We start from the raw sequence: 46,132 nt of genomic DNA, 5'->3' as shown, positions 1-46,132 counted from the left end.
TGATTTATTTAGAACGAAAGTCTTCGTCGCCAGCAGCGCCGCCGCCCTCGTTCAGTGAGCGGACTTATAAATCTACCGAACCAAACAAGTCAACACACCGAATTCGAAAAAATGGAGAAATTAAACAAGCTATTGAATTTAATAATCTATTTCGTTTTTTGTCGATCATTGCCCCGATAAGTCGCCATCCCCGCCAGAGTTTTGCACAGGAGAAGGGCCTCGGGACCGGCAAGACGGCTTACGCGCCTTCTTTTAGCCCGGTTCCTCCCTGATTGCTGTGTCAACGAAGCGTTAACACAGGGCCTGCCTGCGCATGTCCTTATACAGCGCGCTGCAATGTATCTGCCGATGTGTCGATGGATTTGACTCACGGCCTTGAAAGTTGCACACCTTCGCCTGAAGTTTCTGGAGAGCGTATGACCGACGGGGCACAGCCAGTATGACTGCGGATCGCAATGTGATCCGGTCGCTAGGCACGGAACCGCCAATTCTGGCGGAAGGGCGTCGTGCACCCGATCGTCGCGAGATTTCGCTGCGATGGCTTTCCGGCACGTTTCTGACCGGCATCACCTCTTCCATATTGATGGGTGTGGCCCTGTTCGCGGCCCTTGACGGCCGCCAGCAGCTCGCCATTCCAGCGGAAGCTTTTGCCAAGGCGGATATGGGCAACAACGCCACCGAAGCCGCGCGCCGCGGAACGCGCCTCATCGCACCGAATATCGCCGCCCGGCCATCCGACCGGTCGATCATGGAAGTCTCCACCGTCATCAATGACGGCGACAAGGAAGTGGTCCGCAAGGTCCCCTTCTCGCATGTGAAGATCCCGCTCGCGGCAAATTACGCCAAGCAGGACGACTATCCCGCCTTCGACCCCCTGAACATCTTCGCCAGCAATGACGACAAGGACGCGGCGGCACCGGCGCCAAGCCGCACGGGAACGATCTACGGCTCCGAAGTCGAGTCCGAAGTCAGCCTGAAAACCGTCGCCTTTCCCGTCCAGCACTCCAAATACGCCTTCGCTGGCTCCTTGAGCTTCGATGAGGTCGAGGAGGCGGTTCGATCGAACGGCTCGATCCTGACGGATGGTAACGAGCAGCTTGCCGCGCTCTATTATATCGACCCCCGCCGTTTCGATAATGACGAAGGCGATGTCGACATCACCGCCGGCCTCGCCGCGCGTGTTGTCGAACAGAATATGTCGGTCTCGACGCCGCAATCGACCTCTGTCCCGGTCAAGGAATATGCCGACGACGTGATCCCTGCCCGCCAGACCGAGACCATCGAGGCCGCCCTGTTCGGGGCCGGTTATTCGAAGGTGCAATCCTCGGAAATCGCCGGGCTGCTGTCGCCGCAAATCCAGTCGGACAATGTCGAAAGCGGCGATGTGCTGCGGGTCGGCATTATTCAGGAAGATGAAAAAAGCGACATTGTGCGCGTGAGCCTTTATCGCAAGGGCCGCCACATGGTCACAATGGCCGTGGATGACCGCAAACGTTTCATCAAGGCCAGCGAACCACCAAAACTCGATGCGGTGGCTACGGCCTTCGACAGCACGCCGGCGCCGGCGGCCGGCCGCGATCTGCCGAGCGTCTATGACGGGGTCTATCGCGCGGCTCTGGCTTACGGCATGAACCAGAGCATGGTCTCCCAGCTCATCAAGCTTCTGGCCAGCAGTGTCGATTTCCAGGCGCAACTGAAGCCCGCCGATACGCTGGAAGCCTTCTTCTCCGTCGAAGACGCGGACGGCAAGGCGACGGACAAGTCCGAACTGCTTTACGTCAACGCCAAGTTCGGCGACAACGAGACGCGTTTTTACCGCTTCCAGAACCTGGAAGACAACAGCATCGATTATTTTGACGAGAACGGCAAAAGCATCCGGCAGTTCCTGTTGCGCAATCCCGTTCCCAACGGTCGCATGACCTCCGGTTTCGGCATGCGCCGCCACCCGGTTCTGAAATTCAGCCGCATGCATACCGGTACCGACTGGGCCGCCGCCCGTGGCACGCCGATCATTGCGACCGGCAACGGTATAGTCGAAAAGGCCGGCTGGGCTTCGGGTTATGGCAACCAGACCCTGATCCGCCATGCCAATGGCTATGTGTCTTCCTATAATCACCAGAGCGCGATCGCCAAGGGGGTCACGGAAGGTGCGAAGGTAAGGCAGGGCCAGGTGATCGGTTATGTCGGATCCACCGGCCTTTCAACCGGCGCGCATCTGCATTACGAGCTGATCGTCAACGGCACCAAGGTGGATGCGATGAAGGTACGCCTGCCGGGCGGCAAGTCGCTTTCCGGCAACGCGCTGGCGCGGTTCTCCGACGAGAGAAAGCGCATCGACAATCTGCTGAACATCGACGAAAAGCCCAATCAGGTGGCGAGCCGCTAAGCAGCCGGCAATCGAGCATTTCCGGGAAAAGCGCCCTTTTGTTCCGGCCGGACCCGCCACGTAAAAGGGCTCCGTTTCCGGAGCCCTTTCGTTTATGCGGCATCGGCCGTTTCGGCCTCGGTCTCGCCCTTCGGCGGCTTCACCTTGAACAGAAGCCGGTCTGTGCCGGACGTCACCTTGACCCGCGAACCGTCCGGGACTTCACCGCCGAGGATCATTTCGGCAAGCCTGTCCTGGACCGCCTTCTGGATCACCCGCTTCAGCGGACGCGCACCATAGGCCGGATCATACCCCTTATTGGCAAGCCAGTGACGGGCATCCTCATCCAGTTCGAGCGAAATCTTGCGATCTCCCAGCAGCGAAACGAGCCGCTTCAGCTGGATGTCCACGATCGCACCCATTTCGTCGCGCCGCAGGCGGTGGAACAGGATGATATCGTCGATGCGGTTGAGGAATTCCGGTCGGAAGTGCGACCGGACCCGCTCCATCACCAGATCGCGAACCGAATCCACGTCGTCATTGTCACCCATCTGCGTCATGAATTCCGAACCGAGGTTCGAGGTCATGATGATGATGGTGTTCTTGAAATCGACGGTGCGGCCCTGGCCATCCGTGAGGCGGCCGTCGTCCAGCACCTGCAGCAGGACGTTGAACACGTCCGGATGCGCTTTCTCGATCTCGTCGAACAACACGACCTGATAGGGCCGGCGGCGAACCGCTTCCGTGAGCGCGCCGCCCTCCTCGTAACCGACATAGCCGGGAGGGGCGCCAATCAGCCGGGCAACGGAGTGTTTCTCCATATATTCCGACATGTCGAGGCGAACCATCGCGGTTTCGTCGTCGAACAGGAAGCGGGCGAGCGACTTGGTAAGCTCGGTCTTGCCCACGCCCGTCGGGCCGAGGAAGATGAACGAGCCGATCGGCCGGTTGGGATCCTGCAGGCCGGCGCGCGAACGGCGAACTGCTTTCGACACCGCCTGAACGGCCTCGCCCTGGCCGACAACGGACTTGGCAAGTTCGTCTTCCATGCGCAGCAGCTTTTCGCGCTGGCCTTCCAGCATCTTGTCAACCGGGATGCCCGTCCAGCGCGAGACGACATGGGCGATATTGTCCGCCGTCACCACTTCCTGAACCATCGAACCGACGCCGCTGTTATCCCGCGCTTCCGCCGCAGCAAGTTCCTTTTCGATGCCCGGAATGATGCCATAGGTCAACTCGCCGGCGCGCTGGAACTGACCATTGCGCTGGGCGATCGCCAGCTCGTTGCGGGCCTCGTCCAGCCGCTTCTTGAGATCGGCGGCATGGCCGAGCTTCTGCTTTTCCGCCTGCCAGCGGGCCGTCAGCGCATCTGCCTTTTCTTCCGTATCGGCCAGTTCGTCTTCGAGCTTCTTGAGGCGATCGACGGAAGACTGGTCCGTTTCCTGCTTGAGGGCCTCGCGCTCGATCTTCAGCTGAATGATGCGGCGATCCAGTTCGTCCAGTTCTTCCGGCTTGGAATCCACCTGCATGCGCAGACGCGAGGCGGCCTCGTCCATAAGGTCGATGGCCTTGTCGGGCAGGAAGCGGTCGGTGATGTAGCGGTTGGAAAGCGTCGCAGCCGCAACCAGGGCCGAATCCGAGATGCGGACCTTGTGATGCTGTTCGTATTTTTCCTTCAGGCCGCGCAGGATCGAGATCGTGTCCTCCACGGTCGGCTCATCCACCAGCACGGGCTGGAAACGGCGGGCAAGGGCCGGGTCTTTCTCGACATGCTTGCGGTACTCATCGAGCGTGGTGGCGCCGACGCAGTGCAACTCGCCGCGGGCAAGAGCGGGCTTCAGGAGGTTGGATGCATCCATTGCGCCATCGGCCTTGCCGGCGCCGACCAGCGTGTGCATCTCGTCGATGAACAGGATGATACCGCCATCTTCGGCCTGCACTTCATTGAGCACGGCCTTCAGGCGCTCTTCGAATTCACCGCGATATTTCGCGCCGGCGATCAGCGCGCCCATATCGAGCGCCATCAGCTTCTTGTCCTTCAGGCTTTCAGGCACGTCGCCATTGACGATGCGCAGCGCAAGGCCTTCGGCGATCGCCGTTTTACCGACGCCCGGTTCACCGATCAGCACGGGATTGTTCTTGGTGCGGCGCGACAGGACCTGGATGGTGCGACGAATTTCGTCGTCACGGCCGATCACCGGGTCAAGCTTACCTTCGCGAGCCTCTTCCGTCAGGTCACGCGCAAACTTCTTCAGCGCGTCAAAGCCCTGTTCGGCATTGGCGCTGTCGGCCGTGCGGCCCTTGCGGATATCGTTGATGGCCTGATTGAGCGCCTGTGCGGTCGCACCCGCCTTTTTCAGGGAAGCCGACGTGGAAGCGGAAGTTTCAATCGCAAGCGCCTGCAGAAGGCGCTCGACGGTGACGAAGCTGTCGCCGGCCTTCTTGGCAAGGTCTTCCGCCGTCGAAAACACCTTGGCAAGCGGCGCCGTGAGCGCCAGGCCGCCATTGCCGCCGGAAACCTTGGGCAATTTCGCCAGCGCCGCGTCATTGGCAAGACGCGCTTCTTTCGCGTTGCCGCCGGCACGCTCGATCAGCGATGCCGCCATGCCCTGCTCGTCATCAAGCAGAACCTTCAGAACATGTTCGGGGGAAAACTGCTGGTGGTTCTCCGCCAGTGCAAAAGTCTGCGCCGACTGCAGGAAACCGCGAACGCGCTCAGAGTATTTATCAATATTCATAATCGAACCTCCATAGACCGGCCCGCCCGCTTTCGGCACAGATCCGGGTGTTAGGGTTGAGGCTCCCTCAAAAGGCAAGCCCCGCTACGACAGCCGTGTTTTAAGGATTTCACGATCGCCGCCTCTTGAAGACCGGTTGCCGGCGAATGCGGCATCCGTCCTTCCTGCACGAATATGGGAGGCATTTTCATTGGTTTAAAGGGGGAGGAAATCCTCCATCCGGGAAATTTTCACCTGACATGACCGGCGTCAATTCCGCGCTGCGGCCAAGCCCGGGCGACAGCCCGTCTCTCATCGATCATCAAAAACAAAAAACTCCGGCAAGCCGGAGTTTTTCAATCGCGTAGCTGATTTGCGAACGCTGCTTATTCAGCGGCATTCTCAAGCGTGGCAGCGGGAGCCTCTTCACCGGCTGGGGCATCCTCGCCCCCGGCACCTTCCGCAGCGGCGGCGCGGCGCGGACGGCGCGGACGCGGACCCGCTGCCCGGCGTGCCTTGGGCGCACGTTCCGCCGGAGCTTCCGCCTGCTGCTCTTCCTCGACGGCCACTTCCATGGGCGTGCCTTCGATGACCGGCTGGGGCGCCTGGCTGGCGTCGTAGACCGGCGGCTGCTGTTCGGCGGCGACCTGCGGCTGGCGCGGCTGACGCTCCTGCCGTTCGCGACGGTCAGGACGCTCGCGGCGCTCCTGATGCTGCTCGTTCCTGTCGGCGCGCTCATGGCGTTCGGGTTGCGGCGCGCGCTCGGCCTGTTCGGCCTGCTGCTGCGGCACAACGACGCCATCGTCGCCGTCATTCACATCCATATCGTCGGCATCGGCGGCGTTGTAGTCGCCGCGATCGTCGCGCTGGAAGCGTTCCTGCATCTGGGCCTGGGCCGAAGCGATGATGCGGTTGTAATGTTCAGCGTGCTGCAGATAGTTTTCAGCGATCACGCGGTCGCCCGAACTCTGCGCGTCGCGCGCCAGCGCCGCATATTTTTCCGCTATGTGCTGGGCTGTGCCACGGATTTTAACATCGGGACCGGAACTGTCATAAGTCCTGGTGAGCGGATTGCCGCCCTTGCGGTTGAAGTTGTTATTGTTACCGCCACCATTATTATTATTGTTGTTGTTTCCACGCCCCCGGCCGCGCTTGTTTTGCTGTCCTGGCCTCATCAATTGCTCACCTGAATTCTGTTTTGCTGACAATCTGGTTGTTTTCATGCAATTCCGGGCGGAAAACCGCTGGAAATTTTTCCTGAAATTGCTCCATCACGCGCCTTGCCGAGACAACCCGGACAAGACCTCGCGTATGACGACCGGCCGCGCAAATGCTGCACCGAGCCGCCTGCGAACAAAGTTTACTGATTCACATGCCGGAAACGCCCAGCCTTTCAGGGCTCTCAAAAGAACCCGCTTCGGGACTGACCCATACCCTGACGAATCTCAGTTCGTCCTCAGCCACCCGGCATGTGGCCGCAAACTATCCCGCTTCCTGCGGAAATCCAAGCCTTTTCTTTTGCTGTGCAAAATATCCTTGCAAAAAATCCGCAGACATGTCGCCGACAATTATCTCCGGAACGTCAAAACTCTGTCGTTACCGCCATAATCCTTCACGGCATCGAGAAGAGAAAAGCCGTAAGACGCAAATATAGCGGAAACATCAAGCCTTTGATCGAAGCCGATCTCCACACCAACAATCCCGTTTTCCACAAGAAAGCGGCCGGCGTCGGCGGCGATGAGGCGGTACGGTGCAAGGCCGTCCTGACCTCCATCCAGCGCCGCCATCGGGTCGTGATAACGAACCTCCGGGTCGAGCGTTGCGACGATATCCGTTCTTATATAGGGCGGATTCGACACAATTATGTCAAAACCGCCGGAAATTTTTTCAAACCAGTCGCTGCATATGGTTTGGAAACGCGCCCCAAGACCGTTACGAGCGGCATTTCTGGCCGCCGTCTCCAGCGCCCCCACGGAAATGTCACTGCCGATGCCGCTGGCTTGCGGACATTCCTTCAAAAGCGCCAGACAGATCGCCCCCGTGCCCGTGCCCAGGTCCAGAATGCGGGCGCTGCCCTTGGCGGAAACGGCTTTTTTCAGCGCCGGCAGCAGCGTGTCGACCAGAACTTCTGTATCCGGCCGAGGCTCCAGCGTCTCCTTCGACAAAAGAAGATCAAGGCCATGAAACTCCCGGTGGCCGAGAATGCGGTGAACGGGTTCGCCATTGGCCCGCCTGTCGATCATGGCGGCGATACGGGCATTTTCTTCTGCGCTGACGGGCCGATCAGGCTTCATCACGAAATCGGCCAATGAAAAATCGACGACCTCGGCAATCAGCAGGCGCGCATCGAGAAGCGGATCGGCGACAGCCGCCGCCTGAAGCCTCTTGCGGGCGGCGGCAAGCACGCTTGCGACACTTGCTTCAGCCGCCGTGCTCAAAGCTGCTCGCCAAGCTGCGCCAGCTGGCCGGCCTGGTAATCGGCGATCAGCGCATCGACGAGTTCATCGATCTCGCCTTCGATCATGCGGTCGAGTTTGTAGAGCGTGAGGTTGATGCGATGATCGGTGACGCGCCCCTGCGGAAAATTATAGGTGCGGATGCGCTCCGAACGGTCACCGGAACCGACCTGGCTCCTGCGGTCGGCGGAACGTTCGCTCTCCGCCTTCTGGCGCTCGATGTCATAAAGGCGCGAGCGCAGGACCTGCATCGCCTTGGCGCGGTTCTGGTGCTGCGACTTTTCCGAACTGGTGACGATCAATCCCGTCGGAAGATGGGTGATGCGAACCGCGGAGTCGGTGGTGTTGACGTGCTGGCCGCCCGCGCCCGAAGCGCGCATCGTATCGATGCGGATATCTTCCGGGCGGATGTCGATATCGATATCTTCCGCTTCCGGCAGAACCGCGACGGTGGCGGCAGACGTGTGGATGCGGCCGCTCGCTTCCGTTTCCGGCACACGCTGTACCCGGTGCACCCCGGATTCGAATTTCAGCTTGGAGAACACCCCTCGCCCGGTGATCGTGGCGATGATTTCCTTGTAACCGCCCGCTTCGCCCTCGCTGGCGGAAAGCACTTCCACCTTCCAGCCCTTGGTTGAGGCAAAGCGCTCATACATGCGAAACAGATCGCCGGCGAACAACGCCGCCTCGGAACCGCCGGTGCCGGCGCGGATTTCAAGGATCGCGCTTTTTTCATCCGCCGCGTCTTTCGGCAGCAACAGGACCTGCATGTCCTTTTCGAGTTCGCCGATGCGGGTCTCGATCTCCGGCAGCTCCATTTCCGCCAGATCGCGCATATCCTTGTCGGTCGTCCTGTCGGAAAGCAGCGCTTCCAGATCGGCTGCCTCGGAAACCGCCTTTTCGTAGTCGCGGATTTTCTTCACCACCGGCTCAAGCTCGGAATATTCCGACGCAAGCTTCACATAGACATCTGCCGCCGGGCCGGCCGACATGCGCGCTTCGATCTCACCGAAACGTCTTTCCAATTCGCGCATTTTTTCGACGGGAAGCTTCGCCACCAGTCACTCCAATAATGAAACAGGTCTTTTTAAATGGGAATGGAATGCGTCGCGGCGAAGCGTAACAACACCTCGCGCGCGCTTTCCAGCGAATTGTGATCGTCCAGCGCCGCGTTCAGCTCTTCGGCAAGGCTTGCGGCATCGAGCCCCAGCAGCATGGCCTTAACCGGACCGATCGCCGTCGGCGACATGGAGACCGAACGGAAACCAAGCCCGATCAGCGCCATGGCCGAAAGCGGCTTGCTTGCCATCTCACCGCACAATGTCACCGAGGTATGGTGTCTTTCACCGGCACGCACGATATCACGCAAAATACGCAGGAACGGCTTGCCGAGATTGTCGAAACGATCCGAAACACGCGCATTGCCGCGATCGACCGCCATCGAGAACTGGAACAGGTCGTTCGAACCGACGGAGACGAAATCCACCTCCTGCATCAGCTCATCAAGCTGCCACATCAGGGACGGCACTTCCAGCATCGCGCCGAATTGCAGCTTTTTCGGCAACGCATGGCTGAACTTGGAAAGATGCTGCACTTCCTTCTGCAACAGGTCACGCGCGGCGCGGATTTCGGACACTTCCGTCACCATCGGCAACATCATGCGCAGTTCAGCACCGGAGGCGGCGCGCAACAGCGCGCGCATCTGCGTGCGCATCAGGCCCGGCCGGTCGAGTGACAGGCGGATCGCCCGCCAGCCCAGCGCCGGATTTTCCTCTTCCTGGCCGCGCATATAGGAAACGACCTTGTCGCCGCCGATATCCAGCGTGCGGAAGGTGACGCTCTTGCCCTTCGCCTGGCGCAGAACGGAGCGGTAGAATGCCTCCTGCTCCTCGCCCTTCGGCATGTTGGAGGCAATCATGAATTGCAGCTCGGTGCGGAACAGGCCAATGCCGTCGGCGCCGGATTCCTCGAGCTGCGGCAGGTCGACCAGAAGACCCGCATTCATCTTGAGATTGACCTTCTGGCCATCCTTGGTGACCGGCTCGACATTGCGCAGCGCGCGGAACTGCTCCTGCCGCCGGGCACGCAGGCGCACCTTTTCTTCATAGGCCCGCTGCAGGTCCGACATGGGGCGCAGATGCACCTGGCCGTCATCGCCATCGATGATGATGGGATCGTTGTTTTCGGCCAGCGCGACGATGCCCGTCGCCTGCCCGATGATCGGAATGCCCATGGCACGCGCGACGATGACGACATGGCTTGTCACCGCGCCGTCTTCCAGCACCAGCCCGCGCAGTTTTTCGCGCGGATAATCCAGCAATTCGGCCGCGCCCATGGCGCGCGCAAGCACGATGGCGTCGAGCGGGAAATCCTGCTCGGGACCACGACCGCCGAAACCGATCAGCTGCCGCAGCAGCCGGTTGGCGAGATCGTCGAAATCATGCATGCGTTCACGCAGATAAGGGTCGGTCAGGCGCATCATGCGCGCCTTGGTGTCGCTCTGCACCTTTTCGACCGCCGCTTCCGCCGTCAGGCCGTTGCGGATCGCCTCTTCCATGCGCCGCACCCAGCCCTGATCATGGGCGAACATGCGATAGGTTTCCAGAACCTCGCGGTGTTCGCCTTCGGTCGGCACGTCGCGGCGCTGCAACATGTCATCGATGGAGAGCCTGAGCGAGCCGATGGCATCGGCAAGCCGGCGGATTTCCGTATCGGCATCTTCATTGAGCAGATTGGTGACGACGATGCGGGGATCGTGCAGCACGACATGGCCAAGACCGATGCCTTCGCCATAGGCGTCGCCGTCGATGGAGACGGCGCGCGTCAGGTCCAGCTCCACGCCGGGGCGTGTGATCTTCTTCAACTCGCCGCTCGCCACTATTTCAGCGATAAGCATCGCGGTTGTCTCGAGCGCTTCAACTTCATCCTCCCGGTACGTTCGGCTGGCCTTGTTCTGGACCACAAGAACGCCAAGAGTGCGACCGGAGCGCAAAATCGGCACGCCGAGGAAGGAATGATAAATTTCCTCACCCGTTTCAGGAAGATAGCGGAAAGCGGGATGCGCCTGCGCATCGGAAAGATTGAGCGGCTGGGCGGAGGCGGCGATGGTGCCGACAAGACCCTGCCCCATTTTCAGCTGGGCAAGATGCACGGCATCCTTGTTGAGACCTTCGGTGGCGTAAAGTTCCAGCACGCTGTCGGAGCGCAGCACATAGACCGAGCAAACCTCCGCCACCATGTTGCTGGCAATCTGACGGACGATCTGGTCCAGACGCTCCTGCGGCTCAAGGTGCTCCGCCATCATTTCGCGCAGCCGCTTGAGCAGGACGCGCGGACCTGCGGAAAGGTCTCTCATCGCGTTTGCTCCCCGACGCTTCCGATCCGAATGTCATAATATTCGGGAATCGAAACGTCATTTAAAAATTTATAGCGCGAGAAGCGCGTCCCGCAAGGGACACGCTTTCATGAAACGCCACATCGGAAGAACGCAACCCCGAAGAATCGGAGCATCGGAAACCGATGTCTCGAATTCAAGCCTTATCGAGACCGTAGGCGGAATGCAAAGTGCGAACGGCAAGTTCGGCATAGGCGCCGTCGATCAGGATCGAAATCTTGATCTCCGACGTGGTGATCGCCTTGATGTTGATGTTCTTCTCGGCAAGCGCCTTAAACGCGCTGGCGGCAACGCCGGCGTGGCTGCGCATGCCGATACCGATGACCGAAACCTTGGCAAGACCCGTCTCGTTCTGCGCGACGTCGAAGCCGATCTGGGCCTTGTTGTCGTCGAGAACCTTGAGCGCCTTGGCAACGTCACCCGAAGGAACGGTGAAGGTCATGTCGGTGCGCGAGCCGTCTTCGGAGATGTTCTGCACGATCATGTCGACATTGATATGCGCTTCCGCGAGCGGTCCGAAGATCGCGGCGGAAACGCCCGGACGGTCGGCCACGCGGCGCAGCGAGATCTGTGCTTCATCCTTGGCATAGGCGATGCCGGTTACGACTTCCTGTTCCACGATTTCATCCTCGTCACAAATCAAAGTACCGGGCGGGTTGATGAGGTCGCCCATGCCCGGCGCATCGGGATCCTCGAAACTGGAGCGAACGAAGGTGCGCACCTTGTGTACCATGGCAAGCTCGACCGAGCGAACCTGCAGAACCTTCGCGCCGAGAGAGGCCATTTCGAGCATTTCCTCGAAGGCGATCTTCTTCATGCGGCGAGCCTTGGGCTCGATGCGCGGATCGGTGGTGTAGACGCCGTCGACATCGGTATAGATGTCGCAACGGTCCGCCTTGACGGCTGCGGCAATGGCGACGGCCGAGGTGTCCGAGCCGCCGCGACCGAGTGTCGCGATGCGATTATCCGGGCCGATGCCCTGGAAACCGGCAACGACGGCCACCTGTCCTTCGCCCATGCGGTGAACGATATCCGAACCGTCAATCTCGAGGATACGGGCGGCGCCATGCGCATTGTCGGTGCGGATCGGAATCTGCCAGCCCTGCCAGGAGCGCGCATTGATGCCCATGGACTGTAGGGTGATCGCCAGCAGGCCCGAAGTGACCTGCTCGCCGGATGCGACAACCGCGTCATATTCGCGCGCATCATAAAAAGAGGCGGCGTTGGTGCCTGCCACTTTCGCAGCATTCTGCACCCAGTCCACCAGCTCGTTGGTTTTGCCGGACATGGCGGAAACGACCACGGCCACTTCATGGCCGGCATCCACTTCGCGTTTCACATGCCGCGCGACATTGTGAATGCGTTCGAGGTTCGCGACGGACGTGCCGCCGAATTTCATGACAATGCGAGCCATAGCCTTGACCAGTACCATCCCATTTTCCCGCCGGCTCGTTCAAGGAGCGGACGGACAAGAACAAACCCAGTCGGCCCTTCCTGACAAAGAGCCTCAAGTTGCGGGTCTCTTAGCGAAAAGGCGGGGGGCACGCAATGCCGTTTATGAACCATGCGGTACGCCTTTTTCGGCAGCGCCGGCCGCGAACAATGGCGGATGAAAACGACGGCGGCATAAAGTACCCGTAAAAGAGCGTACCGCAGTGCACTGTACAAACCGGCCCATTCGCAGTATGAGCGCGGCAATGCAACCGGCCAGATGGCCGAAATGGCCCGTATCGGCTGCCCCGGAGACTTTAGGACCTATTGGTTTCGGGCGGATGCGGGCAGCTTCATATCCGAAAGACGGTAGATGACAGACACCCAGGGTATCGCCCCGGCGATCGCGCAGGCGTTGGAAAAACGCGGCTATAAAGACTTGACCCCCGTGCAGAAGGCCATGCTTGCGCCGGAACTGGCCGAAAAGGACGCGCTGGTTTCCGCGCAGACCGGTTCCGGCAAGACGGTTGCCTTCGGCATAGCACTGGCGCCGACGCTTCTGCCGGAAAATGGCCGCTTCGGTCAGGCTTCCGCGCCGCTGGCGCTGGCCATCGCGCCGACCCGCGAACTGGCCATGCAGGTGAAGCGCGAACTGGAATGGCTTTACGAATTTGCCGGCGTCTCCATCGCCTCCTGCGTCGGCGGCATGGATATCCGCAACGAGCGCCGGGCGCTGGAGCGTGGCGCCCACATCGTCGTCGGCACCCCCGGCCGTCTGTGCGACCACATCAAGCGCGGCGCGCTTGATCTCTCCTCGATCCGCGCCGTGGTGCTGGACGAGGCGGACGAGATGCTCGATCTCGGCTTCCGCGAGGATCTGGAATTCATTCTGGAGGAATCCCCGGAAACCCGCCGCACCCTGATGTTCTCGGCCACCGTGCCGCGCAGCATCGCCAAGCTGGCCGAAAGCTACCAGAAAAATGCCGTGCGCATCGCCACCGCTTCCGAACAGAAGCAGCATGTGGATATCGAATATCGCGCCATGCTGGTAACGCCCGCCGACCGCGAGAACGCCATCATCAATGCGCTGCGTTTTTACGAAGCCCGCAACGCCATCGTTTTCTGCTCCACCCGTGCAGCGGTGAACCATCTGACGGCGCGCCTGAACAATCGCGGCTTTGCCGTTGTTGCTCTCTCCGGCGAACTCACCCAGAACGAGCGCACCCACGCATTGCAGGCCATGCGCGACGGCCGCGCCCGCGTCTGCGTGGCGACCGATGTTGCCGCCCGCGGCATCGACCTGCCGGGTCTCGAACTCGTCATCCATGCCGACCTGCCGACCAATTCCGAAACGCTTCTGCACCGCTCCGGCCGTACCGGCCGCGCCGGTCAGAAGGGCGTCAGCGCCGTCATCGTACCGGTCAACCAGCGCCGCAAGGCCGAGCGCCTGCTGGACGGCGCCAAGGTCAGCCCGGCATGGGTCCATCCGCCTGCGGCCGAAGAGATCGTCGAGCGCGACGGCGCCCGTCTGCTCGCCGATCCGTCGCTCACCGAGGCCGTGGCCGAGGACGAGCGCGATTTCGTCACCAGGCTGCTCGAACAGCATGGTGCGGAAAAGGTCGCCGCCGCCTTCGTACGCCTCTACCACGCCGGACGCTCCGCACCGGAAGACATCACCGAAGTCTCGCTGGACAACAGCCGCAAGCCGCGCCGTGACAGTTTCGAGACGGTCGAGAACAATGCGCCGCGCCGCGAACGCTCCGATTTCGCCGACAGCGCCTGGTTTTCGCTGTCCGTCGGCCGCAAGCAGAGCGCCGAACCGCGCTGGCTGATCCCCATGCTCTGCCGTTTCGGCAAGATCACCCGCCAGGATATCGGCGCGATCCGCATGCAGCAGACGGAAACCTTCGTGGAACTGGCGGCCGATGCCGTCGACCGTTTCACCTCGGCCATCGGCAAGGACATGACGCTCGAAAAGGGCATTCGCCTGAAGGCGCTGGAAGGCAAGCCGGAAATGACCGGCGGCTTCCGCGAAGACACGCGCCCGGCCAAGGCGCAGCGGAAATTCAGCAAGTCGGACAATGCGAGCGGCCCCCGCGATGACCGCAAGGGCGACGACAAGCCCTGGAAGAAGAAAAAGCCCTTTGGCGACAAGCCGAAATACGAGGGCAAGAAGGACAAGCCTTTCGAGAAGCGTGGGCCGAAGCCCACGAAGGGCTAAGGGTTACTCGGGTCCCGTTCAGGCGAGGCTCTGGATCGCCGGCAAGATTTCTGCCGTCATGCCGGCCTTGAGCCGGCATCCAGCCACGGTGCGTCTGCACCGTGAAAAGATTCTCTCGCGATCAAGGACTTGATCGCGCTGGACCCCGGATTAAATCCGGGGTGACAGTGAGGGTGCTACAACTTCGCCAAACTGTTCGGTCGAAAAACTGGTCAGCAACAAAAAGCCCCGCTTTCGCGGGGCTTTTATTTTGTCTCAACTTCTCAAAACGTCTGCGCTCAGAACTCCAGCGCGCGGTCGCCGTTTTCGTCCTTGATGCGGTTCGGAAGGCCGATCTTGTTCAGGATGTTCAGGAACGGCTTCGGCGGCAGCTCTTCCACATTGGCCATCTGCCTCACATCCCATTCGCCGGTGGCGATCAGCATGGCAGCGGCGACCGGCGGAACGCCGGCGGTGTAGGAAATGCCCTGCGAGCCGACTTCTTCGTAAGCTTCCTTATGGTCGGCCACGTTGTAGATGAAGACTTCGCGCTCCTTGCCGTCCTTGATACCCTTGACGATATCGCCGATGCAGGTCTTGCCGACATAATCGGGCGCCAGCGAAGACGGATCGGGCAGCACGGCCTTGACCACCTTCAGCGGCACGACTTCGAGACCTTCGGCCGTCTTGACCGGCTTTTCGGACAAAAGGCCGAGGTTCTTCAGCACGGTGAAGACGTTGATGTAGTGATCGCCGAAGCCCATCCAGAAACGCACATCCGCACCGTCCATGTTCTTGGACAGCGAATGCACTTCATCGTGACCCGTCATATAGGCCTTCTGCTTGCCGACGACCGGCAGGTCGAATTCCTGGCCGACTTCGAACATCTGGTTCGTCTGCCACGCACCCTTCTGCCAGGAGTAAACGACGCCGGTGAATTCGCGGAAGTTGATTTCCGGATCGAAATTGGTCGAGAACCAGCGGCCGTGGCTGCCGGCATTGATATCGACGATATCGACCGAGGTGACCTTGTCGAAATAGTCATCCTTGGCGAGACGCGCATAGGCGTTGACCACGCCCGGGTCGAAACCGACGCCGAGAATGGCGGTAATGCCCTTTTCCTTGCACTCTTCAGCGCGCTTCCACTCGTAGTTTCCATACCACGGCGGCGTCTCGCAAATCTTGGTCGGATCCTCGTGGATCGCCGTATCCATATAGGCAACACCCGTGTCCATGCAGGCACGAAGAACGGACATGTTGACGAAAGCCGAACCGACATTGATGACGATTTCCACGCCGGTTTTTTTGATCAAGGCTTTCGTCGCCTCGATATCCATCGCGTCAAGCGCATGGGCCTCAAGTTTCACATCTGTCTTGAGGCTCTTCTTTTCGCGTACGGACTCGACAATCTTGCGGCACTTTTCCAAAGTCCGTGACGCAATATGAATGTCTCCCAATACATCGCTGTTCTGGGCGCATTTATGCGCCACGACCTGTGCTACGCCACCGGCGCCGATGATCAGAACGTTCTTCTTCATTTCAGGTGATGCCTCCTTTTCCCCGCAGGGATGAGCTTCGTTTCATGTTAAAAACAGGGTTTAAGACAGGCTTTGCTCGAAATCGGCAAAGTCGAATTCACGAACGGCGCGCACGGTGCCGTCGAGTTCCTTGATGGCGATCGCCGGCATCTTCACGCCGTTGAACCAGTTCTTCTTGACCATGGTGTAGCCGGCGGCATCCTGGAAAGAGATACGGTCACCGACCTTCAGCTCCTTGTCGAAGCGGAAATCGCCGAAAATATCGCCGGCGAGGCAGGACTTGCCGCAGACCATGTAGGGGTGCTCGCCCTCGTTCGGCGACACCTTGGCGCTTTCGCGGTAGATCAGGAGATCGAGCATATGCGCTTCGATGGAGCTGTCGACGATGGCCAGATTCTTGCCGTTGAACAGCGTATCGAGAACCGTCACTTCCAGCGTCGTGCTCTTCGTAATCGAGGCTTCACCCGGCTCCAGATAGACCTGCACGCCGTATTTTTCCGAAAACGCCGCCAAGCGGTCGCAGAACTGGTCGAGCGGATAATTGTCGCCGGTGAAGTGGATGCCGCCGCCGAGGCTCACCCATTCGGCGCGCGACAGCAGCGATCCGAATTTTTCCTCGATCTGCGTCAACATCCGGTCGAACAGCGAAAAATCGCTGTTTTCGCAATTGTTATGGATCATGAAGCCGGAAATGCGGTCCATGACCTTGTCGACCTTGGCGACATCCCACTCGCCCAGCCGGCTGAACGGGCGCGCAGGATCGGCAAGATCGAAGCTTGAAGAGCTGACCTGCGGATTGAGGCGAAGGCCACGGGTGATGCTGGAAGCCCTGTCGGCGAAACGCTCAAGCTGCCCGATCGAGTTGAAGATGATCTTGTCGGCATTCGCAATCACCTCGTCGATTTCGTAATCGGCGTAGGCGACGGAATAGGCATGGGTCTCGCCACCGAATTTCTCGCGGCCGAGACGCACCTCGTAAAGCGAGGAGGAGGTGGTGCCGTCCATATATTGCGACATGAAATCGAACACGGACCATGTGGCAAAGCACTTCAGCGCCAAAAGCGCCTTGGCGCCGGATTTTTCCCGCACATAGGCAATCTTCTCCATGTTGCGGAGAAGTTTTGTCTTGTCGATGAGATAATAGGGCGTCTGGAGCATGTCGTTTCACATATTGATTGAAGTCAAGGTACGTCTCGATGATGGGCCTTATAGGATGCTTGTGACAGGAAAACAAATGTCCGGCGCCGAATTCCTGCAAAATCGCCCCCGAGCCGAAATGCCTGTGAAGAAAACACCTTCCCTTGCGGAACCAAGCCGGCATGGGCGCGTTTGAATGACGGACAGGCGGGTGTTCGGCCGCCGTAACGAAGGTTCGTGAACGGCGGCAGTCTGTAACATGCCGCCATTTCCATCAACGATGTTCAGGAAGGACTTCACCTATGGCAAGCGTGCGTAGCAGCGTGAATGACAAGATCCAGCAATCCCTCGAAAACGGTGATGCAGCCGATGTCGCGGCGCAGCTCGCCCAGCTTCGCGAAGATCTGGCAAATCTTGCCAAGAGCGTAAAAGCGCTTGGCGTCGGCGCGTCGCATGAATTGAAAGCCCAGGCCGCCCGCGTCGCCGACGACGCCCTGACCGCTTCCGGCGAGATGGCCGAGAGCGTCCGCAGCGAAATCTCCACGCTCAACGACAATCTGACCGATCAGGTTCAGAAAAATCCGCTCCAGTCCCTCGGCATCGCCGTCGGTGTCGGCTTCGTGCTTGCCCTTCTGACACGTCGATAAGGCGTCCGCTCATGCTTGAGGCATTGCTGGTCTATCTGGGAGAGACCCAGCGAGAGGGGCGCGTGGTCACGCGGCGTCTGCGCGCCACCATCATTCTCTGGGTGTTGACCGCGATATTTTTCTTGATCGCCTTTGTCGCCGCGGTGGTGGCGGGCTCCATCTATCTCGCCCATCATGTTGGGGCAGGCCCGGCGGCACTTGTTGTTGCCGGCTCGGCCTTCCTGCTCGGCGTCATCATGCTGGTGGCGCTGGCGATCGTCAAACGTCCAAGGGCCTATGCCGCAAGACCGGTGGCGCCGCTGACGGCGGCTCCGCTCACTGCGGCACCCTTGGCCCTGCAATCGCTGCTGACGCTGGCCATTCAGGCGCGGCCCTATGCAACGCTTGCTGTCGCTGCTGCCGCCGGTTTTCTCGCCACCCGCGCCGGTACGAAAAAGCCCAAGTAATTTCTTGGCGACATCACAGGGCAAACCGCGCATCCAGAGCATGGATGCGCGGTTTTTTTTATGTTACCCGCGAAGGATAGATTGGTTGACGGCATCCCGTGCCACGCCGCCCTTATTTGAACAAAGTGACATACAGTCTCGGCGCGTCCGTAATTTTCTGAAAGGCGATTGATGAAGAAGAAAGTCCTTGTCGTCGGCGGTGCCGGCTATATCGGTTCGCACACCTGCCTTCTCCTGTCTGAGCGAGGATATGAACCGGTCGTTTTCGACAATCTCTCCAACGGGCACGAGGAATTCGTCCGCTGGGGACCCTTCGAACAGGGCGATATCCGCGACCGGGCGCGGCTCGACGAGGTTTTCGCCAAACACCGGCCGGAAGCCGTCCTGCATTTCGCCGCGCTGATCGAGGTCGGCGAATCGGTGAAGCAGCCCGTCGCCTTTTACGACAACAACGTCATCGGCTCGCTCAACCTGCTTTCCGCCGCCATCGATGCCGGCGTGACCGCCTTCGTGTTTTCCTCCACCTGCGCCACCTACGGATTGCCCGAACAGGTGCCGATCGACGAGACGCACCGTCAGGCGCCGATCAACCCCTATGGCCGCACCAAATGGGTGGTGGAGCAGGCGCTGAAGGATTACAGCACCTATAAGGGGCTGCGCTCGGTGATGCTGCGTTACTTCAATGCCGCCGGCGCGGACTTCGAAGGCCGCATCGGAGAATGGCACAAGCCGGAAACCCATGCGATCCCGCTCGCCATCGAGGCGGCACTCGGCCGGCGTCAGGGCTTCAAGGTGTTCGGCACGGATTACGACACGCGCGACGGCACCTGCGTGCGCGACTATATCCACATTCTCGACCTTGCCGACGCGCATGTGCGGGCCGTGGACTATCTGCTGGCCGGCGGGCAGACCGTGGAACTCAATCTCGGCACCGGCACCGGCACCACGGTGAAGGAACTGCTGGCGGCAATTTCCGAAGTTTCCGGCCGCCCCTTCCCCGTCGAATATGCCGGACGGCGCGACGGCGATTCCACCACCCTCGTCGCCAATAACGACAAGGCGAAGGAGGTTCTCGGCTGGGAACCGCGTTATTCGCTGTCGGATATCATCAAATCCGCCTGGGCGTGGCATTCCTCGCGCAACGCCGGCGACTGAACGGCATCGGCTGTGCAGACAAAAAGACACCGGCCTCTGGCCGGTGTCTCCCGCGGGACAGCTGTTTGAAGCCGGTCCCGCTCCTGCCTCCCAGGTATGGGATCAAGGCTTGGTGGCGGATGTCGTCGTGCTGTCCGGTGAGGCCGGGGTTGCCGCGTTCTTTTCGCTGGTTTTCTGTTCCAGCGTCTTGAATTCCGGGGCAGCCTTCAGCGTTTCCGCCGTTTCCGTGGTCGTCAGACGAATGGTCCCGTCCTGCGCATTACGCGTCATCGTCACCTTGTCCATCGGAACCGCCACATCCTTTGCGCCAATGCCGAGGAAGCCGCCGACACCGATCACGGCTGCGACAAGGCCGCCATTTTCCTCCAGGATGAGGTTGGTGACGTTACCGATGCTCTCATCGGCTGCGGTGTAGACCGACTTGCCGATATAGTCATTGGCGCTGATCTGGGTTTCGCCCTGCTCCGTCAGATAGGCGCCGCCGGTTGTGGCGGCCGCGCTGTCATTGGCCGAAGGAGCAGCCGGCGCCAGCGGAGCCGCCGGTTCGGTCTGCGCGCCCGGATTTGCCGGTGCCGGCTGGGTGGTGCCCTGAGCGATGGCCAGCGGCGCGAAAGCCGTCGTGCCCATCAGGGCGGCGGTGACGAGTATCGTGAGTTTCTTTGCCATTTCGTACCTTCCTTTCATCGTTCTCAACTGGCCGGGCGATGGTGAATGTCGTTCTTGTTGCCTGGCCGGTTCGTTTTGCAAACGGGCTCATCGTTGAAATAGTTCCGATTTTTTCGGTCGCGCCGATGCAATTGTCGCGCGTTGCGACAACCGAAGGTGAAAATCAGGCATTGCTAAAGGAGGAGGGCACGGTATTATCGATGCCGTAACAATGCGATAACTGCCGGAGTTTTTATATGCCTCGACCCGGCGACAGACTGAAGGACATGATTTCGCTTTTGCGCCGGCGCAGCGCTAATTTTTTTCCGACTGCTTCCATCGGCACTTATCTGGTGGTGATGGCAACCGTCATCACCCTGCCGCTCATTCTTTTCGTCGGCTATCTGATGCTTCGCCTCGAAGCCGAAAAACGCGACGACCTGCAGCGGGAGACCATCGAGGATGTCCGGGTCGTCAGCCGCAACATCGACCGCCGCCTGCAGGAAATCGCCACCTCGCTCAATCTGCTGTCGCAATTCCCCGAACTCGAGAGCGGCAATCTCGCGGCATTTCAGGGGCGCGTCGCCGAAAGCCTGAAAAGGGAGGGCCTCTACGCCCTTCTCGCCACCAAGGACGGGCAGCAGCGCCTCAACACCCGGGTGTCCTATGGCCAGACCCTCGGCAAGGTGCCGGCCGAGGCCAATCTGGCCAAGGCGATCGATTCCCGCCGCATCACCGTCTCGGATCTGTTTTTCGGCTCCACCAGCAAGGAGTGGGTATTCAACGTCACCATGCCGCTCGATCCGGACCTCGCATCCGCCGGGGACGCGCTGATCCTGACGCAGAACGCCAGCGATCTGAGCCGGCTCATTCCGACGGAAAACCTGCCGCGCAACTGGGCGGTCGCCATCATCGACGGCACCAACCGCGTCGTCGTTTCCAGCGCGCAGGACGAGGCGGAAGTGGGCAAGCCGTTTGTCGATCCGGCCATACTTTCGGAAATGCAGGCCTTCAGCGGTAATTTTTTCGATGGCAAGGGCAATCTCTACGCCTATGCGCAATTGCCGGGCTGGCAATGGAAGACAGTGATGTGGGGACCGCTCGCCGCAAGCCAGGCGGCGCTGATCGACACCTGGCGACAGATGATGATCGGCAGCCTTGTGCTGGTGCTGATCGCCATTGGCGGCGCCTATCTGGTCGGCCGGCAATTGCGCAGTTCCATCCGCGACCTCACCCACATGGCCGAGCGCATCGGTGAAGGCGAGATCGTGGCGCCCGTCGATACCAAGATAAAGGAGGCCAACCAGGTCGCCATCGCGCTTTCCAACGCCTCCTTCGACAGAAGCCAGTCGGAAGAACGGCTGCAGCTGCTGCTGCATGAGCTGGTACATCGCTCCAAGAACATTCTGACGCTGGTTCAGGCGATGATCCGGCAATTGGGGCGGGAGAACAAAAGCATCCCCGAATTCCAGAAGGAAGTGGATCACCGCCTGCGCGGTCTGGGAATGTCGATCCGGGCCTTGGCGGAAGTTCAGTGGCAGGGTCTGCCGATCCGCAAGCTGATCGAGACCCACCTCGATGTTTTTGGCCCCGTATCGCAGCGTTTCGTCCTGACTGGGGAGGATTTCATGCTTTCGCCCGAGGCCGCCCAGAATTTTGGCCTCGTGATCCATGAACTGACGACGAACTCCATCAAATACGGAGCCTTATCGGTTCCACCTGGAAAAATCAGCATCAGCTGGCAGCCGCTCGAAAAAGACGGACGGCAGATGCTCCATCTCGCCTGGGTCGAGACGGGCGGCCCGCCCGCCAGCGAACCGAGCCGCAAGGGCTTCGGCACCACGGTTATCAAAAGACATGCGGAAGGCGCCTTTGGCGGCCAGGTCACGACCGAGTATCGTAAAACCGGCTTCGAATGGTCGCTGGAGGCGCCGATGCGCTATTTCGTCCCCAAGCGACCGGACCAGACCGGGCCGCACTGAGACGGACGAAACCGACAAAAAGACCGCTATTTTGCCGAATGTTAAAAAATTGCATTTTTCGGGAACCGAATCCGCTTGAGCGCATTTTTACTGCAGGCCAAGCAATTCCCCCGTCCCCGCCTGAAGCTTGGCTGATATAAACAGGTTTCGCCCCTGAAAACCTGTCATAAAATAGCACGGCTCTTTCATGGGCCGTGCTTTTTGTTGTGCCGAGGCATAAGGGCAATGGCGCACCGCAAGCGGTAATGGTCTCAGGATTCCGCGGCGTCGCCGGACGGGAATTTCAGCCGGTAGACGATCCGCTCCGGCGTCAGCTGATATTCGGCGCTTCCTGCAAGCGCGGAAGGCACCACTTTTTCCAGCACGACGCTGCCGAAACTGCCGCGCCGGGCCTCTGCCGGTTCTTTCGACGGCGTCACCGGCTCGTTCCATTCGACGATATAAAAATCACCCTCCTGACGACATTGCAGCGATATCGGCGGGTGATAGGCGAGATTGCCGCTGTGGCTGACCGTATTGACCACCAGTTCGTGGAAGGCCAGCCCGATATAAAGCGCCCCGTTGGGGTTGAGCAGCAGATTTTCGCCTTCCATGTGGATGAGGTTTGGATATTCCGGCACATAGAGATCGAATTGCTGGCGCAGAAGTTCGAATATGCGTGCGCCCCGCCAGTCCGAATCCGTGATGAGATCCTGGCTCTGGGCAAGCGCATGCAGCCGGCCCCGGAACTTGCGCAAAAAATCATCCTTGGTGAGACTGAAACGGGCCGTCTGGCCCGCAAGGCTCTGGATAATTGCCAGAAGGTTCTTGGAGCGATGGCTGACCTCGCGCAGCAACGAACGCAAAAGCTGCTCGCGCCGCCTTTCCGCCGTTACCTCGCGGATGGTGGTTTTCATCACCATCTGGTTCGATTGATTGAAGGTCGAATGGACCTGGAACTGGAAGACGCGGTCCTTGCCGGCGTTGACTTCCAGCATGCCGCGGCTGCCCGCGGTCACCATGTCCCTTTTCAGTTCGGCCAGCCGCACCGACAGGTCGTTGCCGAAGAGATTTTCATCGGTGGGATGGGTGTCGGCCGGCAGTTTCCAGACATCCGGCAGATTGGCCACGAATATATAGTCGCGGTTCCAGTCCTGGAGCATGACCGTCTCACCCGAATCGAGCAAGGCAAGGACAAGCGAATCGTGAAGCTCGCTTTCATCCCTCTCCGCGTTATGCCATGCCAGCCGATGCAAATTCGTCTCCTTGCAGAAAGCCGCAGGTCAATCCCCACGACCGTAACCGCCAACGCCCGGGCACCAGACTGGTTCCCGGCCGGCCTGCGGTTTCGGCATATTTCACGCCGCGACGCGTGAGCTTTCGTTGAAAAACAGGGCCTGGCTGATAAGCGCCTTCACCATGTCCGGATTGAAGGGTTTCGTCACAAGGAATGTCGGCTCGGGCCGTTCGCCCGTCAAAAGACGCTCGGGAAACGCCGTGATGAAGATGACCGGGAGGGAGGTCATCTGCAGGATATCCTTCATTGCATCGAGACCGGAACTGCCATCCGCAAGCTGAATGTCGGCAAGGATCATCTTGGGCTGGGTGCGATGGAAGAGGTCGAGAGCCTCGGTATGCGTGCGGGCGATGCCGGTGACGCGGTGGCCGAGATCGGTGACCATCTGCTCGATATCCATGGCGATCAGAGGCTCGTCCTCGATGATCATGATATCGGTTGCCACCTGCCGGGCGATTTCGGAAGCCGCTTCGTCAATCAGGCCGCCGACCTGATCTTCCGACACCTTCAGAACCTCTGCGGCTTCGGAAGGCGTGAATTCTTCGACCGTCGTCAGCAGAAAGGCCTGACGGGCGAGCGGCGGCACGGCGGAGAGGTTCGCGGAAGCACGCTTTTCCCATCCCGAGAGGTTTTCATCGGCCTTAATATTGATCGTGACGGAACTAAAGATCGATACGAACAATTGATAGAGCGACACCCGATCGTTGCTTGTCTGCGGAAAAATGCTGATATCGGCGATCAGAGCTTCGAGCGTTGCCGCAACATAGGCATCGCCCGTGGATTGTGAGCCGCAAACGGCACGCGCGAACCTGCGCAGATATGGCAGGTGCGGTGCGATGCGTGTAGAAACTGACATGGAATTCTCCCCTTTCATGCGGTCTGCAACGCAAACCCGAGATAGCAACGTGCGCATCGCAAAAAAAGTTCCGGACCGCCGGAACTATTTTTTTCATCGCGCATTCTTGGCCACGACGCAAAAGGAATACCCGACGTTATGAGCATATTTCAATCGGACCAAGATCAGCCGGACAATTCGGCCGCCCCCCAGGTTCCGCACTCCGGGCGGGCGGTGATTTCCCGTAAGCTCAGGGAGCTTTATGATGCCGTTCAGGACGAAGGCATCCCTGACAAATTCCTCGACCTTCTCGAAAAACTCGATGAAGCCGAAAGCAGAGCCAAGATCAAGGCTTCGGAGGAATGATGGCGAAAGAGCCGGAGCAGACAGAATACAATTTCAAGCGGGAAATGCTGGCGGCGCTGCCGAACCTGCGCGCCTTTGCGATTTCGCTCATCCGCTCGAGGGACCGCGCCGACGACCTCGTGCAGGATACGATCATGAAGGCATGGGCCAAACAGGACAGCTATCAGCCGGGCACCAATATGCGGGCATGGCTGGTGACGATCCTGCGCAACGAATTCTACAGCCAGATCCGCAAGTCCGGCCGTGAGGTGCAGGATACGGATGGGGTCTATACCTCACGTCTCTCCGTGCCGCCGGAGCAGCACGGCTCGGTCGATCTTCAGGATTTCCGCGCCGCACTCGCCAAACTGCCGGATGACCAGCGCGAAGCGATCCTGCTGATCGGCGCGTCAGGCTTCGCTTACGAAGAAGCCGCCGAGATTTGCGGTTGCCCCGTTGGCACGATCAAGAGCCGCGTCAGCCGCGCAAGGCTGCGTCTGCAGGAATTGCTGGGCATCGAAAACGAAAACGAATTCGGTCCCGACGCGCAGATGAGCGCGGTCACCGCAGCCGCCACGGCACGCTGAAAGAACTGAACTCAGGAACAAGACGGGCAGGCAGGCGTCTGCCCGTTTTTTAATGTCCACTTCTCAGATGCCGGTCTCCTTGACCGACTGCATGACCACGAAGGTGGAGGTATTGGCCACCGATGGCAGGCTCGAGATTTTTTCGCCAAGCACCCGGCGGTATTTGCGGATATCGCTGGTGCGCACCTTCAAGAGATAATCGAAGGCGCCGGCGATCATGTGGCACTCCTCCACCTCCTTGATCTTGCGCACCGCCGTGTTGAATTCCTCCAGCGCTTTTTCCCGCGTATCGGAAAGCTTGACCTCGGCGAAGGCGATGTGATCGACCCCGAGCTTGTGCGGATTGAGCACGGCCCGGAAGCCGAGAATATAACCCTCGTCCACCAGCCGCTTCAGCCGCGTCTGGCACGGCGTCTTGGAAAGACCGACCCTCTTTGACAGCTGCAGCACGGACATGCGCCCGTCCTCGCTGAGCGCCTCGAGAATCTTCAGATCGAAGTGATCCAGATCGTCTGTTTTTTGACTGTTTGCCATGTATTTTTACGCCATATATCAATAATAAAAGTTCATATTTCCTATTTTATGCTGAAAATAAGCCCATAGCAATTTCATCTGTGATGTTATTGTCGGCGACAGGATGACAAGCGGCGGGCGCAGGACACGCTGCCGCCGACGGTCTGTCTTCAACAGCTTTTTCAGGGTTTTCAGAATGGCCGATGGTGCAAGCAACGCCGGTGTAGTGGCGAACGGTATTTTCCAGAATTTCGCGCCGCCGGTGCGCGAGCAGAGCCTGCTGCGCAAGGCGATCACCGCCGCCTATCGCCGCCCGGAGGAAGAGTGCCTTGCGCCGCTGATCGAGGCGGCGACGGTGACATCCGAACAGGCAGCGGCCATTCGCGGCACGGCACGCACGCTGATCGAGGCCCTGCGCGCCAAGACCAGGGGCACCGGCGTTGAGGGGCTGGTGCAGGAATATTCGCTGTCCAGCCATGAGGGCGTGGCTTTGATGTGCCTTGCCGAAGCGCTGCTGCGCATTCCCGACACCGCCACCCGTGATGCGCTGATCCGCGACAAGATCGCGCGCGGCGACTGGAAGTCCCATATAGGCGGCGGGCGTTCGCTGTTCGTCAACGCCGCCACCTGGGGCCTCGTCATCACCGGCAAGCTGACCTCCACGGTCAATGACAGCGGCCTGTCGGCGGCGCTGACCAAGCTCATCGCCCGGGCCGGCGAACCCGTCATCCGCCGTGGCGTCGACATGGCCATGCGCATGATGGGCGAGCAGTTCGTGACCGGCGAGACGATCGGCGAAGCGATCAAACGCTCCAAGCCGCTGGAGGAGCAGGGCTTCCAATATTCCTACGACATGCTGGGCGAAGCCGCGACGACCGCAAAGGATGCGGAGCGTTATTATAAGGATTATGAAAACGCCATCCACGCCATCGGCAAAGCCTCGGCGGGACGCGGCATCTATGGCGGGCCGGGCATTTCGATCAAGCTTTCGGCGCTGCATCCGCGTTACGCTCGCGCGCAGGCCGAGCGGGTGATGGCGGAGCTTCTGCCGCGTGTCAAATCGCTGATGCTGCTCAGCAAGACCTATGATATCGGCCTCAACATCGATGCCGAAGAAGCCGACCGGCTGGAACTGTCGCTCGTCCTGCTGGAGGAACTGGCACTCGACGGGGATCTCGCCGGCTGGAACGGCCTCGGTTTCGTGGTGCAGGCCTATGGCCGCCGCTGCCCCTTCGTTCTGGATTACATCATCGATCTCGCCCGCCGTTCGGGCCGCCGCATCATGGTGCGTCTCGTCAAGGGCGCCTATTGGGACGCGGAAATCAAACGCGCGCAGGTGGACGGGCTGGAGGACTTCCCGGTCTTCACCCGCAAGGTGCACACGGATGTCTCCTACATCGCCTGCGCCCGCAAGCTGCTTGCCGCGCGCGATCTGGTCTTCCCGCAATTTGCGACCCACAATGCACAGTCCATGGCGACGATCTACCATCTCGCAGGCCCGGATTTCAAACTCGGCGACTACGAGTTCCAGTGCCTGCACGGCATGGGCGAACCGCTTTATGGCGAGGTCGTCGGTAAGAAGAAGCTCGACCGGCCATGCCGCTTTTATGCCCCGGTCGGCACCCATGAGACGCTGCTGGCCTATCTCGTCCGCCGCCTTTTGGAAAACGGCGCGAACTCCTCTTTCGTCAACCGCATTGCCGATCCAGCCGTACCGGTCGATTCGCTGCTCGAAGACCCGGTCGCCGTGGTCAAAGCCTATGCCGTTCCCGGTGCACGTCACGATCGCATCGTGGCACCCGCAGGTCTCTTCGGCCCAGAGCGGAGAAATTCCGCCGGCCTCGACCTCTCCAGTGAAACCACACTCTCCGCACTCGACAAGGTCCTGAAGGCAGGTGCCGCAACGGAATGGAAGGCTGCCGCGCCACAGGCGGGCGGCCAGACGCGCCCGGTCCTCAACCCCGGCGATCACACCGATATCGTCGGTCATGTGACCGAGCCGACGCAGGCCGATGTCGAAGCGGCCATGCAGCGGGCAGCGGCTTCAAGCTGGCCCTCCATCCCGGTGGGAGAACGCGCCGCCTGCCTGGAGCGGGCCGCCGACGCCATGCAGGCCGAAATGCCCGATCTGCTCGGCCTCATCATGCGCGAGGCGGGCAAATCCATGCCGAACGCCATTGCCGAAATACGCGAGGCCATCGATTTCCTGCGTTATTACGCAGCGGAAGCACGCAAGAATTTCAAGGCCGGCGAAACGCCGCTCGGCCCGGTCGTCTGCATCAGCCCGTGGAACTTCCCGCTTGCGATCTTCATCGGACAGGTGGCGGCGGCGCTGGTTGCCGGCAATCCGGTTCTGGCAAAGCCCGCCGAAGAAACGCCGCTCATTGCTGCGCAGGGCGTGCGCCTGCTGCATGAGGCAGGCGTTCCGCAAGACGCCGTGCAGCTCCTGCCGGGCGACGGCAAGACGGGCGCGGCCCTCGTCGGCTCCCCACTGACGGCGGGCGTGATGTTCACCGGTTCAACCGAGGTGGCGCGGCTCATTCAGGGCCAGCTTGCCGGCCGGGTTCTGGCCAGTGGCCAGCCGGTGCCGCTGATTGCCGAGACCGGCGGCCAGAACGCCATGATCGTCGATTCCTCCGCACTTGCCGAACAGGTCGTCGCCGATGTCATCGCATCCGCCTTCGACAGCGCCGGCCAGCGCTGCTCGGCGCTGCGCATTCTCTGCCTGCAGGACGATGTGGCGGACCGCACGCTGACCATGCTGAAGGGTGCGCTGCATGAATTGCGCATCGGCCGCACGGATCGGCTCTCCGTCGATGTCGGCCCCGTCATCACCGCAGAAGCAAAAGACATCATCGAAAAACACATTGACGGCATGCGTTCGCTCGGCCACCGCATCGAACAGATCACGCTTGCGGGCGAGACCGGCAAGGGCACCTTCGTGCCGCCAACCATTATCGAGATGAAATCGCTCGCCGATCTGAAGCGCGAAGTCTTCGGGCCGGTGCTGCATGTCATCCGCTTCAAGCGCGACAATCTCGACCGGCTGATCGACGAGATCAACGCCACCGGCTACGGCCTGACCTTCGGACTGCATACACGTCTCGACGATACGATCCAGCATGTCCTATCCCGCGTTGCGGCTGGTAATCTTTATGTGAACCGCAACATCATCGGCGCGGTGGTCGGCGTGCAGCCGTTCGGCGGGCGCGGCCTTTCCGGAACCGGCCCCAAGGCCGGCGGCCCGCTCTATCTCGGGCGCATGACTGAGAAAGCGCCGAAGATCGACCGCATCGCCAGCCAGCAGGATCAGGCGGCGGTCGATCTCGCCCGCTGGCTGGATGAAAATGGTCAGACCGTCGCTGCCGAAGCCGCACGGCAGGCCGCGGCACTTTCCGGCCTCGGTTTCGAGACCGAGCTGGCAGGCCCCGTCGGCGAGCGCAACGTCTATGCGCTGCATCCGCGCGGCAAGATCCTGCTGGTGCCAGCCACCGAACAGGGGCTTTACCGCCAGCTTGCGGCGGCGCTTTCCACCGGAAACGCGGTCGTCATCGACAATGCATCGGGGCTGGAAAAGGCGATCTACGGCCTGCCGGCAACCGTCACCTCGCGCATCCTCTGGGCCGATGACTGGGAAAAATCGACCCCCTTTGCCGGTGCGCTGGTCGAGGGCGACGCCGATCGCGTGATTGCGGTCAACAGGAAGATCGCCGCCCTGCCCGGCCCGCTGGTTCTGGTTCAGGCCGCCACGACGGACGCGCTTTCCGGCGAAAGCCAGCCTTACAATCTCGACTGGCTGGTGGAAGAGGTCTCCGTCAGCGTCAACACCACGGCCGCCGGCGGCAATGCCAGCCTGATGAGCATCGGCTAAGACATGGTCCCGGCGGGGTCTCGGCCCTGCCGGTCCATTTTTATCCGTTCACCTCACCGCGACCGAAGAGCTGGTTCAGAACCTGCTCTTCCAGCCTTGCAAATTCCGCCGTGCCATGACGGCGCGGACGCGGCAGCTTCACATCGAGATCGAGCGCGATGCGGCCCTCATCGATGACGACGATGCGGTCGGCAAGCGCCACGGCCTCCGACACGTCATGGGTGACGAGGACCGCGGTGAATTTCTGCTTGCGCCAGATGCGCTCCAGCAACAGCTGCATTTCGATGCGGGTGAGCGCATCGAGCGCACCGAGCGGTTCATCCAGCGCCAGGATCTGCGGATGGGCCACCAGCGCGCGCGCCAGGGCCACGCGCTGCTTCTGCCCGCCCGACAGCACATAGGGCCACTCGCCCGCCCGATCCTTCAGCCCCACCTCGTCGAGAATGGCAAGCGCCTGTTCCTGCGCCGCCTCGCCCTTGGCAATGCCGGTCAGGCCCACGGACACGTTGTTGGCGATGCGCTCCCAGGGCAGAAGGCGCGGCTCCTGGAACATCATGCGGGTGCGGCTCGATGGGTCTTTCGAGACGGTTCCGGTCGTCGGCGTATCGAGACCGGCCAGAATGCGCAAAAGCGTACTCTTGCCGCAACCGCTCTTGCCGATGATGGCCAGAAACTCGCCTTCCCGCACGTCGAGATCGATGCCGCGCAGGACCGGCTTGTCGCCAAAGCTCTTTACCACATTGCGAAAGCTGAAGGCGACCTTGCCTTCAGCGGGCTTGTCGCGTTGTTCGGTCTTCGCCTCCGTGCCGAAGGGAAGGGATTGCGGGGCATCGGGGCGTCTCAGCGTCGTCACATTGCCGGTCGACATGGGTTACCTCAGACTTTCTTGAAGGCTGGATGCCATTGCAGGAAGACGCTTTCGAGGAAACGGGCGAAACTGTCCGCCAGCTTGCCGAGAAGCGCATAGATGAGGATCGACAGCACCACGACGTCGATCAGCAGGAATTCGCGCGCCTGCATGGCCATATAGCCAAGGCCGGAGGAGGAGGAGATGGTTTCCGCCACGATGAGGGTCAGCCACATGATGCCGAGCGCATAACGCAGGCCGGTGAAAATGGCGGGCAGCGCACCGGGCAGGATCACCCGCCGGAACAGGGTGAAAGGCGACATGCCATAGGTGCGGCCCATCTCCACCAGCTGCGGATCGACGCCCTGAATACCGAGCAGCGTGTTGATGTAGATCGGGAAGAACACGCCGAGCGCGACGAGGAACAGCTTGGCCTCCTCATCGATGCCGAACCACAGGATGACGAGCGGGATGAGCGCCAGATGCGGAATGTTGCGGATCATCTGCAGCGTCGTGTCGGTGAAGCTGCGGGAAAATTTCGACAGACCGTTGGCCAGTCCGAAAATGAAGCCGATGGCGCCGCCAATGGCGAAACCGGCAAGCGCCCGGGCGGAGCTGACGCCGATATTGGCGATGAGTTCACCCGAAAGCAGAAGCCGCCAGAAAGCTTCCGCGACAGCGGAGGGGGCCGGAAGCACATTGGCCGAAATCAGGCCGACACGCGCCGCGGCCTCCCACCCCACCAGGATGAGTGCCGGGAGCAGCCAGCCCGTGGCGCCGCCAATGTCGAAACGCTTTCTGGTGCTCACCATATTTCCTCCGGCTCAGTTGGTCGCACCCGACCAGACGGCATCCTTGATGCTGATCTGTTTGGGAATGAGGCCAAGACGGTAAAATCGGTCGGCGGTTTCCTGCTGGCTGGCGATAATCTTGTCGTCGATCTTGGTGATGCCGAATTCCGAGCGGTTCGCGGCAAGCGTCTGCGCCTCCAGCGGGACACCCGTCACCTCATGCAGGGCGGCGGCCACCTTGTCGCGATTGGCGGCCGACCATTTCGCCGCCTCGCCCAGCGCATCGAGGGTGATATTGATGGTGTCCGCATGCGATTTGGCATAGTCGCGATTGGCGAGGAAATAGGTGCTGACATCAAGAACATCGCTGGTCCGGGCAAGGGTCACCGGCTTGTAGCGGGTTTCGGCAATCGCGTAGAACGGATCCCAGACGGCCCAGGCATCGATCTTGTCGCTGGCGAAAGCGGCCGCGGCATCGGCTGGGCTGAGATAGGTCACCTCGATATCGCCGAGTTTCAGGCCGTTCTTCTCCAGCGCCGCGACCAGCAGGTTGTGCGCACTGGTGCCCTTGCCGACGCCGACCTTCTTGCCCTTGAGATCGGCAACCGACTTGATGCCGCTTTCAGGCTTGGTGAAGATCGCCTCGCCCTTGCCGTTCGACGGAAGGGCTGCGACATAGACAATGGCCGATCCCGCCGCCTGGCCGAAAATCGGCGGCGCATCACCTGTCCAGCCGACATTGATGGAGCCGACATTCAGGGCTTCCACCAGCGGCGGACCTGCCGTGAACTCGACCCAGGACACCTTGACGCCCTTGGCCTCAAGCGCCTTTTCGATAACGCCCTGCTGCCTTGCGATCACCGGCAGGCCGGTCTTCTGATAACCGATCTTCAGTTCTTCCGCCGCCCGGGCCTGTAACGGCAGCACGGAGAAGGTGGCGGCGACGAGAACGCCTGCGGAAAAGATACGGCGGGTGACGGCTGGCATTTCATCTCCTTATCACCAGCCCCTGTGGCCGGTCTGCGATATGGAGCAATGCTAGGGTTTTCAAGTAAAACGATAGAGAGACGATAATTCAATATGAGCGATATTGCGGGAATAAAATTCCGCGAAAAAGCATGTTTTCCGCAAATCGTCGCGGACGCCCGCGCCCGACCCGTCGAATGGAAATGCCGGCGCGGAGGGAGCCGCGCCGGCATGATGGATCAATTTGTCTATCGATGCCGCGATTGCAGAAGCGATTATTCGATATCGAAGGAAACGCCCTGCGCCAGAGGCAGCGCCTTGGAATAATTGATCGTGTTGGTGGCGCGGCGCATATAGGCCTTCCACGCATCCGAACCGGATTCGCGGCCACCGCCGGTTTCCTTCTCACCGCCGAACGCGCCGCCGATTTCCGCACCCGAGGTGCCGATATTGACGTTGGCAATGCCGCAATCCGAGCCCTCCGACGACAGGAACCGTTCCGATTCCTGGATATCACGGGTGAAAATCGACGATGAAAGACCGGCGGCGACGGCGTTATGGGCGTCGATCGCCTGATCGAGATCGCTGTATTTCATGACATAAAGGATCGGCGCGAAAGTCTCTTCGAGCACGGGACCAACCTGCGTCGGCATCTCCACCAGCGCGGGCTTGACGTAATAGGCATCCGGTGCGCCGGTATCGACACGGCCGCCGCCATTCACCACGCCATCATGGGCTTTCGCCGCTTCGAGCGCCTTCTGCATGCCGTCGAAAGCCGCCTTGTCGACCAGCGGGCCGACGAGTGCCGATGTTTCCAGCGGGTTGCCGACGGAAACGGAGGCATAGGCCTTTTTCAGCCGCGGCACGAGCTGGTCGTAAACGCTGTCATGCACGAAGAGACGGCGAAGCGTGGTGCAGCGCTGGCCGGCGGTGCCCATGGCGCCGAAGGCGATGGCGCGCAGCGCCATGTCGAGATCGGCGGACGGGCAGACGATGCCGGCATTGTTGCCGCCGAGTTCCAGAATGGCGCGGGCGAAGCGCTTCGCCAGACGCGGACCGACATCGCGGCCCATGCGGGTGGAACCGGTGGCGGAGACGAGCGGCACCTTGGCATTGTCCACCAGCGCTTCACCGACGGCGCGATCGCCGATCAGCAGCTGCGACAGGCCTTCCGGCGCATCGCCGAAACGGGCGGCGACCCGTTCGAAGATGCCCTGAACCGCCAGCGCCGTCAGCGGCGTCTTTTCCGAAGGCTTCCAGACAACCGAATTGCCGCAGACGATGGCGAGCGCCGCATTCCACGACCAGACGGCAACCGGGAAATTGAAGGCCGAGATGACGCCGACGACACCGAGCGGATGCCAGGTTTCCATCATGCGGTGGCCGGGACGTTCGGTGGCGATGGTGAGACCGTAAAGCTGGCGGGAAAGACCGACGGCGAAATCGCAGATATCGATCATTTCCTGCACTTCGCCGAGACCTTCCGACGGGATCTTGCCCGCTTCCAGCGACACGAGACGGCCGAGATCGGCCTTGAAGGCGCGCAGTTCTTCGCCCAGAAGCCGGATCAGTTCGCCACGACGGGGCGCCGGCACATTACGCCACGTCTTGAAGGCGGCATCGGCCCGGTCGACCACGGCTGCGACGCCTTCGACCGACACGGTCTTGAGATTCGCGACCTGCTCACCCGTCACCGGGCTGAAAGACGCCATGTCGCCGCCGGTATAAAGATCGCGGGCAACACCCATCCTGTCGAGCAGGGCCGCGGCTTCCTTTTTCACGTCAAGCTTCGTGGTCGCATCCATATCCAATCGTCCTTTTTGACTGAAAGGGGAGGAAAGGCCGTTTTGATACGGCGCTTTCAACTCCCGTCGCTGTTCTTTCCCCGAATTTGTCAACAGTGCCGCCAGGCCGGCAAAACACCATTCCATTCTTTCCCGTAATCATATATGGGCATAACAACCCTTTTCCAATGAGGAAAGCGGGTAAGTTGATGCGAGAATGGAATGGATCCGCGCAGAAGACTGGTTCCCGACATCGTTACCCTGCAAGCGTTCGAATGCGCGGCAAGGCATGGCAATTTTACCCGTGCGGCGGAAGAACTCAACCTCACGCAGAGTGCGGTGAGCCGGCAGATCGGCGAGCTGGAAGCACAGACGGGGATGCAGCTGTTCGAGCGCATCCGCAGGCGGGTCGTGCTGTCGGAGGCGGGGCGGAAATTCCTGCCCGACGTGCGGCGCCTGTTGCAGCAATCCGAGCAGCTGATGGTGCGGGCGGTCTCGGCCGGAACATCGCACGCATCCCTGTCCGTCGCCACATTGCCGACCTTCGGCAGCCGCTGGCTGATGCCGCGCCTCTACCGCTTCATCGACGCCAATCCCGACATGACGATCACCGTCGGCTCACGATCACAGCCCTTCGATTTCGATGAGGAAGGTTTCGATCTCGCCATTCATTATGGCCAGCCGGTCTGGGCGCACGGCACCTGCACGTTTTTATGCAACGAGGTGATCGTGCCGGTCGCAAGCCCCGCCCTGCTCAGCCGCGCCGGCGTGACCAGGGTGCAGGATTTGGCAAGGCAGCCGCTGCTGCATGTCACGACGCGACCGAAGCTGTGGACGGAATGGCTGGAGATGAACGGGGTAACGGCTGACAATGCCTATCAGGGCAGCCGTTTCGACCAGTTTTCGATGATCATCGAGGCCGCCGCCAGCGGCATCGGCTTTGCCCTTCTGCCGAAATATCTGATCGAGGCGGAACTTGCCTCCGGCCGTCTCGGCATCGTCTTCGACATCCCGCTGCAAACCGACAAGAGCTACTACGTTGCCCTGCCGGAAGGGCGGCAGGACAATGCGCTTGCCCGCGCCTTTCAGGCCTGGCTGCTCGATCAGGTCGGCAAGCCGGCCTGATTTCCAGCCGGCATCGAACATCAGAGCCGATTGCGGAAGAACGGGTTCCAGCGCACGGTGCCGAGCCTTACCTTTTCGCGGATCATCGTGAGCAGCCCCGATGCGGCGATGACCGCCAGCCCGAGCACCGCAATGGCGTCAGGATATTCGTGAAAGAAGGCGATACCGATCGCCACCGCCCAGAGGATCTGCGAATAATGCGACGGCGCGATCTGGCTGGCCGGCGCAATGCGGGTCGCGACCAGAAGGGTGATCTGCCCCGTTGCCGTGCAAAGTCCGATGAAGGCGAAGGCCAGCAGCTGGTGCAGGTTGGGCATGACAAAATCGGGGATGGAGGCAATGCCGTTGAAGGTGAGCCCGTAAATCAGCAGCACGCCCATGATCGAGGTGCGCTTTTCCTTGCCCGCCAGCGAGCGCAAAAGCACGATGGTCATGGCCGCCAGGAAGGCGACGCCAATGGCGGCGATATGGCCGAGTTCCAGCGTCTTGAAACCCGGCCGCACGACGAGGATGACACCGACAATGCCGGCCAGAACCGCCGCCCAGCGCCATGGGCCGATATTCTCCTTCAGGACCACGGCGGAAAGGACGGTTACGAAGAGCGGCGACAGAAAGATCAGCGCATAGGCTTCCGCCAGCGGAATGGTGGTGAAGGCGTAGATACCGAAAATGCCGGCGAAGAGGCCGGAGATCGCGCGCCCATGCACGGCGAAAGGCCGGCTCATGCGCCAGAATTCGCGCCACCTTTCCTCGCGTGGCTTGCTGAAGAAGATGAAGATGCCGGAAAAGAGGATGCTGAAGAAGCCGATCTCGAAAACGCTGATCTGTGATCCCAGCGACTTGATCGTGGCATCGCCCCAGGAAAAGCTCGCATAAGCGAACAGACCGAGCAGAAAACCCTTTTGCATTTGAACTTCCCCGAACATCGACTGCAACGCAAAGCATCCCCCGGCCGCGGGAAGCGACCCGGACGCCCCTCAAGGGGACAGACAGTCTGGCAGATTTGATCCTCACCCTATGGCTAGACCCGGCTACCTATGAGTGCAAGCGACAAAAGGAGCAAAAACGTGCGATCTCGCCGCATCGATGCAATCGGCGACAAGGTGCGGCAAATTTGTCCCGCCGCCGCCATCACATCAACGTCATGGAAAGAGGTTAGCCGGTGTTGATCGTGGCGCTTGGCGACGGGCATGAAGGCGGCTAAATATTATCGTGGGATTTTCGCCCACCGATTTCCCCGGCTGGTTCTGCCGCGTTAACATGGCCTCGCTAACCGAAAGGAAAAAGAATGCGGATAGTGATGATCGGTTCGGGTTATGTCGGCCTCGTGTCCGGCGCGTGTTTTGCGGATTTCGGCCATGACGTGGTTTGCGTCGACAAGATGCCGGAGAAGATCGAAGCCCTGAAAAACGGCCATATCCCGATCTTCGAGCCGGGTCTCGATGTCATCGTCGCCAACAATGCCAGGGCCGGCCGGCTGAGTTTCACCACCGATCTGTCCGCAGCCGTTGCCAATGCCGATGTCGTCTTCATCGCGGTCGGCACGCCCTCGCGGCGCGGCGATGGCCATGCCGATCTCGGTTATGTCTATGCGGCGGCAAAAGAGATCGCCCATGCGCTCGACGGTTTCACCGTCATCGTCACCAAATCCACCGTTCCCGTCGGCACCGGCGACGAGGTGGAGCGCATTATCCGCGAGGAAAATCCCTCGGCCGATTTCGCCGTGGTCTCCAATCCGGAATTCCTGCGCGAAGGGGCTGCCATCGAGGATTTCAAGCGGCCGGACCGCATCGTCGTCGGCCTTTCGGACGAGCGCGCCCGCCCCGTGATGACGGAGGTTTACCGCCCGCTCTACCTTAACCAGTCGCCGCTGCTCTTCACCACCAGGCGTGCTTCAGAACTGATCAAATATGCCGCCAATGCCTTTCTGGCGATGAAGATCACCTTCATCAACGAGATGGCCGACCTCTGCGAGAAGGTCGGCGCCAATGTCCAGGACGTGTCGCGCGGCATCGGTCTCGACGGCCGCATCGGCTCGAAATTCCTGCATGCCGGCCCCGGTTATGGCGGCTCCTGTTTTCCCAAGGACACGCTGGCGCTTGCCAAGACCGCACAGGACTATGACGCGCCGGTGCGGCTGATCGAGACCACAATCGCCATCAACGACAACCGCAAGCGCGCCATGGGCCGCAAGGTCATCAATGCGGTGGGCGGCGATGTGCGCGGCAAGAAGATCGCCGTGCTTGGCCTCACCTTCAAGCCGAATACCGACGACATGCGCGACAGCCCGGCTATCGCCATCATCCAGACCCTGCAGGACGGCGGTGCCAGGGTGGTGGGTTACGATCCGGAAGGCATGGCCAATGCCCGCCACATGATGGAGGATATCGACTATGCGACAGGCCCCTACGAAGCGGCGGAGGATGCCGACGCGGTGGTGATCGTAACGGAATGGAACCAGTTTCGCGCGCTCGACCTGCCGCGCCTGAAGGCAATCATGAAAAGCCCGGTGCTGGTGGACCTGCGCAATATTTACCGCACGGACGAGGTGGCCGCCCATGGCTTCATCTATGCCGCGGTCGGCCGTCCGCACGAAGGCAGCGCCGGTAACGGCGCTTAAGGGTTTCGCTTCGCAATTTCATCAAGGTTTTTTTGCGCTTCGGTTAAACCGCAACGCACCAACGGATTTGGGGCATCGTCATCATGCGTTATCTGGTTACCGGCACGGCAGGCTTCATCGGCTTTTACGTTGCGAAGCGGCTGCTGGATGCCGGCCACTTCGTGACCGGTTTCGACGGCATGACGCAATATTACGATGTCAGCCTCAAGGAAAAACGCCACGCCATCCTTTCCCGCTCCAACGGCTTCCGGGCAGAAATCGGCATGCTGGAGGATACCGATGCGCTGAAGCGGGCCGCAGACGCCGCCGAGCCGGACATCATCATCCACCTCGCCGCCCAGGCGGGCGTCCGCTACAGCCTTGAAAATCCGCGCGCCTACATCGATTCCAATCTCATCGGATCGTTCAACATGCTGGAGCTTGCAAGAAGCCTTCAGGTCAAGCACCTGATGCTGGCCTCGACCTCCTCCATCTATGGCGCCAATGAAAAAATCCCCTTTGCGGAAAGCGACAAGGCCGACGAGCCGATGACGCTCTACGCCGCCACCAAAAAATCGATGGAGCTGATGGCGCACAGCTATGCCCATCTGCACAAGCTGCCCACCACCGCCTTTCGCTTTTTCACCGTCTACGGACCATGGGGGCGGCCGGACATGGCGCCGATCAAATTCGTCGACGCCGTTTCCAACGGCCGGCCGATCGATATTTACGGGCAAGGCAATATGAGCCGCGATTTCACCTATATCGATGATCTCGTGGAAGGCATCGTCCGGCTGAGCGAAATCATCCCTTCGGAGGAGAACCGCGTCACGCAGGAAGGCGTCACCGACACGCTCTCGCACCACGCGCCGTTCCGTGTCGTCAATATCGGCGGCGGCCAGCCGGTGGAACTGATGCATTTCGTCGAGACGGTCGAAAAGGCGGTCGGCAAGCCTGCAATCCGCAACATGCTGCCGATGCAGCAGGGCGACGTGCCCCGCACCTTCGCCTCGCCCGATCTTCTGAAAGCCCTGACCGGCTACGTGCCGCAGACCCCGGTCGAAGAGGGCATCGAGGCCCTCGTCGCCTGGTATCGCGAGACGCACCCGGCCGAACTGCGGGAATAACCTTACAACGTCGCCAGCAGGCGATTGGCGATCGTGCCGCCGGAAGCGCTTTGCATGGCGATCTTGGTTTCCACGGCCTCGATGATCGTGTCGCTGAAATCCATCTCGTTGAGATCGCGGATATTGGAAAGGCCGCCCGGCGAAAACACGTTCACTTCCAGTATCTTGTCACCGACGATATCGAGCCCGACGAGGAACATGCCGTCCTCCACCAGCTTCGGGCGCACCATTTCGGCAAGTGCGACGATCTCATCCGTCACCTTCACCGCCTCCGCCGTGCCACGGGCATGGATGTTGGAGCGCAGATCGCCCTTGGCCGGCACGCGGCGAAGCGCGGCATATTTGCCGTCCCGCACCAGCGGCCGGCCATTCATCATGAAAAAGCGGATGTCCCCGTCCTTGGCCGCCGGCAGATAGGCCTGCGCGATCAGATAACCCTCTAGGCTGACCGCCTCGAAAATCTGGTTGAGATTGGTCTCCTTGCTGGAGCCGATCTTGAAGACGTTCTTGCCGCCGGAACCCTGCAGCGGCTTGACGATCACCCCCTTGGGGTGAGCATCGGCAAAGGCGCGAATTTCATCGACATTGCGCGAGATGATCGTGGTCGGGCGGACGATTTCGGGAAAGCTCTGGAAATAGAGCTTGTTCTGCGCCAGCGCCAGCCCTTCGGGGTCGTTCAGCACGACGACGCCGCGCTGTTCGGCAAGCCGCCCGAACAGGATGCCGGCATGCACCGCCCATGGCCGCGTCGTCTGGTCGAGCGAGGGGTCGTTGCGCAGCATCAGCGCATCGATTTCCTCCACATCCATGGTCCGCCGCTCCAGCGCCTTGTCCTGAAGCGCGGCATGGAAGGCTTCGGCTTTCTTGTATTTCGCCTTCGGCAACACGGCGGCATGAATGGTCAGGCTGTCATCGGAACGCAGGGTAAAATCTCCCGGCGTCAGATAGACCACCTCATGGCCACGATTGAGCGCTGCCATGGCCAGCAGCCCGGTGGCATAGTTCGGCCCCTCGGTTTCGATGGAATTGACGAAAAATGCGATACGCATGAAGCCCCTCCTATAATGTCGCCAGTTCGGCAATGGATAATCCCGCCCGAATTTTTTCCAGCCGTTCATTGGCCTTGGCAGGCAGCAGGAATGCGGGCCTGACACCCGGCGGACGAAGCAGGCCGCGCAGGGCCAACTCCTGCATGACCGGGAAATGAGCGGCGGCGATCTTGCCCATCCAGAACGGATCGAGCGCCCCGCCCCTGCGCAGATGGTCCAGCACCTCGGAAAGCCCGCGCAGGTAGATCGCATCCTTTGACAGACCGCCGCCGCGATAGATGCGCAGCACCATGTTGAAGGCGGCGGCCTCGTCGAAACCGTGCTTGCGGGTCATGATGCGGAAGGTCTCCACGAAAGTGGCGCCATCCAGCATGGCGGCGCAGCCGACCACACGGCCGGCGATCAACCGCAGGCGCTCGCGCGTCATGCCGCCGGCCAGATGCTCCGCCAGCACCGCCAGCCCCTCCTGCACGCCCTCGTAACCGGAAAGGCCGGTGCGGAAGAGGCGGAGCCCCTGGAACGATCCGTTGAAATAAGTGAGAAGATGCACACCGATCTCATGCGACAGCAGCGCCTCGACGCGACGCTGTTCCATGACGGTGTGGCGGGAGATCAAAAGCTTCTCACCCGTCACCATCAGGCCGGGCGGCAGGTCGTCGCGGATTTCGACGCGGGCCTTGAATTCGGGTTCCTCCGCCAGATAGGCCTCGACCATCTCGCGCGATTTCTTGGCGACCGCGTAACAATCCACCATGGCGATTTCGCCGCTTTCTTGCCCACACGGACAATCCGCAAGCACGCCAAGCGCCAGCGTCAGAAGAGCGGGTTCGACGGCGCCATAAAGGGCACGTGAAAAATCGGTGAAGGTGCGATGATGCAGGCTCGCGAGCATCGTCAGCTGCAGATCGATCTCCCGCTGTTTCTCCCGGTAGAGATTATAGAGCACGGGATCTTCCAGATGATCGAAGACGACGGAATAGAGCTTGCGTTTCTGCTCCTCGACATCGACGCCGAGCGGCCGGTAAAGCAGGCGCGGCGCGAACTGGAAGCCGCCGTCGCGAAACTCCTCGAAAGCCCGGCGGGCATTGATGGGCGTGACGGACAGGAGAAAATCGAAGGACGAGACGATGTCGTCGATCGACCGGTCGGCGCGTCTGACGGCATCGACAAAGGCCTTGCGGCCAAGCGCCCTGTGGCTGGTGACCTTCAGCGCATCCATGCCGGAGGAGAAGGACGAGAAGGCCTGCAGGCCGGCATCGAAAAGATCGGCGATCATCGTCTCGCGCAGGCCGGGATAATCGGCACCGGATTCCGGCTGGCGATAGATCGGCGCAAAACGCACGCTGATGCAGGGGAAATCCAGACCGGCATTCTGAAACCGCACGACCGGATCGGCATCCGGTTCCGGCCGGGTGATACGCGGAGTGCGAAAGCGCACGTCGGCGTCGCAGACCGCCTTGATGAAGACCCGCCGTGCCTTCTGCGTTTCCTGCTCCGACGTCGCCGAAACGGAAACCTCATAATGCGGCAGGAAGGGAGAATCGTCGGCCAGCAGGATATCGTGTTCCAGCTCGCCGATATCGAGGACGATGAAGGCGCCGAAACGCTGCCGCATGGCCGCGCCAACCGCCTCGATCAGCGGTGCGGCCTCCTGAATGGTGGAAGCGATGAGATAGGAAGCATGGGCGGCGGCGATATCGCGTGCGGCGAGATCTTTCGTTCCGCCGGTCAGATGCAGGCAGAGGAAGGGCAGCGGCCGGTCGATATGCAGCCGGCCGTCCTTGCCGACATCGCGGCGGATCGCCTTGCCGGCCGCAAGGCAGGACGCAACATCGTCGACAAGATCGGCACCGTGGGACGGTGCGCTGCGAGCGGAGGACAGGCTCATCGCCGCGACCTCAGGCATTCTTCGAGAACCGGCTGAAGGGCAGTGATCGTATCGCCGATATCCGCGATCGCCCGCGTATCCGGCTTGCCCGTCCATTCGTCCATGAAGAACTTCTTGAACTCGATCGCGATGGCGCAGCCGTTTTCGGCAAAGCGCTGGTGAATGAAGCGCGTCTGCTCCCCCTTGCCCTGGAACGCGACATTCTCACGAACATCAAGACGGCGTCCGCCGATGGTCGCGGATGCAAAATGCTGCCCGACCAGGCTGACGACATCGTTCCAGCGGCTCCGATCCATGGAAAACGTGCCGATATTGATATCGGGCGCTTCCGCCTGGGCCGTCGGCGGCGCGGCGGCACCCTGGCGGCGATGATTGTAGCTATGTACATCCAGCACCACGAAAGCGCCGTGCCGCCGCTCTACGGCCGACAGCACGGCTTCAAGCATGGCGTAATAATCCGCATGGAAGTCAAGCGATTGCCGGACCGCGTCTTGCGGCGGCGCCTGCTTCCAGACCTCGAGCCCCCAGGATTGTTCCGGCTTCAGATAGACCGCCTGATCGGCGGCGCGGTTGAGATCGATTTCGAAACGCGAGTGATGAACGACGAGGCGGTTCGTCAGTCCCGCGATCATCTGTCCGGTAAAGGGGTCTTCTTCCCGCAACCGCTGGTCGGCGGACAGAGCGATGAGACCGGCCACATCAGGACGGATGAAATGACCGTCGTGAATGGCCGTTCCGACAACGGGTGAATTGCCGAAGTCGACCGACCAGAAACCCTTGTTTCCATCGTCGCTGCCGCTCTGCCTGGCTGTCATGCCGCCTCCCCTGCGCCAGGGGAAAGCTCCCCTGCATCGCGGATAAAACAGCGCGACCAGCCTGTTTGTTCCGGTAAAAATTGCGCGCTATTCATTTGCGTCCGGCGATGACAGCCCTTGAAAAACTGCGGAACCATACCCGAAAGCTGACGTTGTTCTGGCATGAGAGACGCCGTGTCAAACGGACGCAATGGCGCTGAAGAACACCGGGATCTTTCCGTTTTCTGCCGGCGGCCGAGGCAATGGCCTACGAAACGGCAGCCGAGCGTCTTGACCATCCGGCGCGCCTCCGTCCGAAACTTCCACGCACAAGGAACCGCGACATGGAAAAGACCGAAACGCGCAAACTTGCTGAAGAATATCTGCGGCTCGGCGGCACGCGGCAGGTGATGATCGACGACAACAAGACCTTCGTGCGCCAATGGGAACAGGAACCGGCGACAGCCGAAACCTTCTGGCAAACGCATATCGAGAATCTCGACGCTGAACGCCGCAAGGATGTGGAGTTCTTCCTGCCCTCCGTGAATTCGGACAAGGGCGACTGAACCAGAAACAACCACACACCAGGATCCACAGGAAGGAAACAGACATGACCGCAATCAACGCTGCAAAAATCGTCATTCTCGCAACCGACGGCTATGAGCGCTCCGAACTCAGGGTGCCTTATGACCAGCTGAAGGCCAGGGGCGCGGACGTCAGGATCGCCTCCATCAAGGAGGGCGAGATCAAGAGCTGGGACGAAAAGGACTGGGGCGACAGCATTGGCGTCGATCTCTCCGCCAAAAACGTCAAAGCGGATGATTTCGACGCACTGGTTCTTCCCGGCGGCCAGATCAATCCGGATGTCCTGCGCCATGATGAGGATGCGATGCGCGTGGTGGGTGATTTCGTCAAATCCGGCAAGGTCGTGGCCGCCATCTGCCATGCCCCCTGGCTTCTGGTCGAGGCAGACGCCCTGCGCGGCCGCGACGCCACTTCCTACTGGTCGATCAAGACCGACCTCAAGAATGCCGGCGCAAACTGGAAGGACGAAAAGGTGGTGACGGACAAGGGCATCATCACGTCCCGCAGCCCCGAGGACCTCGACGCCTTTGTCGCCAAGATCGTCGAGGAAATCGAGGAAGGCCGCCACGAACGCCGCGCCGCGTGAGGACCGCGCCATCATCATCGTGCCGCCGGTCTCCGGCGGCACCTCATCGGGAGATTTCAATGAAGAGCAGATTGCTGGCAAGCGGGGCGGAACGCACCTTCATCCTCGTCATCGAACCGGAAGAAGAAGCCTTCGAGGCGATCCGCCGCTTTGCCGAGGCGGAGAACATCAACGCCGCGTCGGTAACGGCGATCGGTGCCTTCGCAACGGCAACCCTTGCCTTTTTCGATCTTTCGACGCGCGACTACGTCGACATACCGGTTGCCGAACAAAGCGAGGTTCTGAGCCTGCTCGGCGATATCACCCTGGACGAGAACGATCGGCCCAATCCGCATCTGCACGCGGTTCTGGGCTTTGCCGACGGGTCTACCAAAGGCGGGCATTTTCTGAAGGGCACGGTGCGACCGACACTGGAAGTCATCATCCGCGAGACACCGGCGGAATTGCGTCGCAGTTATCGCCGCGAATTCGGCATCGCCCTCATCGATCCCGCGAAATAAACCGGCGGAACCGGAAAAACGCCATTGCGTTATCTCATCACACAGGGGGCGGCATGGCGGCGGTTGGCGATCGGAGAGATGCGGACGAGGACGAGGTCAGACGATTTCTGACCGGTCTGGCGCGCGGCACGGCGGGAGCTCTGCTCTTTGCCCTGCCGATGCTGATGACCATGGAAATGTGGTTTCTCGGCCTTTACATCAACCAATCGCGGTTGCTGCTGCTTTGCATCCTCAACCTGCCGCTCCTTGTTCTTCTCGCCCGCCGCATCGGTTTCGAGACCGTTCACACCTTTAGCCAGGCGCTGCGCGATGCGCTGACGGCCTACGGATTGGGCATAGCCGTCAGCGCGGCAATACTGCTGCTGTTCGGCATTTTGAACGATCAGGTCACCGCTTCCAATGTCGTCACCAAGATCGCGCTGCAATCCGTGCCCGCCAGCATCGGCGCGCTGCTCGGCCGCAGCCAGCTCGGCCAGCATTCGGACGCGCAGGACGAAGAGGACGGCGAATATTCCGGCGAAACCGGTTATCTGCACGAGCTGTTCATGATGATGGTCGGCGCGCTTTTTCTCAGCCTCAATGTCGCTCCCACGGAAGAAATGATCCTGATTGCCTACAAGGTGACGCCCTATCACGTTCTGGCGCTTTGCCTTCTGTCGATCGCCGTCATGCACGGCTTTGTCTATGCGCTCCATTTCAAGGGCTCGCATGAGCTGCGCGAAGGGCAGCAATGGTGGCACTCCCTCATCCGCTTCACTCTGCCCGGTTATGTCATCGCCATCGTCATCAGCATCTATACGCTCTGGACCTTCGAGCGCCTCGACCATACGTCGCTGTCGCAGATATTGAACGCCGCCGTCATTCTGGGTGTGCCGGCTTCAATAGGCGCGGCCTCGGCCCGGCTGATCCTGTGAGGACAAGATGACGACATCAAAAAACGGCAAACACACCGAAAGCGCCGAACCGCACTGGGTGGAATGGCTGACCGGCGCGTTCTGCACGCTGCTTGTGGCGGCCATGATCGGCTGGATCGGCTACGACATCCATCGCTACCAGCCCGAAAAGGCCCGCTTCGAAATCGATGTAACCGGCGTGGAGGGACAGCCCGGCCAGTACCGCGTGACATTCAACATCCGCAACCTGTCCATGACGACGGCGGCGCAGGTGAAGGTTCTGGGCGACCTGCAGCAGGATGGCGCGGCGTCGGAAAACGCCGATGTGACATTCGATTACGTCGCCTCGGAATCGAAGGACGCTGGCACACTTTTCTTCCGCAACGATCCCCGCAGGGGCACGCTTTCCATCAACGTCGCCGGCTATACCGAGCCGTGAGACCTTTCAGGACAATTTCATGCCGACACAGGAACTGACGAAAGAACGCGATCTCAGGGATTCGAAACCCGTCTGGGCCGATACCCCCCGCATCGGCATCCGCAGCAGGACGACACCCCAAGCCGGGCGCTACGACACGATTGTCGTCGGCGCCGGCATCAGCGGCGCCCTGGTGTCGCACGCGCTGCATCGCCCGGGGCAATCCATGCTGATCATCGACAAAAGCGAACCGGTGATGGGCAGCAGCGTGGCAAGCACAGCGATGATCCAGCATGAAATCGACACGCCGCTGACGGAACTGAGAAAGATGATCGGCAGTGACGCCGCCGACCGTGCCTGGCAACGCTCGGCCCGCGCCGTCCTGCGTCTGGAGGAAATCGTCACCTCGCTCGGCATTTCCTGCGGCATGGAGCGCAAGCAGGCGCTGTACCTTGCCGGAGACGAGATGGGTTCACGCGCGCTGAAGGCGGAAGCGGCCGCCCGTGAGGAGGCTGGCATCGAGGCGACGTTCCTCGGCGCTGCGGAACTGAAAGAGCGATATGGCATGGAAAGGACCGCCGCCATCCTCAGCGATATCTCCGCCTCCGCCAATCCTGCCCAGCTGACGGCGGGCCTGTTG

At 60.8% G+C, this 46,132-nt stretch carries 41 protein-coding genes (1 of these 41 cut by a window edge); 20 read left to right on the top strand and 21 right to left on the bottom strand.

What is annotated here, in order from left to right; translation table 11 throughout:
* Both ACI2KA_RS06770 and ACI2KA_RS06765 read left to right on the top strand, forming a co-directional pair.
* A partial coding sequence (locus ACI2KA_RS06770) for a hypothetical protein (RefSeq protein ID WP_404500417.1) occupies window positions 1–272 on the top strand: 272 nt, incomplete at its 5' end.
* 167 nt (window positions 273–439) lie between these two features.
* The gene (locus tag ACI2KA_RS06765) at window positions 440–2,386 is read left to right on the top strand and encodes a M23 family metallopeptidase (protein WP_404500415.1); all 1,947 of its coding nucleotides are present in this window, start codon (window positions 440–442) and stop codon (window positions 2,384–2,386) included.
* A gap of 92 nt (window positions 2,387–2,478) precedes the next feature.
* Here the strand turns inward: ACI2KA_RS06765 and clpB are convergent, their stop codons facing one another.
* From clpB to ACI2KA_RS06735, 6 genes are all read right to left on the bottom strand, one after another.
* Window positions 2,479–5,103, bottom strand: coding sequence for an ATP-dependent chaperone ClpB (gene clpB / locus ACI2KA_RS06760; protein ID WP_404500413.1), 2,625 nt, complete (start codon window positions 5,101–5,103; stop codon window positions 2,479–2,481).
* A 365-nt stretch (window positions 5,104–5,468) separates the two neighbouring features.
* Window positions 5,469–6,257 carry a DUF4167 domain-containing protein gene (locus ACI2KA_RS06755; RefSeq protein WP_404500411.1) on the bottom strand — a complete coding sequence of 263 codons (789 nt, stop codon included), beginning with the start codon at window positions 6,255–6,257 and terminating at the stop codon, window positions 5,469–5,471.
* Window positions 6,258–6,650: 393 nt separating this feature from the next.
* Window positions 6,651–7,520, bottom strand: coding sequence for a peptide chain release factor N(5)-glutamine methyltransferase (gene prmC, locus ACI2KA_RS06750; protein WP_404500409.1), 870 nt, complete (start codon window positions 7,518–7,520; stop codon window positions 6,651–6,653).
* Window positions 7,517–8,596 (bottom strand): peptide chain release factor 1, encoded by a 1,080-nt coding sequence (prfA, locus tag ACI2KA_RS06745; RefSeq protein ID WP_404500407.1) that lies wholly within the window; start codon window positions 8,594–8,596, stop codon window positions 7,517–7,519. The genes prmC and prfA overlap by 4 nt, the downstream gene beginning before the upstream one ends.
* Before the next feature lie 29 nt (window positions 8,597–8,625).
* Window positions 8,626–10,893, bottom strand: coding sequence for a phosphoenolpyruvate--protein phosphotransferase (ptsP, locus tag ACI2KA_RS06740; protein WP_404500405.1), 2,268 nt, complete (start codon window positions 10,891–10,893; stop codon window positions 8,626–8,628).
* 175 nt (window positions 10,894–11,068) lie between these two features.
* Window positions 11,069–12,346 carry an aspartate kinase gene (locus tag ACI2KA_RS06735; protein WP_404500445.1) on the bottom strand — a complete coding sequence of 426 codons (1,278 nt, stop codon included), beginning with the start codon at window positions 12,344–12,346 and terminating at the stop codon, window positions 11,069–11,071.
* A 390-nt stretch (window positions 12,347–12,736) separates the two neighbouring features.
* Here ACI2KA_RS06735 and ACI2KA_RS06730 point away from each other — a divergent pair, with 390 nt between their 5' ends.
* Entirely contained in the window at window positions 12,737–14,584 is a 1,848-nt protein-coding gene (locus ACI2KA_RS06730; protein ID WP_404500403.1) for a DEAD/DEAH box helicase, read from the top strand.
* A gap of 278 nt (window positions 14,585–14,862) precedes the next feature.
* Here ACI2KA_RS06730 and ACI2KA_RS06725 read toward each other — a convergent pair whose 3' ends face one another.
* Window positions 14,863–16,101, bottom strand: a complete 1,239-nt coding sequence (locus ACI2KA_RS06725; protein WP_404500401.1) for a saccharopine dehydrogenase family protein — start codon at window positions 16,099–16,101, stop codon at window positions 14,863–14,865.
* A 60-nt stretch (window positions 16,102–16,161) separates the two neighbouring features.
* The gene (gene nspC / locus ACI2KA_RS06720; RefSeq protein WP_404500399.1) at window positions 16,162–17,259 is read right to left on the bottom strand and encodes a carboxynorspermidine decarboxylase; all 1,098 of its coding nucleotides are present in this window, start codon (window positions 17,257–17,259) and stop codon (window positions 16,162–16,164) included.
* A 281-nt stretch (window positions 17,260–17,540) separates the two neighbouring features.
* Between nspC and ACI2KA_RS06715 the strand changes: the two genes are divergently transcribed.
* From ACI2KA_RS06715 to galE, 3 genes are all read left to right on the top strand, one after another.
* A complete protein-coding gene (locus ACI2KA_RS06715) occupies window positions 17,541–17,885 on the top strand; it encodes a YqjD family protein (RefSeq protein WP_404500397.1) in 345 nt (114 codons plus the stop codon).
* A gap of 11 nt (window positions 17,886–17,896) precedes the next feature.
* Window positions 17,897–18,331 (top strand): hypothetical protein, encoded by a 435-nt coding sequence (locus tag ACI2KA_RS06710; protein ID WP_404500395.1) that lies wholly within the window; start codon window positions 17,897–17,899, stop codon window positions 18,329–18,331.
* A 171-nt stretch (window positions 18,332–18,502) separates the two neighbouring features.
* Window positions 18,503–19,486 (top strand): UDP-glucose 4-epimerase GalE, encoded by a 984-nt coding sequence (galE, locus tag ACI2KA_RS06705; protein ID WP_404500393.1) that lies wholly within the window; start codon window positions 18,503–18,505, stop codon window positions 19,484–19,486.
* 102 nt (window positions 19,487–19,588) lie between these two features.
* On the opposite strand, the gene ACI2KA_RS06700 is transcribed toward galE, so the two are convergent.
* A complete protein-coding gene (locus ACI2KA_RS06700; RefSeq protein ID WP_404500391.1) occupies window positions 19,589–20,152 on the bottom strand; it encodes a PRC-barrel domain-containing protein in 564 nt (187 codons plus the stop codon).
* Between the two features lie 38 nt (window positions 20,153–20,190).
* Between ACI2KA_RS06700 and ACI2KA_RS06695 the strand changes: the two genes are divergently transcribed.
* Together ACI2KA_RS06695 and ACI2KA_RS06690 are read left to right on the top strand one after the other, a co-directional pair.
* Entirely contained in the window at window positions 20,191–20,361 is a 171-nt protein-coding gene (locus ACI2KA_RS06695; protein ID WP_404500389.1) for a hypothetical protein, read from the top strand.
* Between the two features lie 27 nt (window positions 20,362–20,388).
* Window positions 20,389–22,113, top strand: coding sequence for a sensor histidine kinase (locus ACI2KA_RS06690; RefSeq protein ID WP_404500387.1), 1,725 nt, complete (start codon window positions 20,389–20,391; stop codon window positions 22,111–22,113).
* 251 nt (window positions 22,114–22,364) lie between these two features.
* Here ACI2KA_RS06690 and ACI2KA_RS06685 read toward each other — a convergent pair whose 3' ends face one another.
* Window positions 22,365–23,348, bottom strand: a complete 984-nt coding sequence (locus tag ACI2KA_RS06685) for a sensor histidine kinase (protein ID WP_404500385.1) — start codon at window positions 23,346–23,348, stop codon at window positions 22,365–22,367.
* A 102-nt stretch (window positions 23,349–23,450) separates the two neighbouring features.
* Complete coding sequence (locus ACI2KA_RS06680; protein ID WP_404500383.1) at window positions 23,451–24,245, bottom strand: response regulator; 795 nt, start codon at window positions 24,243–24,245, stop codon at window positions 23,451–23,453.
* A gap of 138 nt (window positions 24,246–24,383) precedes the next feature.
* Here ACI2KA_RS06680 and ACI2KA_RS06675 point away from each other — a divergent pair, with 138 nt between their 5' ends.
* Together ACI2KA_RS06675 and ACI2KA_RS06670 are read left to right on the top strand one after the other, a co-directional pair.
* A complete protein-coding gene (locus tag ACI2KA_RS06675; protein ID WP_404500381.1) occupies window positions 24,384–24,590 on the top strand; it encodes a NepR family anti-sigma factor in 207 nt (68 codons plus the stop codon).
* Complete coding sequence (locus ACI2KA_RS06670) at window positions 24,590–25,156, top strand: RNA polymerase sigma factor (protein WP_003508744.1); 567 nt, start codon at window positions 24,590–24,592, stop codon at window positions 25,154–25,156. The genes ACI2KA_RS06675 and ACI2KA_RS06670 overlap by 1 nt, the downstream gene beginning before the upstream one ends.
* A 63-nt stretch (window positions 25,157–25,219) precedes the next feature.
* Here the strand turns inward: ACI2KA_RS06670 and ACI2KA_RS06665 are convergent, their stop codons facing one another.
* Window positions 25,220–25,690 carry an Lrp/AsnC ligand binding domain-containing protein gene (locus ACI2KA_RS06665; protein ID WP_110759151.1) on the bottom strand — a complete coding sequence of 157 codons (471 nt, stop codon included), beginning with the start codon at window positions 25,688–25,690 and terminating at the stop codon, window positions 25,220–25,222.
* Window positions 25,691–25,865: 175 nt separating this feature from the next.
* Here ACI2KA_RS06665 and putA point away from each other — a divergent pair, with 175 nt between their 5' ends.
* A complete protein-coding gene (gene putA, locus ACI2KA_RS06660; RefSeq protein ID WP_404500378.1) occupies window positions 25,866–29,540 on the top strand; it encodes a trifunctional transcriptional regulator/proline dehydrogenase/L-glutamate gamma-semialdehyde dehydrogenase in 3,675 nt (1,224 codons plus the stop codon).
* A gap of 40 nt (window positions 29,541–29,580) precedes the next feature.
* On the opposite strand, the gene ACI2KA_RS06655 is transcribed toward putA, so the two are convergent.
* The 4 genes from ACI2KA_RS06655 to ACI2KA_RS06640 form a co-directional block, all read right to left on the bottom strand.
* Window positions 29,581–30,408 carry an ABC transporter ATP-binding protein gene (locus tag ACI2KA_RS06655; RefSeq protein ID WP_404500376.1) on the bottom strand — a complete coding sequence of 276 codons (828 nt, stop codon included), beginning with the start codon at window positions 30,406–30,408 and terminating at the stop codon, window positions 29,581–29,583.
* Between the two features lie 8 nt (window positions 30,409–30,416).
* A complete protein-coding gene (locus ACI2KA_RS06650) occupies window positions 30,417–31,199 on the bottom strand; it encodes an ABC transporter permease subunit (protein ID WP_404500374.1) in 783 nt (260 codons plus the stop codon).
* Window positions 31,200–31,211: 12 nt separating this feature from the next.
* Window positions 31,212–32,165 carry an aliphatic sulfonate ABC transporter substrate-binding protein gene (locus tag ACI2KA_RS06645; protein WP_404500372.1) on the bottom strand — a complete coding sequence of 318 codons (954 nt, stop codon included), beginning with the start codon at window positions 32,163–32,165 and terminating at the stop codon, window positions 31,212–31,214.
* Between the two features lie 254 nt (window positions 32,166–32,419).
* Window positions 32,420–33,949, bottom strand: coding sequence for an aldehyde dehydrogenase family protein (locus tag ACI2KA_RS06640; protein WP_404500370.1), 1,530 nt, complete (start codon window positions 33,947–33,949; stop codon window positions 32,420–32,422).
* A 201-nt stretch (window positions 33,950–34,150) separates the two neighbouring features.
* Here ACI2KA_RS06640 and ACI2KA_RS06635 point away from each other — a divergent pair, with 201 nt between their 5' ends.
* Window positions 34,151–35,053 (top strand): LysR family transcriptional regulator, encoded by a 903-nt coding sequence (locus ACI2KA_RS06635; RefSeq protein ID WP_404500368.1) that lies wholly within the window; start codon window positions 34,151–34,153, stop codon window positions 35,051–35,053.
* A 20-nt stretch (window positions 35,054–35,073) separates the two neighbouring features.
* Here ACI2KA_RS06635 and ACI2KA_RS06630 read toward each other — a convergent pair whose 3' ends face one another.
* Window positions 35,074–35,961, bottom strand: a complete 888-nt coding sequence (locus ACI2KA_RS06630) for a DMT family transporter (RefSeq protein WP_404500366.1) — start codon at window positions 35,959–35,961, stop codon at window positions 35,074–35,076.
* Window positions 35,962–36,341: 380 nt separating this feature from the next.
* On the opposite strand from ACI2KA_RS06630, the gene ACI2KA_RS06625 reads away from it, so the two are divergent.
* Window positions 36,342–37,673, top strand: coding sequence for a UDP-glucose dehydrogenase family protein (locus ACI2KA_RS06625; protein WP_404500364.1), 1,332 nt, complete (start codon window positions 36,342–36,344; stop codon window positions 37,671–37,673).
* An 83-nt stretch (window positions 37,674–37,756) separates the two neighbouring features.
* The gene (locus ACI2KA_RS06620) at window positions 37,757–38,779 is read left to right on the top strand and encodes an NAD-dependent epimerase (RefSeq protein ID WP_404500362.1); all 1,023 of its coding nucleotides are present in this window, start codon (window positions 37,757–37,759) and stop codon (window positions 38,777–38,779) included.
* Between the two features lie 2 nt (window positions 38,780–38,781).
* Here the strand turns inward: ACI2KA_RS06620 and ACI2KA_RS06615 are convergent, their stop codons facing one another.
* Genes ACI2KA_RS06615 through ACI2KA_RS06600 form a run of 4 tightly spaced genes read right to left on the bottom strand, consistent with a single transcriptional unit; the run spans window position 38,782 to window position 42,809 of the window.
* Window positions 38,782–39,828, bottom strand: a complete 1,047-nt coding sequence (locus ACI2KA_RS06615; RefSeq protein WP_404500360.1) for a glutathione synthase — start codon at window positions 39,826–39,828, stop codon at window positions 38,782–38,784.
* 10 nt (window positions 39,829–39,838) lie between these two features.
* Window positions 39,839–41,716: a flavohemoglobin expression-modulating QEGLA motif protein gene (locus tag ACI2KA_RS06610; RefSeq protein WP_404500443.1), complete on the bottom strand. Its 1,878-nt coding sequence runs from the start codon at window positions 41,714–41,716 to the stop codon at window positions 39,839–39,841.
* On the bottom strand, window positions 41,713–42,531 hold the full coding sequence (locus tag ACI2KA_RS06605; protein WP_404500359.1) for an N-formylglutamate amidohydrolase: 819 nt from the start codon (window positions 42,529–42,531) through the stop codon (window positions 41,713–41,715). Before ACI2KA_RS06605 ends, ACI2KA_RS06610 begins: the two co-directional genes overlap by 4 nt.
* Window positions 42,528–42,809 carry a hypothetical protein gene (locus ACI2KA_RS06600; RefSeq protein ID WP_404500357.1) on the bottom strand — a complete coding sequence of 94 codons (282 nt, stop codon included), beginning with the start codon at window positions 42,807–42,809 and terminating at the stop codon, window positions 42,528–42,530. The genes ACI2KA_RS06605 and ACI2KA_RS06600 overlap by 4 nt, the downstream gene beginning before the upstream one ends.
* Window positions 42,810–42,854: 45 nt before the next feature.
* Here ACI2KA_RS06600 and ACI2KA_RS06595 point away from each other — a divergent pair, with 45 nt between their 5' ends.
* The 6 genes in view from ACI2KA_RS06595 to ACI2KA_RS06570 are tightly spaced (at most 59 nt apart) and all read left to right on the top strand, a layout consistent with a single transcriptional unit that may run on beyond the window.
* Complete coding sequence (locus tag ACI2KA_RS06595; protein ID WP_404500355.1) at window positions 42,855–43,076, top strand: hypothetical protein; 222 nt, start codon at window positions 42,855–42,857, stop codon at window positions 43,074–43,076.
* 44 nt (window positions 43,077–43,120) lie between these two features.
* Window positions 43,121–43,681, top strand: coding sequence for a type 1 glutamine amidotransferase domain-containing protein (locus ACI2KA_RS06590; protein WP_404500353.1), 561 nt, complete (start codon window positions 43,121–43,123; stop codon window positions 43,679–43,681).
* A gap of 59 nt (window positions 43,682–43,740) precedes the next feature.
* Window positions 43,741–44,181: a PPC domain-containing DNA-binding protein gene (locus tag ACI2KA_RS06585; RefSeq protein ID WP_404500351.1), complete on the top strand. Its 441-nt coding sequence runs from the start codon at window positions 43,741–43,743 to the stop codon at window positions 44,179–44,181.
* A 53-nt stretch (window positions 44,182–44,234) separates the two neighbouring features.
* Complete coding sequence (locus ACI2KA_RS06580; protein ID WP_404500349.1) at window positions 44,235–45,095, top strand: TIGR02587 family membrane protein; 861 nt, start codon at window positions 44,235–44,237, stop codon at window positions 45,093–45,095.
* Between the two features lie 7 nt (window positions 45,096–45,102).
* The gene (locus ACI2KA_RS06575; RefSeq protein ID WP_404500347.1) at window positions 45,103–45,513 is read left to right on the top strand and encodes a TIGR02588 family protein; all 411 of its coding nucleotides are present in this window, start codon (window positions 45,103–45,105) and stop codon (window positions 45,511–45,513) included.
* Between the two features lie 19 nt (window positions 45,514–45,532).
* Window positions 45,533–46,132, top strand: the start of a protein-coding gene (locus tag ACI2KA_RS06570) for an NAD(P)/FAD-dependent oxidoreductase (protein WP_404500345.1). It continues 627 nt past the right edge of the window; 600 of the gene's 1,227 nt are visible here — the first part of the coding sequence; it begins with the start codon at window positions 45,533–45,535; its stop codon lies beyond the right edge, outside the window.

This window comes from Agrobacterium sp. NPDC089420, assembly GCF_044900305.1.
In the GTDB taxonomy this organism is placed as follows: Bacteria; Pseudomonadota; Alphaproteobacteria; order Rhizobiales; family Rhizobiaceae; genus Agrobacterium.
This window is presented reverse-complemented; position numbering and strand designations above follow the sequence as displayed.

Bases quoted from the DNA above. Each gene is read 5' to 3' on its own strand.
- ACI2KA_RS06665 (WP_110759151.1), bottom strand. From the start codon at position 25,690: ATGGCAAACAGTCAAAAAACAGACGATCTGGATCACTTCGATCTGAAG.
- ACI2KA_RS06580 (WP_404500349.1), top strand. From the start codon at position 44,235: ATGGCGGCGGTTGGCGATCGGAGAGATGCGGACGAGGACGAGGTCAGA.
- ACI2KA_RS06690 (WP_404500387.1), top strand. From the start codon at position 20,389: ATGCCTCGACCCGGCGACAGACTGAAGGACATGATTTCGCTTTTGCGC.
- ACI2KA_RS06605 (WP_404500359.1), bottom strand. From the start codon at position 42,531: ATGACAGCCAGGCAGAGCGGCAGCGACGATGGAAACAAGGGTTTCTGG.
- ACI2KA_RS06680 (WP_404500383.1), bottom strand. From the start codon at position 24,245: ATGTCAGTTTCTACACGCATCGCACCGCACCTGCCATATCTGCGCAGG.
- ACI2KA_RS06735 (WP_404500445.1), bottom strand. From the start codon at position 12,346: ATGGCTCGCATTGTCATGAAATTCGGCGGCACGTCCGTCGCGAACCTC.
- ACI2KA_RS06640 (WP_404500370.1), bottom strand. From the start codon at position 33,949: ATGGATGCGACCACGAAGCTTGACGTGAAAAAGGAAGCCGCGGCCCTG.
- ACI2KA_RS06575 (WP_404500347.1), top strand. From the start codon at position 45,103: ATGACGACATCAAAAAACGGCAAACACACCGAAAGCGCCGAACCGCAC.
- ACI2KA_RS06590 (WP_404500353.1), top strand. From the start codon at position 43,121: ATGACCGCAATCAACGCTGCAAAAATCGTCATTCTCGCAACCGACGGC.
- ACI2KA_RS06620 (WP_404500362.1), top strand. From the start codon at position 37,757: ATGCGTTATCTGGTTACCGGCACGGCAGGCTTCATCGGCTTTTACGTT.
- ACI2KA_RS06595 (WP_404500355.1), top strand. From the start codon at position 42,855: ATGGAAAAGACCGAAACGCGCAAACTTGCTGAAGAATATCTGCGGCTC.
- ACI2KA_RS06585 (WP_404500351.1), top strand. From the start codon at position 43,741: ATGAAGAGCAGATTGCTGGCAAGCGGGGCGGAACGCACCTTCATCCTC.
- ACI2KA_RS06600 (WP_404500357.1), bottom strand. From the start codon at position 42,809: ATGGTCAAGACGCTCGGCTGCCGTTTCGTAGGCCATTGCCTCGGCCGC.
- ACI2KA_RS06725 (WP_404500401.1), bottom strand. From the start codon at position 16,101: ATGAAGAAGAACGTTCTGATCATCGGCGCCGGTGGCGTAGCACAGGTC.
- ptsP (WP_404500405.1), bottom strand. From the start codon at position 10,893: ATGAGAGACCTTTCCGCAGGTCCGCGCGTCCTGCTCAAGCGGCTGCGC.
- ACI2KA_RS06650 (WP_404500374.1), bottom strand. From the start codon at position 31,199: ATGGTGAGCACCAGAAAGCGTTTCGACATTGGCGGCGCCACGGGCTGG.
- galE (WP_404500393.1), top strand. From the start codon at position 18,503: ATGAAGAAGAAAGTCCTTGTCGTCGGCGGTGCCGGCTATATCGGTTCG.
- ACI2KA_RS06630 (WP_404500366.1), bottom strand. From the start codon at position 35,961: ATGCAAAAGGGTTTTCTGCTCGGTCTGTTCGCTTATGCGAGCTTTTCC.
- ACI2KA_RS06625 (WP_404500364.1), top strand. From the start codon at position 36,342: ATGCGGATAGTGATGATCGGTTCGGGTTATGTCGGCCTCGTGTCCGGC.
- ACI2KA_RS06715 (WP_404500397.1), top strand. From the start codon at position 17,541: ATGGCAAGCGTGCGTAGCAGCGTGAATGACAAGATCCAGCAATCCCTC.
- ACI2KA_RS06695 (WP_404500389.1), top strand. From the start codon at position 20,191: ATGGTGAATGTCGTTCTTGTTGCCTGGCCGGTTCGTTTTGCAAACGGG.
- ACI2KA_RS06675 (WP_404500381.1), top strand. From the start codon at position 24,384: ATGAGCATATTTCAATCGGACCAAGATCAGCCGGACAATTCGGCCGCC.
- ACI2KA_RS06645 (WP_404500372.1), bottom strand. From the start codon at position 32,165: ATGCCAGCCGTCACCCGCCGTATCTTTTCCGCAGGCGTTCTCGTCGCC.
- nspC (WP_404500399.1), bottom strand. From the start codon at position 17,259: ATGCTCCAGACGCCCTATTATCTCATCGACAAGACAAAACTTCTCCGC.
- ACI2KA_RS06730 (WP_404500403.1), top strand. From the start codon at position 12,737: ATGACAGACACCCAGGGTATCGCCCCGGCGATCGCGCAGGCGTTGGAA.
- ACI2KA_RS06615 (WP_404500360.1), bottom strand. From the start codon at position 39,828: ATGCGTATCGCATTTTTCGTCAATTCCATCGAAACCGAGGGGCCGAAC.
- ACI2KA_RS06755 (WP_404500411.1), bottom strand. From the start codon at position 6,257: ATGAGGCCAGGACAGCAAAACAAGCGCGGCCGGGGGCGTGGAAACAAC.
- ACI2KA_RS06655 (WP_404500376.1), bottom strand. From the start codon at position 30,408: ATGTCGACCGGCAATGTGACGACGCTGAGACGCCCCGATGCCCCGCAA.
- clpB (WP_404500413.1), bottom strand. From the start codon at position 5,103: ATGAATATTGATAAATACTCTGAGCGCGTTCGCGGTTTCCTGCAGTCG.
- ACI2KA_RS06700 (WP_404500391.1), bottom strand. From the start codon at position 20,152: ATGGCAAAGAAACTCACGATACTCGTCACCGCCGCCCTGATGGGCACG.
- putA (WP_404500378.1), top strand. From the start codon at position 25,866: ATGGCCGATGGTGCAAGCAACGCCGGTGTAGTGGCGAACGGTATTTTC.
- ACI2KA_RS06610 (WP_404500443.1), bottom strand. From the start codon at position 41,716: ATGAGCCTGTCCTCCGCTCGCAGCGCACCGTCCCACGGTGCCGATCTT.
- ACI2KA_RS06670 (WP_003508744.1), top strand. From the start codon at position 24,590: ATGGCGAAAGAGCCGGAGCAGACAGAATACAATTTCAAGCGGGAAATG.
- ACI2KA_RS06710 (WP_404500395.1), top strand. From the start codon at position 17,897: ATGCTTGAGGCATTGCTGGTCTATCTGGGAGAGACCCAGCGAGAGGGG.
- ACI2KA_RS06765 (WP_404500415.1), top strand. From the start codon at position 440: ATGACTGCGGATCGCAATGTGATCCGGTCGCTAGGCACGGAACCGCCA.
- ACI2KA_RS06635 (WP_404500368.1), top strand. From the start codon at position 34,151: ATGGATCCGCGCAGAAGACTGGTTCCCGACATCGTTACCCTGCAAGCG.